This window comes from Dactylosporangium sp. CS-047395 (assembly GCF_050942185.1).
GTDB lineage: Bacteria > Actinomycetota > Actinomycetes > Mycobacteriales > Micromonosporaceae > Dactylosporangium.
This window is the reverse complement of record NZ_CP192015.1, coordinates 8,769,783-8,825,231: the sequence shown is the minus strand read 5'-3', so window position 1 is coordinate 8,825,231 and position 55,449 is coordinate 8,769,783. Positions and strand designations below refer to the sequence as shown.

The 55,449-nt window shown below is 72.6% G+C and carries 56 protein-coding genes and 2 pseudogenes (2 of these 58 running past the window's edge); 27 read left to right on the top strand and 31 right to left on the bottom strand.

Going from position 1 to position 55,449, the window contains the following annotated elements; all coding sequences use genetic code 11:
* A protein-coding gene (locus tag ACQP00_RS41200; protein ID WP_433207353.1) for a hypothetical protein crosses the window boundary here: on the top strand, positions 1-14 show its 3' end. It extends 739 nt beyond the left edge of the window; 14 of the gene's 753 nt are visible here — the last part of the coding sequence; the start codon falls outside the window, past its left edge; it ends in the stop codon at positions 12-14.
* A gap of 6 nt (positions 15-20) precedes the next feature.
* Here the strand turns inward: ACQP00_RS41200 and ACQP00_RS41195 are convergent, their stop codons facing one another.
* The 4 genes from ACQP00_RS41195 to ACQP00_RS41180 all read right to left on the bottom strand — a co-directional run bounded on the left by ACQP00_RS41195 (position 21) and on the right by ACQP00_RS41180 (position 3,626).
* Positions 21-215, bottom strand: coding sequence for a hypothetical protein (locus ACQP00_RS41195; RefSeq protein ID WP_433207350.1), 195 nt, complete (start codon positions 213-215; stop codon positions 21-23).
* 226 nt (positions 216-441) lie between these two features.
* Positions 442-1,620, bottom strand: coding sequence for a hypothetical protein (locus tag ACQP00_RS41190; RefSeq protein WP_433207347.1), 1,179 nt, complete (start codon positions 1,618-1,620; stop codon positions 442-444).
* The gene (locus tag ACQP00_RS41185) at positions 1,550-2,194 is read right to left on the bottom strand and encodes a SigE family RNA polymerase sigma factor (protein WP_433207344.1); all 645 of its coding nucleotides are present in this window, start codon (positions 2,192-2,194) and stop codon (positions 1,550-1,552) included. The genes ACQP00_RS41190 and ACQP00_RS41185 overlap by 71 nt, the downstream gene beginning before the upstream one ends.
* 124 nt (positions 2,195-2,318) lie before the next feature.
* Positions 2,319-3,626, bottom strand: a complete 1,308-nt coding sequence (locus tag ACQP00_RS41180) for a serine/threonine-protein kinase (protein ID WP_433207341.1) — start codon at positions 3,624-3,626, stop codon at positions 2,319-2,321.
* A gap of 172 nt (positions 3,627-3,798) precedes the next feature.
* On the opposite strand from ACQP00_RS41180, the gene ACQP00_RS41175 reads away from it, so the two are divergent.
* The 4 genes from ACQP00_RS41175 (at position 3,799) to ACQP00_RS41160 (ending at position 7,543) form a co-directional block, all read left to right on the top strand.
* Positions 3,799-4,734 (top strand): ParA family protein, encoded by a 936-nt coding sequence (locus ACQP00_RS41175; RefSeq protein WP_350621314.1) that lies wholly within the window; start codon positions 3,799-3,801, stop codon positions 4,732-4,734.
* A gap of 22 nt (positions 4,735-4,756) precedes the next feature.
* Positions 4,757-5,737, top strand: a complete 981-nt coding sequence (locus tag ACQP00_RS41170; protein WP_433207338.1) for a segregation and condensation protein A — start codon at positions 4,757-4,759, stop codon at positions 5,735-5,737.
* The gene (scpB, locus tag ACQP00_RS41165) at positions 5,734-6,747 is read left to right on the top strand and encodes an SMC-Scp complex subunit ScpB (RefSeq protein ID WP_433207335.1); all 1,014 of its coding nucleotides are present in this window, start codon (positions 5,734-5,736) and stop codon (positions 6,745-6,747) included. The genes ACQP00_RS41170 and scpB overlap by 4 nt, the downstream gene beginning before the upstream one ends.
* A gap of 97 nt (positions 6,748-6,844) precedes the next feature.
* Positions 6,845-7,543 carry a pseudouridine synthase gene (locus ACQP00_RS41160; protein WP_433224162.1) on the top strand — a complete coding sequence of 233 codons (699 nt, stop codon included), beginning with the start codon at positions 6,845-6,847 and terminating at the stop codon, positions 7,541-7,543.
* 57 nt (positions 7,544-7,600) lie between these two features.
* Here ACQP00_RS41160 and ACQP00_RS41155 read toward each other — a convergent pair whose 3' ends face one another.
* Positions 7,601-8,335: an ABC transporter permease gene (locus tag ACQP00_RS41155; RefSeq protein WP_433207332.1), complete on the bottom strand. Its 735-nt coding sequence runs from the start codon at positions 8,333-8,335 to the stop codon at positions 7,601-7,603.
* Between the two features lie 9 nt (positions 8,336-8,344).
* On the bottom strand, positions 8,345-9,277 hold the full coding sequence (locus tag ACQP00_RS41150) for an ATP-binding cassette domain-containing protein (protein ID WP_433207329.1): 933 nt from the start codon (positions 9,275-9,277) through the stop codon (positions 8,345-8,347).
* A 61-nt stretch (positions 9,278-9,338) separates the two neighbouring features.
* Between ACQP00_RS41150 and ACQP00_RS41145 the strand changes: the two genes are divergently transcribed.
* Complete coding sequence (locus ACQP00_RS41145) at positions 9,339-10,316, top strand: helix-turn-helix transcriptional regulator (RefSeq protein ID WP_433207326.1); 978 nt, start codon at positions 9,339-9,341, stop codon at positions 10,314-10,316.
* On the opposite strand, the gene ACQP00_RS41140 is transcribed toward ACQP00_RS41145, so the two are convergent.
* Positions 10,313-10,876 (bottom strand): NADPH-dependent FMN reductase, encoded by a 564-nt coding sequence (locus tag ACQP00_RS41140; RefSeq protein WP_433207323.1) that lies wholly within the window; start codon positions 10,874-10,876, stop codon positions 10,313-10,315. The genes ACQP00_RS41145 and ACQP00_RS41140 overlap by 4 nt on opposite strands.
* Before the next feature lie 92 nt (positions 10,877-10,968).
* On the opposite strand from ACQP00_RS41140, the gene ACQP00_RS41135 reads away from it, so the two are divergent.
* The 3 genes from ACQP00_RS41135 to der all read left to right on the top strand — a co-directional run bounded on the left by ACQP00_RS41135 (position 10,969) and on the right by der (position 13,631).
* Positions 10,969-11,508, top strand: coding sequence for a MarR family winged helix-turn-helix transcriptional regulator (locus ACQP00_RS41135; RefSeq protein ID WP_433207320.1), 540 nt, complete (start codon positions 10,969-10,971; stop codon positions 11,506-11,508).
* A gap of 72 nt (positions 11,509-11,580) precedes the next feature.
* Complete coding sequence (gene cmk, locus ACQP00_RS41130) at positions 11,581-12,252, top strand: (d)CMP kinase (protein ID WP_433207317.1); 672 nt, start codon at positions 11,581-11,583, stop codon at positions 12,250-12,252.
* 38 nt (positions 12,253-12,290) lie between these two features.
* A complete protein-coding gene (der, locus tag ACQP00_RS41125) occupies positions 12,291-13,631 on the top strand; it encodes a ribosome biogenesis GTPase Der (protein WP_433224160.1) in 1,341 nt (446 codons plus the stop codon).
* On the opposite strand, the gene ACQP00_RS41120 is transcribed toward der, so the two are convergent.
* Positions 13,597-13,872 (bottom strand): hypothetical protein, encoded by a 276-nt coding sequence (locus ACQP00_RS41120; RefSeq protein ID WP_433207314.1) that lies wholly within the window; start codon positions 13,870-13,872, stop codon positions 13,597-13,599. The two genes, der and ACQP00_RS41120, sit on opposite strands and share 35 nt — an antisense overlap.
* A gap of 152 nt (positions 13,873-14,024) precedes the next feature.
* Here ACQP00_RS41120 and ACQP00_RS41115 point away from each other — a divergent pair, with 152 nt between their 5' ends.
* Positions 14,025-14,924, top strand: a complete 900-nt coding sequence (locus ACQP00_RS41115) for an ATP-grasp domain-containing protein (RefSeq protein ID WP_433207311.1) — start codon at positions 14,025-14,027, stop codon at positions 14,922-14,924.
* Here the strand turns inward: ACQP00_RS41115 and ACQP00_RS41110 are convergent.
* From ACQP00_RS41110 to ACQP00_RS41080, 7 genes are all read right to left on the bottom strand, one after another.
* Positions 14,921-16,306, bottom strand: coding sequence for a ferredoxin reductase family protein (locus ACQP00_RS41110; RefSeq protein WP_433207308.1), 1,386 nt, complete (start codon positions 16,304-16,306; stop codon positions 14,921-14,923). The genes ACQP00_RS41115 and ACQP00_RS41110 overlap by 4 nt on opposite strands.
* Complete coding sequence (locus tag ACQP00_RS41105; protein WP_433224158.1) at positions 16,303-16,959, bottom strand: RibD family protein; 657 nt, start codon at positions 16,957-16,959, stop codon at positions 16,303-16,305. The genes ACQP00_RS41110 and ACQP00_RS41105 overlap by 4 nt, the downstream gene beginning before the upstream one ends.
* 79 nt (positions 16,960-17,038) lie before the next feature.
* Complete coding sequence (locus ACQP00_RS41100; RefSeq protein ID WP_433207303.1) at positions 17,039-17,671, bottom strand: GTP cyclohydrolase II; 633 nt, start codon at positions 17,669-17,671, stop codon at positions 17,039-17,041.
* A gap of 62 nt (positions 17,672-17,733) precedes the next feature.
* Positions 17,734-18,669, bottom strand: a complete 936-nt coding sequence (locus ACQP00_RS41095; RefSeq protein ID WP_433207300.1) for a lysylphosphatidylglycerol synthase transmembrane domain-containing protein — start codon at positions 18,667-18,669, stop codon at positions 17,734-17,736.
* A gap of 55 nt (positions 18,670-18,724) precedes the next feature.
* Positions 18,725-19,738 (bottom strand): glycosyltransferase family 4 protein, encoded by a 1,014-nt coding sequence (locus ACQP00_RS41090; RefSeq protein ID WP_433207297.1) that lies wholly within the window; start codon positions 19,736-19,738, stop codon positions 18,725-18,727.
* Positions 19,739-19,760: 22 nt separating this feature from the next.
* Positions 19,761-20,159: a 6-pyruvoyl trahydropterin synthase family protein gene (locus ACQP00_RS41085; RefSeq protein ID WP_433207294.1), complete on the bottom strand. Its 399-nt coding sequence runs from the start codon at positions 20,157-20,159 to the stop codon at positions 19,761-19,763.
* Between the two features lie 156 nt (positions 20,160-20,315).
* Entirely contained in the window at positions 20,316-21,287 is a 972-nt protein-coding gene (locus tag ACQP00_RS41080; RefSeq protein ID WP_433207291.1) for a zinc-dependent alcohol dehydrogenase, read from the bottom strand.
* Positions 21,288-21,446: 159 nt separating this feature from the next.
* Here ACQP00_RS41080 and ACQP00_RS41075 point away from each other — a divergent pair, with 159 nt between their 5' ends.
* From ACQP00_RS41075 to ACQP00_RS41060, 4 genes and pseudogenes are all read left to right on the top strand, one after another.
* Positions 21,447-22,106: a CDP-alcohol phosphatidyltransferase family protein gene (locus ACQP00_RS41075; protein ID WP_433207288.1), complete on the top strand. Its 660-nt coding sequence runs from the start codon at positions 21,447-21,449 to the stop codon at positions 22,104-22,106.
* Positions 22,106-23,770, top strand: coding sequence for a sulfatase-like hydrolase/transferase (locus ACQP00_RS41070; protein WP_433207285.1), 1,665 nt, complete (start codon positions 22,106-22,108; stop codon positions 23,768-23,770). Before ACQP00_RS41075 ends, ACQP00_RS41070 begins: the two co-directional genes overlap by 1 nt.
* A gap of 49 nt (positions 23,771-23,819) precedes the next feature.
* The gene (locus ACQP00_RS41065) at positions 23,820-25,064 is read left to right on the top strand and encodes a glycoside hydrolase family 3 N-terminal domain-containing protein (RefSeq protein ID WP_433207282.1); all 1,245 of its coding nucleotides are present in this window, start codon (positions 23,820-23,822) and stop codon (positions 25,062-25,064) included.
* Positions 25,065-25,202: 138 nt separating this feature from the next.
* Positions 25,203-25,515 (top strand): annotated as a pseudogene (locus tag ACQP00_RS41060) (transposase); the annotation flags it as partial.
* A 91-nt stretch (positions 25,516-25,606) separates the two neighbouring features.
* Here ACQP00_RS41060 and ACQP00_RS41055 read toward each other — a convergent pair.
* Together ACQP00_RS41055 and ACQP00_RS41050 are read right to left on the bottom strand one after the other, a co-directional pair.
* Positions 25,607-25,831: pseudogene (locus ACQP00_RS41055) on the bottom strand (leucine zipper domain-containing protein); the annotation flags it as partial.
* A 124-nt stretch (positions 25,832-25,955) separates the two neighbouring features.
* The gene (locus ACQP00_RS41050; protein WP_433207279.1) at positions 25,956-26,165 is read right to left on the bottom strand and encodes a hypothetical protein; all 210 of its coding nucleotides are present in this window, start codon (positions 26,163-26,165) and stop codon (positions 25,956-25,958) included.
* Between the two features lie 462 nt (positions 26,166-26,627).
* On the opposite strand from ACQP00_RS41050, the gene dnaK reads away from it, so the two are divergent.
* The 4 genes from dnaK to ACQP00_RS41030 are packed head-to-tail and all read left to right on the top strand — an operon-like array spanning position 26,628 to position 29,992.
* Complete coding sequence (gene dnaK / locus ACQP00_RS41045; protein ID WP_433207276.1) at positions 26,628-28,451, top strand: molecular chaperone DnaK; 1,824 nt, start codon at positions 26,628-26,630, stop codon at positions 28,449-28,451.
* The gene (locus ACQP00_RS41040) at positions 28,451-28,900 is read left to right on the top strand and encodes a nucleotide exchange factor GrpE (protein WP_433207273.1); all 450 of its coding nucleotides are present in this window, start codon (positions 28,451-28,453) and stop codon (positions 28,898-28,900) included. The genes dnaK and ACQP00_RS41040 overlap by 1 nt, the downstream gene beginning before the upstream one ends.
* Complete coding sequence (locus ACQP00_RS41035; protein ID WP_433207270.1) at positions 28,890-29,705, top strand: DnaJ C-terminal domain-containing protein; 816 nt, start codon at positions 28,890-28,892, stop codon at positions 29,703-29,705. Before ACQP00_RS41040 ends, ACQP00_RS41035 begins: the two co-directional genes overlap by 11 nt.
* Positions 29,702-29,992, top strand: coding sequence for a chaperone modulator CbpM (locus ACQP00_RS41030; RefSeq protein ID WP_433207267.1), 291 nt, complete (start codon positions 29,702-29,704; stop codon positions 29,990-29,992). The genes ACQP00_RS41035 and ACQP00_RS41030 overlap by 4 nt, the downstream gene beginning before the upstream one ends.
* 122 nt (positions 29,993-30,114) lie before the next feature.
* On the opposite strand, the gene ACQP00_RS41025 is transcribed toward ACQP00_RS41030, so the two are convergent.
* Entirely contained in the window at positions 30,115-30,495 is a 381-nt protein-coding gene (locus ACQP00_RS41025; RefSeq protein WP_433207264.1) for a YccF domain-containing protein, read from the bottom strand.
* Positions 30,496-30,567: 72 nt separating this feature from the next.
* Between ACQP00_RS41025 and ACQP00_RS41020 the strand changes: the two genes are divergently transcribed.
* The 4 genes from ACQP00_RS41020 (at position 30,568) to ACQP00_RS41005 (ending at position 35,200) form a co-directional block, all read left to right on the top strand.
* Positions 30,568-31,389, top strand: coding sequence for an FtsK/SpoIIIE domain-containing protein (locus tag ACQP00_RS41020; protein WP_433207261.1), 822 nt, complete (start codon positions 30,568-30,570; stop codon positions 31,387-31,389).
* Positions 31,390-31,651: 262 nt separating this feature from the next.
* Complete coding sequence (locus ACQP00_RS41015) at positions 31,652-33,112, top strand: APC family permease (RefSeq protein ID WP_433207258.1); 1,461 nt, start codon at positions 31,652-31,654, stop codon at positions 33,110-33,112.
* Positions 33,105-33,995 carry a hypothetical protein gene (locus ACQP00_RS41010; RefSeq protein ID WP_433207255.1) on the top strand — a complete coding sequence of 297 codons (891 nt, stop codon included), beginning with the start codon at positions 33,105-33,107 and terminating at the stop codon, positions 33,993-33,995. Before ACQP00_RS41015 ends, ACQP00_RS41010 begins: the two co-directional genes overlap by 8 nt.
* Positions 33,992-35,200, top strand: a complete 1,209-nt coding sequence (locus ACQP00_RS41005) for a histidine decarboxylase (RefSeq protein WP_433207252.1) — start codon at positions 33,992-33,994, stop codon at positions 35,198-35,200. Before ACQP00_RS41010 ends, ACQP00_RS41005 begins: the two co-directional genes overlap by 4 nt.
* 3 nt (positions 35,201-35,203) lie before the next feature.
* Here the strand turns inward: ACQP00_RS41005 and ACQP00_RS41000 are convergent, their stop codons facing one another.
* Positions 35,204-35,635 (bottom strand): hypothetical protein, encoded by a 432-nt coding sequence (locus tag ACQP00_RS41000; RefSeq protein ID WP_433207249.1) that lies wholly within the window; start codon positions 35,633-35,635, stop codon positions 35,204-35,206.
* Positions 35,636-35,925: 290 nt separating this feature from the next.
* On the opposite strand from ACQP00_RS41000, the gene ACQP00_RS40995 reads away from it, so the two are divergent.
* Both ACQP00_RS40995 and ACQP00_RS40990 read left to right on the top strand, forming a co-directional pair.
* Positions 35,926-36,102 (top strand): hypothetical protein, encoded by a 177-nt coding sequence (locus ACQP00_RS40995; RefSeq protein WP_433207246.1) that lies wholly within the window; start codon positions 35,926-35,928, stop codon positions 36,100-36,102.
* A gap of 13 nt (positions 36,103-36,115) precedes the next feature.
* Positions 36,116-37,783: an aKG-HExxH-type peptide beta-hydroxylase gene (locus ACQP00_RS40990; protein WP_433207243.1), complete on the top strand. Its 1,668-nt coding sequence runs from the start codon at positions 36,116-36,118 to the stop codon at positions 37,781-37,783.
* On the opposite strand, the gene fxsT is transcribed toward ACQP00_RS40990, so the two are convergent.
* From fxsT to ACQP00_RS40955, 7 genes are all read right to left on the bottom strand, one after another.
* On the bottom strand, positions 37,780-42,108 hold the full coding sequence (gene fxsT, locus ACQP00_RS40985) for an FxSxx-COOH system tetratricopeptide repeat protein (RefSeq protein ID WP_433207240.1): 4,329 nt from the start codon (positions 42,106-42,108) through the stop codon (positions 37,780-37,782). The two genes, ACQP00_RS40990 and fxsT, sit on opposite strands and share 4 nt — an antisense overlap.
* Positions 42,108-43,124, bottom strand: coding sequence for an AAA family ATPase (locus tag ACQP00_RS40980; protein ID WP_433207237.1), 1,017 nt, complete (start codon positions 43,122-43,124; stop codon positions 42,108-42,110). The genes fxsT and ACQP00_RS40980 overlap by 1 nt, the downstream gene beginning before the upstream one ends.
* 49 nt (positions 43,125-43,173) lie before the next feature.
* Positions 43,174-44,586 (bottom strand): effector-associated domain 2-containing protein, encoded by a 1,413-nt coding sequence (locus ACQP00_RS40975; RefSeq protein WP_433207234.1) that lies wholly within the window; start codon positions 44,584-44,586, stop codon positions 43,174-43,176.
* 152 nt (positions 44,587-44,738) lie between these two features.
* Positions 44,739-46,373 (bottom strand): hypothetical protein, encoded by a 1,635-nt coding sequence (locus tag ACQP00_RS40970; protein WP_433207231.1) that lies wholly within the window; start codon positions 46,371-46,373, stop codon positions 44,739-44,741.
* On the bottom strand, positions 46,370-47,569 hold the full coding sequence (locus tag ACQP00_RS40965) for a VWA domain-containing protein (RefSeq protein ID WP_433207228.1): 1,200 nt from the start codon (positions 47,567-47,569) through the stop codon (positions 46,370-46,372). Before ACQP00_RS40965 ends, ACQP00_RS40970 begins: the two co-directional genes overlap by 4 nt.
* Complete coding sequence (locus tag ACQP00_RS40960; protein ID WP_433207225.1) at positions 47,566-48,540, bottom strand: AAA family ATPase; 975 nt, start codon at positions 48,538-48,540, stop codon at positions 47,566-47,568. Before ACQP00_RS40960 ends, ACQP00_RS40965 begins: the two co-directional genes overlap by 4 nt.
* Complete coding sequence (locus ACQP00_RS40955) at positions 48,527-49,492, bottom strand: effector-associated domain EAD1-containing protein (RefSeq protein WP_433207222.1); 966 nt, start codon at positions 49,490-49,492, stop codon at positions 48,527-48,529. Before ACQP00_RS40955 ends, ACQP00_RS40960 begins: the two co-directional genes overlap by 14 nt.
* 76 nt (positions 49,493-49,568) lie before the next feature.
* On the opposite strand from ACQP00_RS40955, the gene ACQP00_RS40950 reads away from it, so the two are divergent.
* Positions 49,569-50,504, top strand: a complete 936-nt coding sequence (locus tag ACQP00_RS40950; RefSeq protein WP_433207219.1) for a hypothetical protein — start codon at positions 49,569-49,571, stop codon at positions 50,502-50,504.
* Here ACQP00_RS40950 and ACQP00_RS40945 read toward each other — a convergent pair.
* Complete coding sequence (locus ACQP00_RS40945) at positions 50,491-51,585, bottom strand: trypsin-like peptidase domain-containing protein (RefSeq protein WP_433207216.1); 1,095 nt, start codon at positions 51,583-51,585, stop codon at positions 50,491-50,493. The genes ACQP00_RS40950 and ACQP00_RS40945 overlap by 14 nt on opposite strands.
* A 110-nt stretch (positions 51,586-51,695) precedes the next feature.
* Here ACQP00_RS40945 and ACQP00_RS40940 point away from each other — a divergent pair, with 110 nt between their 5' ends.
* Complete coding sequence (locus ACQP00_RS40940) at positions 51,696-52,016, top strand: STAS domain-containing protein (protein WP_433207213.1); 321 nt, start codon at positions 51,696-51,698, stop codon at positions 52,014-52,016.
* Between the two features lie 24 nt (positions 52,017-52,040).
* Complete coding sequence (locus ACQP00_RS40935; protein ID WP_433207210.1) at positions 52,041-52,364, top strand: protease inhibitor I42 family protein; 324 nt, start codon at positions 52,041-52,043, stop codon at positions 52,362-52,364.
* A gap of 23 nt (positions 52,365-52,387) precedes the next feature.
* Here ACQP00_RS40935 and ACQP00_RS40930 read toward each other — a convergent pair whose 3' ends face one another.
* The 4 genes from ACQP00_RS40930 to ACQP00_RS40915 all read right to left on the bottom strand — a co-directional run.
* A complete protein-coding gene (locus ACQP00_RS40930) occupies positions 52,388-52,837 on the bottom strand; it encodes a hypothetical protein (protein ID WP_433207207.1) in 450 nt (149 codons plus the stop codon).
* Between the two features lie 17 nt (positions 52,838-52,854).
* Positions 52,855-53,967 carry a C1 family peptidase gene (locus ACQP00_RS40925; protein ID WP_433207205.1) on the bottom strand — a complete coding sequence of 371 codons (1,113 nt, stop codon included), beginning with the start codon at positions 53,965-53,967 and terminating at the stop codon, positions 52,855-52,857.
* A gap of 221 nt (positions 53,968-54,188) precedes the next feature.
* Positions 54,189-54,956, bottom strand: coding sequence for an ABC transporter ATP-binding protein (locus tag ACQP00_RS40920; RefSeq protein ID WP_433207202.1), 768 nt, complete (start codon positions 54,954-54,956; stop codon positions 54,189-54,191).
* Positions 54,957-54,973: 17 nt separating this feature from the next.
* Positions 54,974-55,449, bottom strand: the 3' portion of a protein-coding gene (locus ACQP00_RS40915; RefSeq protein WP_433207200.1) for an ABC transporter permease. 301 nt of this gene lie beyond the right edge of the window; the window shows 476 of its 777 coding nt (coding positions 302-777); its start codon lies beyond the right edge, outside the window — the gene reads right to left on this strand; its stop codon occupies positions 54,974-54,976.

The window sequence follows — 55,449 nt, the reverse complement described above, 5'->3', positions numbered from 1 at the left end:
ACAACAGGTTCTGATGCCGCTCACTTGTGGCGGTTGTACATCCTGGGCGCCTTCGGGTTGCCGCCCTTGCCCACGCCGCCGCGGCCGCCCGCGCCGTTGCTGCCCGGATACGTCCGGTTGGCCTGGGCGCGGCGGACCGCCTCGAGCGGGTTGAGGGGCTCGGCCTCGTTCTCGGGGTCGGTGGTGTCTTCCGGTTCGTGGTTCACGGCAGGCATGAGCGTCTCCTTCGCGGACGGCGGGCTGGGTGACAGACTGCGGCCGCGCGAGGGCACGAAGCGGGAGAAGAGCGAACCCACAACGGGGGCCGACCGGTCCACACCGGCTCAGCGGTGGGCGGTGGCACGCGCGGCGTCAATGGGCTCAGAAACGCATGCGTCAACGGTAACAGCACCCCGGCCGATCACGCACGCGTGAATTTGGCCGGGGTGCTGTCGTCGTCCGTTACGGGAACACCTTGACCACCGGCGGCCATGCGCTGGTGTCGTTGAGGCTCTGCGGCCGCATGCTCAGCGTGATCTGGGTCAGCGACGTGGTGAGCTTGGCGTTGTTGAGCTCGGCGGAGACGTACATGTCGCCGGAGTCCTGGATGCGCACGCACCGGATCTGCCCGTCGCAGGTCAGGTTGCCGGCCATCTTCCGGCCCGCATCCGAGCGCCCGGTCGCCAGGGTCAGCGTCGGCAGGTCCTCGAACGGGAACGGCTCGTAGATCGGCAGCTCCGGCGGCTTGGCCGTGAGCCGGACCGCCGACGACACCGCCATCCCCATCGGCAGCAGGTCACTGCCGTAGCTCGCCGACAGCAGCTGGTAGCCCTTCGGCATCACCGCGGCCCGGAACGCGACCGGGAACGGCTGCGGTGCCGACGGGGCGAGTCCCTCGGCGATCGCGATCAGATGGTCGCGATCGGGCACGGACTCCCACGCGGACCAGTAGATCGCGGCCCAGGCGCCGTCCGAGTACTGCCAGGCGAGCGTCGGGATCATCGCGTCGCGGCCGTACAGCGCCTTGTCCGGCTCCGCTGGGCCGTTCGCCCCGGAGTAGGCGAGCAGGCCGTCGCCGGAGGGCATCGAGATCTTCTCGCCGCCCTTCTCGAAGACGGCGGGTTCGAAGGCGTCCGGGCGGTACACGACGAGGGAACCCCCGGTGGGCACGCCGGGCTTGCGCGCGGGCGTCGCCGACGGGGTCGGGTCGGGTCCGGTGGAGTCCTCCGCGCTCGGCTGGGCCGCCCGGGGGCCGTTCCCCGGCAGGATCGCCGACTGCTGGTAGGCGACCGTCACCAGCTCGGGGTCGCTGACCTGGTAGCCCTCGCTCTGATAGCCGCGGTACGTCGTGTTGAACGCGGCCGCCTCGGCGAACGCGGTCGGCATCGCCGACGCCGCGCTGGGCAGCGAGCTCGGGTCGACCGCCGGGGTCAGCGGGCGGGGCGAACCGCCGAGCATCAGGGCCGCGGCCACCACGGCGATCGCCGTGACCGCGCCGCCGCCGGCCGAGGAGGCCAGGGCCAGGCGCCGCCGGCGGCGCACCAGGTGCCGGCCCGCGGCGGTGATGTCGTCAACGCTGAGCCGCGGTGGCGGCGCGCCGTCCCGGACCGACGTCAGCAGCGTGTGCAGATCCCGTTCCATGCCCTTCCCTTCCATCCTGGTCGCGGCCGATACCGATCCCGACACCACCCGTTGCAGCGCCCTCCGCAACGTCATCGCGGACACGGAGCTCCTCCGTGCCGAGGAGGGCGCGGAGAGCGGTGAGCCCCCGGGCGGTCTGACTCTTGACGGTCCCCGGCTGGCGGCCGAGCACCTCGGCGGTCTCCTCAACGCTCAGCCCCTCGTAGTACCGCAGCACCAGCACCGCGCGCTGGCCGGGTGCCATACGGGCGAGCGCGGCGCGGATCCGGAGCCGCTCGTCGACCTGATCGGCGTGGTCGGGCCCGGGCATCTCCGGCAGCGCGTAGCCGGCCGAGCGCTCCCGGCGCCGCCAGGGCCGCCGCGACTCGTCGACCAGCGCGTGCACGATCGCCCGGCGCACGTACGCCAGCGGGGTGTCCACCTTGTTCCAGCGCACATAGAGCTTCGCCAGCGACGCCGCGACGGCGTCCTCGGCGGCGTGCCAGTCCCCGCACGTCAGGTAGGCGAGCGAGCGCAGCCCGTCGAATCGCGCGGTGACGAATTCGCGGAAGTGCGCCTCGTCGTCTTGATTCACCCGTTCGGGCTCCCTTCGTCCGGGGGTAGACGGAAGCTCCCGGGGAAGGGTTGCACACGGTAGGGGGATTTTTCGTCGTCCGTCCGGACTACGGCAAATGGGGCAGGAGCTCGCGAAACGGCCGTCAGCCGCCGTTGCCGAGGGTGGCTTCGACCGAGGCCGGGGGCGGGGGCGGCGGCGGGGCCTCAGTGGTCGGCGGCGGGGCCGTGGTCTTGGTCACCGTCGGCGTCGGTGAGGCCGGCGCCTCGGTGCCCGGGGCGGGGGAGCTGGGCGGGGCCGTGTTCGGGGCGCTGCTGTTGCCCGCCGACGTGCCGGGGGTCGGGTTGTGCGAGGCGGGTGGGGCGCCCGGACCCTTGCCGGTCGTCGAGACCGTCGCCGTGGCCGAGGACGAGGGCTGGCCGCCCGGGACATTGGGCTCGAGGACCTTGCGGGTCAGCGCGACCACCGCCAGGACGACGCCCGTCACCAGGGCCAGCACGGCCAGGGTGGCGACGATCGGGACCCAGACCGGGCGGCCCGGCCGCTCGTCGTCGGGGGTGCCGGGGGTCGGCGGGGTGATGATCGTGGTGGGGGCGGGGGTACGCACAGGCGGTACCAGAGCCGGGTCTGTCGCGGTTCCGTCCCGGGCGGCTCGGGCGGCCGCTGCCATCGCGGCCGCCGTGGGAAAGCGGTCGTCGGGGTCCTTGGCCATCGCGCGCTCGATCAGGGCCCGGGTGGCGGGAGGCAGCGTGTCCGGCAGCGGCGGCGGCTCGTCCTGCAGGTGCTTGATGGCGATCTCCAGCGGCGAGTTGCCGGTGAAGGGCGGGGCTCCGGTCACGCAGTGGTACGCCACGACGCCCAACGCGTAGATGTCGGCCGACGGGGAGATGGGCTTGCCCGACGCCTGTTCCGGCGACATGTAGAGCGCGGTGCCGATGACGGCGTTGACCTTCGTCACCGAGGTGACCGATGTCGAACGGGCCACCCCGAAGTCGACCAGGGTCACCCCGCCGTTCGCGCTCACCAGCAGGTTGCCGGGCTTCACGTCGCGGTGGATGATGCCCTTCTCGTGGGCGGCGTGCAGGGCGTCGGCCGCCTGGGCCACGATCGCCAGGGTCTCGTCGACCGGCAGGGTGCCCTCGGCGGTGATCCGCTCGCCGAGCGGGCGGCCGTCGACGAACGCCATGACGAGGAAGAGCGTGCCCTCGGGGGTCTCGCCGTAGTCGTACACGCCGACCACACCGGGGTGCCCGAGCGAGGCCATGATCCGGGCCTCGGAGCGGAACCGCGCGCCGAACTCGGCGTTGGCGGTGTGGCCGGGCAGCAGGACCTTGACGGCCACGGTGCGGCCCAGGGTCTTGTCGGTGGCGCGGAACACCTGCCCCATGCCACCGCTGGCGACGAACTCGTCGAGGCGGTACCGGTCGCCGAGCACGTCCCCTGGTCCCAACACGGCAATGACCGTACCCAACGATGCGCTTCGCGACACGCCGGGCGCGCGGCGCGCTCTGTACCCTGCAGGGACGGTAGAGTCGGGCAACGGCTGACTCGCTCCCCCCTGAAAGCCGACGCCCGAATCGGCACCCGGGGTGGAGACAATGCCGCCGGGAGGGGCGCAGACAGCGATGACAGGCATGGGCGATCAGGCGGAGTCGTGGACCACCACGATGCGCGCCGAGCAGGCCTCGCTTGACCTCGGTGCGGAGCTCGGGCCGGCGGACCCGACCGCGTACACGATGCGCAAGCCGATCCCCGAACCGATGCCGATGGACCGGCACGGCCCGGCGCGGATCATCGCCATGGCCAACCAGAAGGGCGGCGTGGGCAAGACCACGTCGACCATCAACCTCGGCGCGGCGCTCGCGGAATACGGGCGGCGGGTGCTGCTCGTCGACTTCGACCCCCAGGGTGCGCTCTCGGTCGGCCTCGGCGTCAACCCCCACAACCTCGATCTCACGATCTACAACATCCTGATGGACTCCGACGTGACGGTCGAGGACATCCGGATCAAGACGGACATCGCCGGGCTCCACCTGCTGCCCGCGAACATCGACCTGTCCGCCGCCGAGATCCAGCTGGTCACCGAGGTCGCCCGCGAGATGGCCCTCGCGCGGGTGCTGCGGCCGGTGCTCAAGGAGTACGACTTCATCCTGATCGACTGCCAGCCCTCGCTGGGCCTGCTGGCGATCAACGCGCTCACCGTCGCGCACGGCGTGATGATCCCGCTGGAGTGCGAGTTCTTCTCCCTGCGCGGCGTGGCGCTGCTGCTGGACACCATCGACAAGGTGCGCGAGCGGCTCAACTTCGACCTGGAGCTCGAGGGCATCCTGGCCACCATGTACGACAGCCGCACCACGCACTGCCGCCAGGTGCTGCAGCGCGTCGTGGAGGCGTTCGGCGACAAGGTGTACCAGACCGTCATCACCAAGACGGTGAAGTTCCCCGAGTCGACGGTCGCGGGTGCGCCGATCACCACGCTCGACCCGGCCTCCTCCGGCGCGCGCAACTACCGGCAGCTGGCCCGGGAGGTCATCGCCCAGCAGGCCGAGCGGCGACTCTAGTTTTTGCTGCTAGTTTCGTCGCGTGACTGAGCCGGTTGTCGAGTCGCCCGCGCCCGCGGTGGCGGACGCTCCTGCAGTGTCCCCGGATCCGGCTCTCCCGCTCGCGGCGCCGTCCGGGTTCCAGGTCAAGCTGTCCAACTTCGAGGGCCCGTTCGACCTGCTGCTGCAGCTGATCGGCAAGCACAAGCTCGACGTCACCGAGGTCGCGCTGCACACGGTGACCGACGACTTCATCGCCTACATCCGGGCCATGGGCGACGACTGGGACCTCGACGAGACCTCCGAGTTCCTCCTGGTCGCGGCCACCCTGCTCGACCTCAAGGCGGCCCGGCTGCTGCCGTCGGCCACGGTCGAGAACGAGGAGGACCTGGCCCTGCTGGAGGCGCGGGACCTGCTCTTCGCGCGGCTGCTGCAGTACAAGGCGTTCAAGGAGGCGGCGGCGCACATCCAGGGGCTCGAGGCCATCGGCTCGCGGCGGTACCCGCGGTCGGTCTCGCTCGAACCCCAGTACGCCGAGGCCCTGCCCGACCTCGTGCTCGGCGTCGGGCCGGCGCGGCTGCTCAAGCTGGCGGTGCGCGCGTTCACCCCCAAGGTGCCGCCGGTCGTCTCCGTCGCCCACATCCACCAGGTCCGCGTCAGCGTCCGCGAGCACGCCAACATCCTGCGGGACCGGCTGTTCGAGCAGCGCGAGGCCACGTTCGCCGCGCTGTGCGTCGACTGCGAGACGACCCTCGAAGTGGTGGCCCGGTTCCTGGCTCTCCTCGAGTTGTACCGCGAGAATCTCATCGAATTCGAGCAGGTCCAGGCGCTGGGGGAGCTCCTCGTGCGCTGGACGGCCACCGACGGCGCCGCCGTGGAGATCGAGGTCGAGGAGTACGACGGGTCGTCCGCGCCCACGCCCGCGGCGCCGGCGACCGCCGAATTGGCGGAATCCGGTGGTTCGTTGGATGCTTCGGAGTCGCTTGAGGGCGCGGCGGTTGGGGACGATGAGGTGGACGAGTGAACGAGGACGACAAGCCGACGGGTTCGCTGGCCGATCAGGCCGCGAGCTGGGTGCCTCCGTGGGCGCGTCCGAAGCCCGACCCTTCCGCGGCGCCCGCGTTTCCCGATCTGCAGTGGCAGTCCGACGACGAGGAGCCCGCGCCCACGCCATCCTCGGAGCCTGAGCCGTCGCCGGAGCCTGAGCCATCGCCGGAGTCTGAGCCTGAGCCTGTAGCTGAGGTTGAGGCTGAAGCTGAGCCTGAGGTTGAGGCTGTAGCCGAGGTTGAGGCGATTTCGGCGCCTGAATCGGAACCGGCGCCTGAATTAGAACTTGAGCCCGAAGCTCTTGTCGAGACGTTGCCGGGGCTTGAAGAGCCGGCTGTCGAGGGGCCCGTCGAAGTTGAGGAGCCCGTCGAAGCGCCCGTTGTTGAAGCGGCCGTTGTCGAAGCGCCCGCGGCCGTCGAAGAAGAGCCGAAGCCTGAACTCGGCGAGGCCGAGCTCAAGGCCGCCGTCGAGGCCATCCTCCTGGTCGTCGATGAACCGACCAGCGAGGTCACCCTCGCCCAGGTGCTCGACCAGCCCGTCGAGCGCGTGCTGGCGGCGCTGGAGGCGGCCGCGGCGCAGTACACGAGCATGGGTTTCGGGTTTGACCTGCGCAAGGTCGCCGGGGGCTGGCGGCTCTACACCCGGCCCGAGTATGCCGCCTATGTCGAGAAGTTCGTGCTCGACGGTCAGCAGATCCGGCTCACCCAGGCCGCCCTGGAAACACTGGCCGTGATCGCGTACAAGCAGCCCGTGACCAGATCGCGCATCTCCGCCATCCGTGGTGTGAACTGTGACGGTGTGGTCCGTACGCTGGTGACCCGGGGGCTGATCGAAGAGGTCGGCAGCGAGCCCGACAGCGGTGCCTTCCTGTACCGCACGACGACGCTCTTCCTGGAGAAGCTCGGCCTGGAAAGCGTCGAGCAGCTGCCCCCGCTCGCCCCGTTCCTGCCCGACGACATAGATGAGATCGCCGATGCCCAGCGTTGAGCCCGATGCCGAATCCACCGGTCAGCAGTTCACCGGTTCCGCCTTCGATGCCCCACCGGACGCGGTGCGCCCGCGCAACGAGGAGCGCCTGCAGAAGATCCTGGCCGCCGCCGGGCTCGGGTCGCGGCGGGCCTGCGAGCGCATGATCGACGAGGGCCGGGTCACGGTCAACGGCAAGGAGGCGACGCTCGGCGACAAGGCCGACGCCGCCCAGGACGCGATCCACGTCGACGGGTCGCGGCTGATGACCGACACGCGGATGGTGTACATCGCGCTGAACAAGCCCCGCGGCGTCGTCTCCACGATGGAGGACGACAAGGGGCGCAACGCGATCTCGGACCTCGTGCCGAACATCGAGACCCGGGTGTACCACGTCGGGCGCCTCGACCAGGACAGCGAGGGCCTCATCCTGCTGACCAACGACGGCGGGCTGGCGCACAAGCTGATGCACCCGTCGTACGAGGTCTCGAAGACCTATCAGGCCGAGATCCCCGGCCCGGTGCCGCGCGCGATGGGGCGCGAGCTCAAGACCGGGGTGACCCTCGAGGACGGGCCGGTCAAGGTCGACGCGTTCAAGGTGGTCGACGCGTACGGCAAGGTGGCCCTGGTCGAGGTGGTCCTGCACGAGGGCCGCAACCACATCGTCCGGCGCCTGTTCGACGCCGTCGGGCACCCGGTGGTGCGACTCATCCGCACCCAGATCGGCCCGATCCGCCTCGGTGACCTGCGACCGGGCCGCACGCGGCACCTGTCGCAGGCCGAGATCGGAGCGCTGTTCAAGGCCGTCGGGGAGTAGCCCCGCTCAAGGCCTCAGGTCGAGCGCCGCGCCTGTCGCGGGCCGGGACCGGGGGCCTCAGGTCGAGCGCCGCATCGCGCGGATGCCGACCGCCAGGCCGACGACCGCGGTCAGCGCCGCGGCCACGAAGCCCCAGGCCACCGTCGACGTCGCGATGTGGCCGGCGAACAGGTCACGCTCGGCGGCGACCATGTGCGCCAGCGGGTTGACGTGGGCCGCGGTGCGCATCCACGCCGGCCCCGACTCCAGCGGCAGCAGCATCCCGGACAGGATCATGAGCGGGAACAGCAGCGTCTGGTGGACGGCCCAGAACATCCAGTCCGTGCGCCGGACCGCGACCGCGAGGGCATAGCTCAGCGACCCCAGCCCCACGCCGAACAGCGCCAGCAGCACCAGGCCGAGAAGAGCGCCGCCGGTGTACAGCCTGAAGCCGAACGGCAGCATCACGAGCACGATCACCAGGGCCTGACCGGCCAGCGGGACCATCTCCTTGACCGCCCGCCCCACGAGCAGCGCCGGGCGGGACAGGGGCGTGACGAGCATCCGCTCGTGGGCGCCGGTCAGGAACTCCTGCAGCAGGTTCGCGCCCACCGTCGACGTGCTGAACAGCGTGGTCATGACCAGGATCGACGGTACGAACCACTGCCACACGTCGCCGCCGAACGTGCTTTTGAGCAGCGGGCCGAACAGGGCGAGGAACACCAGCGGCTGGACCATGCCGAAGATCAGCGAGAACGGGGAGCGCAGCAGCGGGCGCAGTTCACGGCCCGCGACGATGGCGATGTCGGACATGGCTACTCCTCAGGCGTCGCGCAGGTTGCGGCCGGTCAGGGCCAGGAAGACGTCGTCGAGCGTGGGGCGGCGCACCTCGGCGGTACGAACGGAACCCGCCGCGGCGGTGATCAGCTCGGGCAGGGCGGCCGGCCCGTCGCTCACCCGCAGCTCGATGCCGTCGGGGCGGACCTCCAGGTCGCGGGCGCCCGGCAGCTCGGCCGCGATCGCCGCCAGCGCCGGGCCGTCGCCGGTCGCGAGCAGCCGGTCGCCGGCCAGCTTGGCCTTCAGCTGGTTCGGGGAGTCGTCGGCGATCACCTCGCCGTGGTCGACCACCACGACGCGCTCGGCCATCGAGTCGGCCTCGTCCAGGTAGTGGGTGGTCAGCACGATCGTCATGCCGAGCTCGGCGCGCATCCGGGCGATGTGCGACCACAGGTTGGCCCGGTTCTGCGGATCGAGACCGGTCGAAGGCTCGTCGAGGAACAGCAGCTCGGGCGCGTGGACCAGGCCGATGGCCACGTCGAGGCGGCGCTGCTGGCCGCCCGACAGGTCGGTGACCTTGCGCTCGCCGAGCTCGGCGAGGTCGAGCGCCTCCAGCAGCTCGTCCGCCCGGCGCTTCGCCTCCCGGCGGTCCAGCCCGTAGATGCGCCCCTGGACGCGCAGCTCGTCGCCGACGCGCTGGGTGTGGGCGGCGCCGTTGCCCTGCCCGACGTACCCGATGCGGCGGCGCACCCGTTCCGGCTCCTCGACCACGTCGTGCCCGGCGACGACGGCGGTGCCCGCGGTCGGCTGGATCAGCGTGGTGAGCATGCGCATCGTGGTGGTCTTGCCGGCGCCGTTCGGGCCGAGCACCGCGACCAGCTCGCCGGGCTCGATGTCCAGGCTGATCCCGCGTACCGCGTGCACCTTGGTCTTGCGGCCGGTGGCGAAGTCCTTGGTCAATCCTCGCGTTCGAATCATGCGAGCAGCCTCGCAGTGGATGCGGACAGCCCCTGTCCTGTACTGCGCCCATACTGAACCCATGCTCGAAACCTCGGCCCGGCTGCTCGCGCTCCTGTCCCTGCTGCAGGCTCGGCGCGACTGGCCCGGGCAGACCCTCGCCGACCGGCTCGAAGTGAGCCCGCGGACGGTACGCCGGGATGTCGACCGCCTCCGCGAGCTCGGCTATCCCGTCCAGGCCACGCGCGGGCCCGAGGGCGGCTATCGGCTCGACGCCGGCTCGGAGCTGCCGCCGCTGCTGTTCGACGACGACCAGGCGGTGGCCGTGGCGGTGGCCCTGCAGACGGCCACGATGTCGGTCCAGGGCGTGGAGGAGGCGGCGCTGCGGGCGCTCGCCACGGTGCGCCAGGTCATGCCGGCGCGGCTGCGGCACCGGGTCGACGCGCTGCGCGTCACGCGGGTGCCCAAGAGCACGTGGCGGGAGGGTGACATCGACGCCGAGCACCTGCTCACGATCGGCGCCGCGGTCCGGGCGCGCGAGGTGCTGCGCTTCGACTACGCGGGCCGCCGCGAGATGGCCGAGGGGCCGGGGGGGCAGCGCCCGCCGCGCCGGGCCGAGCCGCACAGCCTCGTCACCTGGGGCGGCCGGTGGTACCTCGTCGGCTTCGATCTGGACCGGGCGGACTGGCGCACCTATCGCGTCGACCGCATGGTCCCGCGCACGCCGAACGGGCCGCGGTTCACGCCGCGCGCGCTGCCGGCACCGGACGTGGCCGCGTTCATCGCGTCGAAGTTCGAAGGGCACGATCCATACCCCTGCCGCGGTACCGCCGTGCTGCACGCCCCGGCCGCGGCCGCCAACGACTGGATTCGCGGGCAGGGCGTGGTCGAGGACGAGGGGCCGGACCGCTGCCGGGTGACGGCCGGCTCGTGGTCGTGGACCGGCCTGGCCGCCTGGTTCGGCATGTTCGGCGTGGAGTTCGAGCTGGTGGGGCCGGACGAGCTGCGCGCGGCCAGTGCCGAACTGGCCGCGCGCTTCGCCCGGGCGACCGCGGCTTAGGCGGCCTTGCGGACCGTCTCCAGGGCCTTGCCCCACGCGATGGTCTGGTCGAGCACAGTGCCCAGCGAGGCCTCGTGCTGCGGGCCCGGCTTGAACACGCTGAAGTTCTCGAAGTCGTTGAACAGCGACAGCGCCACCTGCGCCCGCACGTCGGCGATCTGCAGCTCGGCCGCGATGAGCCGCAGGTGCTCGACCGCCCGGGTGCCACCGACCGAGCCGTAGCTCACGAAACCGGCCGCCTTGTTGTTCCACTCGGCGTACAGGAAGTCGATCGCGTTCTTCAGGGCGCCGCTGGTCGAGTGGTTGTACTCCGGCGTCACGAAGATGTAGGCGTCGAACTCGGCGACCTTGGCGGCCCACTGCTTGGTGTGCTCGTTGGCGTACTGCCCGAAGGACGGCGGCATCGCCTCGTCCAGGTGCGGCAGGTTGTAGTCGAGCAGGTCGACCAGCTCGAACTCGGCGTCGGAGCGCCGGCTCGCGATGTCGTACACCCACTTGGCCACGGCCTCGCCGTTCCGGCCCGGGCGGGTGCTGCCGAGGATGATCCCGACCTTCGTCATGGTGGTTGTTCCTTCACGCATAGGGTGACGTGTCACCGAAACCATAGCTCAGGCCCAAGGTGATGTGTCACCGATGACCGTAGACTTTCGGTGTGACGAATTCGGAGCCGCCCTGGCTCGACGAGCGCGAGCAGCGGGCCTGGCGCGCTTATCTCGCGCTCAACGCCGAGGTCCAGCGGCGCGCTGCCCGTCAGCTGCTGCGTGAGACCGGGCTCACCATGGCCGAGTACGCGGTGCTCGTCAGCCTGTCCGAGGCGCCGGGCGGCCGGCTGCGGGTGTTCCAGCTGCGGGTCGCCGCCGACTGGGAGAAGACCCGGCTCACGCACCAGATCACCCGCATGACGGCCCGCGGCCTGGTGGCCCGCGAGCCCTGCGCCGACGACCCGCGCGGCGCGTTCGTGGTGCTGACCGACGCCGGCTGGGAGGCGGTCACCACGGCGGCGCCGCGCCACGTTGCGCACGTACGCCACTGGTTCTTCGACGCCCTGACCTCCGAACAGGTCGACGCGCTGCTGGACATCGCCGACTCCGTGCTGGCCAGGCTGCCCGCCGCCGACGAAACGATGGGTCCGGATGTGGGACCGGACATTTCGGATATGTCGGACTCGTGTGGTGGCCCGTCTCCTTGCTGACTCCCGTGGGTGGTCGTCATCGGCGGGTCAAGTACTGTTTTGAAGGGCTTCATCGAGTCAGAGGAGACGGGCGTGCACGACGAGGGCCGGCAACTGGTGGTTGCCGTCGACGGGCCGTCCGGCTCCGGCAAGTCCACCATCTCCCGCCGGGTCGCCCAGGCGATGAACGCGCGGTACTTGGACACCGGGGCGATGTACCGCGCCGTGACCTACGCGGTGCTGCGCGACAACGTCGACCTGGCCGACGCCGACAAGATCGCCGCGGTCGCCGAGGACGTGGAGCTGACGATCACCACCGACCCCGCCGCGCCGCACATCAGCGTGGACGGCGTCGGGGTCGACCGGGAGATCCGCGGGCCCGAGGTCACCCGGGCGGTGTCGGCCGTTTCGGCGGTCCCGGCCGTGCGCGCGCTCCTCGTCGCCCGGCAGCGCGAGATCATCGCCGAGGCCGAGCGGATCGTGGTCGAAGGGCGCGACATCGGCACTGTCGTGGCGCCCGCCGCCGACCTGAAGGTCTACCTGACCGCCGACGCCGAGGAGCGGGCCCGCCGCCGCAGCAGCGAGAACGCGTCCGACCGGGCCGCGACCGCCGCCGACCTGGCCCGCCGCGACCGCCTCGACTCGACCCGCGCGGCCGACCCGCTGCGCCAGGCCGACGACGCCGTGGTCCTGGACACCACCGCGCTCGGCATCGACGAGGTGGTCGAGCGGCTGCAACGCATGCTCGACAAGGTGACGGCGTGAACCAACCGCCCGCGGACGTCGACCGCGAGGCCCCCGGCATCGGGTCGGGCGAGTCGGACGTCGATCTGAGCCTGCCCATCGTGGCCGTCGTCGGGCGGCCCAACGTCGGCAAGTCCACCCTGGTCAACCGGATCCTCGGGCGTCGGCAGGCGGTCGTGGAGGACGTCGCCGGGGTGACCCGCGACCGGGTCGCCTACGACGCCGAATGGACCGGCCGGCACTTCACCGTCGTGGACACCGGCGGCTGGCTGCCCGACGCCCGGGAGCGCGCCAAGGCGATCGCCACCCAGGCCGAGATCGCCGCCCAGACCGCCGACGTCGTGCTGTTCGTGGTCGACGCCACCATCCCGCCGACCGCCGACGACGAGGCCGCCGTCCGCATGCTGCGGCGCAGCGCCAGCAAGGTCATCCTGGTCGCCAACAAGGTCGACAACGCCCGCATCGAGGGCGAGATCTCCAGCCTCTGGGGCCTCGGCCTGGGCGAGCCGTTCCCGGTCTCGGCCCTGCACGGCCGCGGCTCCGGCGACCTGCTCGACAAGATCCTCGAGCACATGCCCGAGGCCCGCCCGGCCGAACCGCGCGAGGCCGGCCCCCGCCGCATCGCCCTCGTCGGCCGCCCCAACGTCGGCAAGTCCAGCCTGCTCAACAAGCTGGCCAAGGAGGAGCGCGCGGTCGTCGACTCGGTCGCCGGCACCACGGTCGACCCGGTCGACAGCCTCGTCGAGTTCGGCGGGGAGACGTGGCACCTGGTCGACACGGCCGGCCTGCGCAAACGCGTCGCGCACGCCTCCGGCACCGAGTACTACGCCTCGCTGCGCACCAACGCCGCCATCGAGGCCGCCGAGGTCGCGATCGTCCTGCTCGACGCGAGCGAGGTCATCTCCGAGCAGGACCAGCGCATCATCACGATGGTCATCGAGTCGGGGCGCGCCCTCGTCATCGCTTTCAACAAGTGGGACCTCGTCGACGACGACCGCCGGTACCAACTGGGCAAAGAAATCGAACGCGAACTGCGGCGCGTCCCCTGGGCCGTGCGGGTCAACGTCTCCGCGCTCACCGGTCGCGCCGTCGACAAGCTCGCGCCCGCCCTGCGCACCGCCCTGGCCAACTGGGAGCGCCGCGTCCCGACCGGCCAGCTCAACCAGTGGCTGACCGCGCTCGTCCAGCAGACCCCCCACCCGGTCCGCGGCGGCCGCGCCCCGCGCGTGCTGTTCGCCACCCAGGCCGGCGTCAGCCCGCCGAAGTTCGTCCTGTTCACGACGGGCGTGCTGGACCCGGGCTACGTCCGCTTCGTGGAGCGCAAGCTGCGCGAGGAGTTCGATTTCACGGGTACGCCGATCCACATCACCGTGAAGCCGCGGAAGAAGAACAAGAAGTAGTCGGCGCCAGCCGGTCGGCCAGATCGGTCAGGCGATCGGCGTGGTGCTCGATGGCCCGGATCATGCGCCGGTCGTCGTCCCCGTCCATGCGGTCCCCGAGGATCTCGGCGTACCCGCGGATGGGTGCGAGCCCTGACCGCAGTACAAACGACAGGTCTTCGTCCTGATGCTCTTCAACGACCTCGGGCCGCACCCGGTTGCGCCGGGGCAGCAACGCTTCGGCACCCGCGGCGAGCACCACGAGTACCACGAAAACGGTGAGTCCCAAGGCGCGCTCCCAACGAATGTCCAACCGGTCCGAGCCTGACTTCGGCGTGCAGCTCGGTTTCGTGAGGGCCGGCCACCGAGCCGCACCTGGTTGACCCTTCCCGCACCCCGTGACACCGTCGCTGCATGCGCGTGGCTCTGGTGACGTCGGCCGGATTTCCGGAGCCGCTGTGGAAGGACGCCGACACCCCGCTCGTCGCCGCCCGCCTGCGGGCGCTGGGCGCCGAGACCGCCCAGCCCGCGTGGGACGGCCCGGAGCACGACTGGACCACCTACGACGTGCTGGTGCTGCAGTCACCGTGGAGCATGTGGCCGAAGCTGCCGCAGTTCCACGCCTGGTTGCACGCGCGCGTGGCGGAGGGCACGCTTGTGCTCAATCCGCCTCCGGTGGTGGAGCTGGGGTCGGACAAGACGTACCTGTTGCGGCTGGCCGCTCTGGGCGTGCCGACGGTCCCGACGCACGTGATCACCGGGACGCCGGACCTCGACGCGCTGCGTTCGCTCTTCCCGCCGCCCGACTCGCCGCGCCGGACCGTCGTCGCCAAGCCGCTGTCGTCGGGCGGCGCCCTCGGTGCGGTGGAGTTCGGGCTCGACGACCTTCCCGCGCTGGCCACGCATCTGCGCAACGTCGGGACGGCTCTGGTGCAGCCGTATCAGGCCGCCATCGACGTGCATCGGGAGCTGGCGGTGCTGACCCTCGACGGTTCCGTTTCGCACGCGATCACGAAGGCGGCGATTCTGCGGCCCGGCACTGCCGAGCGGCTGTTCCATCCGGATCCGCGGCCGTACGGGCCGCTGTCCGACGCGCAGCGCACGCTCGTCGCGGAGACGTATGCGGCGCTGGTGTCGTTGCTGCCGGCGGGATGTCCGCCGCCGCTGTCGGTGCGGCTGGACTTCATTTTGGATCCGGACGCGCCGCGGGGGATGTCGCTGCTGGAGATCGAGGCGGTCGCGCCCGTGAAGTTCTTCGCGCACTTTCCCGACGAGTGCGACCGTTACGCCCGGGCGATCCTCGCGCGGGCCTAGTCGGCCATGGCGAAGATTTCGGCGTGCTGTTGGGTTTTCGGGACGCCGAGCTTGCGCAGAGAGGCCAGCACCGCGTTCGTCATCGCCGTCGGGCCGCAGACGTAGACGTCGCGCTGTTTGATGTCGGGGACGATTTTCAGCAGGTGGTCGGGGCTCAACGGCGGCGGGTCCGAGTCGCGCGTGCGGCCGACGACCAGCATGAGTTGTGCGCCCTTGGCGCGGGCGAGGTCGCGGAGTTCGGTGCTCAGTGTTGCCTCGGATTCGGAGCGGACGCGGTACAAGACGATGATGGAACCGGACAGTTCCTCCAGCAGCGACCGGATCGGCGTGATGCCCACGCCGCCGGCGATGAGCAGCGTGGCGGATTTGGTGCGGTGTTTGCTCGTGAAGGAGCCGTAGGGGCCCTCGACGATCACGCGGGTGCCGACGCGGAGGTTGCGCAGGCCCGCGCTGCCCGCGCCCACGGCCTTGGCGGTCAGGCGTAGGGCCTTGCCGTCGGGGGCCTTCGACAGCGACCACGGGTTCGCCTGCCACCACCTGGTCGGGGTGAGGAAGCGCCACAGGAAGAACTGGCCCGCTTCCGCCGGGAGGGCGTGCAGGGCGCGGCCGGTGACGTAGACCGAGACCACGTTGTCGGATTCCGGGACGACGGCCGAGACGCGCAGGTTGTGGCGGAGGTTGCGGTAGAGGGGCAGCAGCATGCGACCGAAGACGAACAGGCCGATGGCGACCGTCCACAGGAGCCACCAGTAGGCCTTGGCCCAGGTGGCGGGCTGGGAGATGGGGTTTTCGATGGTCTGGTGGACGATCGCGAAGGCCACCGTCGCGTACGTCCCGAGGTGGATCAGGTGCCACAGCTCGTACGGCAGCCGGCGGCGCATCGCGCGGGTCGAGAACAGCACGACGAGCAGCAGGACGGTGCCGGAGATGATGCCGGCGAGGGTGCCCAGCGAGCCGAGCCACTTCGACGCCAGGGTGCTGAACGGCCAGTTGTTGACGATCGCGTAGGCCCACGACGCCAGGGTGGCGTGGACGAGGATGGTCCAGGCCAGGCCGAGGCCGACCCAGCGGTGCCAGGCGGTCAGCTGGCCCATGCCCAGCCGGCGGTCCAGCCAGGGGACCCGGGCTACCAGCACCAGCTGCAGTGCCAGTAGCACCGCGGCGTGCAGGCCCAGGAAGCGGCCGACCGACAGCATCATGTTGGGGGCGTCCGACGCCGTCCAGAACAGGGCCTCGACGACCGCGGCGTTGGCGAGGGCCACCGCCAGGAGGGCGAACGTCGCGCGTTGCGGGCCGTTGCCGCCGCGCGGGCGGCGGTGGCGCTGGACGCGCTCCGAGATGGCGGCCCGCGCGTCCGGGACGTGGAAGGGCGCGTCGATCATGTGGCCTCGAATCGGTCGGAGAGGGCGTAGCGCAGGAGTACCACGTCGTCCATCTGGCGTACATCCACCACCGTGGCACGATGGCCCGGGTGCCAGGGGAAGGCGCCGTCGCCGACGAAGCGCGGGGCCCGGCCGTCGCCGACGAAGAACGGGGCGATCACGAGCTGCAGCTCGTCGACGAGGCCGGCGGTGAGGAACATGGTGTGGATCTGGCTGCCGCCCTCCACAAGCAGCCGTTGTACTCCCCGAGCCGCGAGATCCGCCAGCGCCAGTTCGAGGTCGACGGGCTCGCCGCCGTCGACGACCTCGGCCCGTTCGCCGATGCGGGCGCGGTGGCGGCGGGCGGTGGTGGTCGCGCAGTACACGATCTTCTCGGTGTCGCCGTCGGTGAAGAAGCGGGAGTCGGGGTCGACGTCGCCGTGGCCGAAGATCGCGACCTTGGCCGGCAGCGGCGGCAGCCCGTTCTCGGCCCGCCGTTCGCGCCGCTCGGGGGCGCGCACCATGAGGCGCGGGTTGTCCCGGCGGATCGTGTTGGCCCCGACGAGGATCGCGTCGCAGCCGGCCCGCATGGCGTCGACGCGGTCGAGGTCCTCGCTGTTGGACAGGACCAGGCGCTCGTCGGTGGCGTCGTCGAGGTACCCGTCCAGCGACATCGCGCAGCTCAGCAGCACGTAGGGCCGGGGGCGGGGAGACTGCACGGCCGCATTGTCCCAAGGGGCGAGCGTGCTGGCCTCACCTCGCGGCGGCACGGCTCGCCTTTGCCGCGAGGTAGCCCGCGTTCGCCTTGCTCAGAAATACCCCCGTCGGTACCACGCTGTCGACCGTCACCCCGAGCTTGCCGAGCTGGTCGGCCTTGTCCGGGTTGTTGGTGAGCAGCCGGATGCGGGTGACGCCGAGCGCGTCGAGCATCTGGGCCGCCGCGGAGTAGTCCCGCTCGTCCTCGGCGTGCCCGAGGGCCAGGTTGGCCTCGAAGGTGTCCAGGCCGGTGTCCTGCAGGGCATAGGCGTCGAGCTTCGAGTACAGGCCGATGCCCCGCCCCTCCTGCCGCAGGTACAGGACGAATCCCCCGGCCTCGGAGATCCGCTCGATCGCCTCGCGCAGCTGCGGCCCGCAGTCGCAGCGCTCACTGCCGAAGATGTCCCCGGTCAGGCACTCGCTGTGCAGCCGGACCAGTGGCGCGGCGCCGTCGCCGGCGCTGCGCCGGGCCGCGTCCGCCCAGTCACCGAGGCCGAAGGCGACGTGCTCGCGGCCGTCGACCAGGCCGTTGAACGAGAACAGGCGGGCGGTGGTGGAGTACCCGTCGAGGAGCCGCAGCGGCACGGTCACCTGCGTGCGCATCGTTGCCCCGGGCAGTGTTTCGAACATTCCGCTCCTTTGTCTCGGGTCGACCCGCCACGGCGCGGCGGCGGAAGAGTCTTTTGTCTCGGTCAACCCGCCACGGCGCGGCGGCGGAAGAGCAGAACCGCGACACCGGGAAGGCTCGACACCAACACCAGTACCCCGTAGACGGTCGCCGTCGCGACCCCTTGTGCGGCGGTCAGGCCGGCGGCGGCGAACGCCCAGGCGGCGACCCCTTCGCGCGGCCCGAATCCGCCGATGTTGGCCGGAACTCCCATGGCCAGCAGGGCCAGCAGGGTCAGCGGCAGGAGCTGGGAGGCCGGCGCGGTCAGGCCGGCGGTCCGCGCGGCGACCAGGAACGTGATCAGGTGACCGGCCACCGCGACGGCGGAGAAGAACACCACCCCGGGCCAGATCCGCCGGGTGAGCAGCACCTCCCGCACGTCGGCCCGCAGCGTGTCCACCGCCCGGCGCCACCACTGCGGCCCGCGTCGGCCGGCGACCAGCGCCAGCACCACCACGACCAGCGCGAACAGGGCGACGACGGCGGCGATGCGGGGCACGTACGGCCGCACGGGTGAGGGCAGCGCCCAGAGCAGGGCGACGGCGAGGGCGATCTGCACGACCTGGCCGGCGGTGCGCTCCCAGACCACGGCGCGGATGCCGCGGCCCAGGTCGCCGTCGGCCTTGCCGTGCCCGACGGCCCGGTCCACGTCGCCCAGCACGCCGCCGGGCAGGGTGGAGTTGATGAGCACCGCACGGTACAACTCGGCGATCGCGGTGCGCAGGGACAGTCGCATCCCGAGGCCGCGCGCGACGAGCTGCCACCGCCAGGCGCAGGCGACGATGGTGGCCGCCCCGACGCCGACCGCGGCCAGGATCGCCCAGGCGTCGATCTTGCGCAGGCCGGCCAGGAACGGGCCGCTGCCGATGCGCCACACGAGCAGCGCGAGCACGGCGAGGCCCGCGACGGTGCGCACGAGGCCCCAGTTCACGGCCCGGCGCGGCGCGGCGACGCTCGACATGACGAATCCCTTCCGGACGATCTCTTAAGACATACGCCGCCGAATGCGATCGGGTTCAGTCCGTGATCACCTTCCGGAAAACCGCTTCCACGGTACGGGCAGTGTCGTCCCACCCCGTGAGCATGGCCCGCCGTGTGCGGGCGGCCGTCCGCAGCTCATACCGCAGTTCCGGCTCGTCGAACCATCGGCGCAGCGCGTTCGCGAGCGCGTCCGGGTCGCCCGGCGGCACGAGCATGCCGGCGTCGCCAACAACGTCCGGCAGTCCCTTGGCGGTCGTTCCCAGCACCGGTACCCCGCGCGCCAGCGCCTCCGCCGCCACCATGCCGTAGGTCTCGCCCCGGGACGGGTGGACCAGCAGGTCGGCGGCGGCGTAGAGGGCGCCGAGCTCGGGGCCGGTCCTGGCGCCGACCAGGTGGATGCGGTCGCCGAGACCGAGCGCGTCGATACGCTGGGTGACCCGTTTGACATAGGCCGGATCGCGGTTCGTCGCGCCGGCGAGCACCCCGGTCCAGTCCCGGTCGGCGACCTGGCCCAAGGCCTCGACCAGCACGTCCTGGCCCTTGTGAGGACCGAGGACGGCGACCGTCAGCAGCGCCCCGGCGCCGCCCGAACCGGCCGCGAGCGGGGCCTGATCAACACCGGGAGTAGCGACCTGGATCCGGTCGGCGGTCAGGGCGTACAACTGGTGCAGACGGCGACCGGTCCAGTCGCTGGTGACGAGGACGCTGCGAGCCGCACGCAGCGCCCGCGCCTCCGCCGGCCGGGCCGCCGGGTCGTCGTCGCCGAACGGCATGTGCACGAGCACCACGAGCCGCAGCCGGGCCGCGTGGCGCTCGAGCACGGCCGGCGCGCAGGAGGCGATCAGCCCGTCGATCACCACCGGCGCGCCGTCGGCGACGTCCGCGAGGAGGGCGTCGAGCGCCGCGAGCTCTTCGGCGGCCGGGGTGGGCCAGGCCCCGAACGCCGGCCGCTCGTCGGCGTCCAGCCGGGCGCAGACCTCGCGGTCGTACCGGTTGCCGCCGCTCGGCACGGCCGGATCGTCGATGTCGTTGGGGAGGACGAAGATCACAGGACAGCGATCATGGTGAGCATCAGAGCGTGCGCTCGTAGGTGGCCCAGGCCACGTGGGACTCGCGCAGCGTCACCGACAGCCGCTCCAGGCCGGTCGCGCCCGGACCGAGGCCGCCCGCGGCGATCCGGTCGGCGAGCCGGTCGGCGACCACCGCGGCGAGCATCTCGGTCGAGGTGTTGATCCCGCTGAAGTCGGGCTCGTCGTCGAGGTTGCGGTAGTTGAACGCGGCCAGGACGTCCTTGAGCTCCTGCGACGCGAGCCCGATGTCGACGACCAGGTTGTCGGCGTCGAGGTCGCGCCGGAAGAACGTCACGTCGACCACGTAGGTGGCGCCGTGCAGCCGCTGGGCGGGCCCGAAGACCTCGCCGCGGAAGCTGTGGGCGATCATCATGTGGTCACGGACGGTGAGGCTGTACACGCGTAAAGCTCCTCGGAGTAGGTGATCAGGGCGCTGTTCCAGGATGACGTGCTGCTGCCCGTCGGACCCGGTGCGGTGTTGAGGGGGTGTGGGTGGAGCTTGCTCCCCCACTGTTTTTCAGGACATGACGCGGTGTCCAACGGTGCCAGGGCGCCCTTACAGCGCATAGGTGATCAGGTGGCACAGGGCAGGCAGTGAGCCGTCGGCGAGGCGTGGGAGCACCGCCGGCAGCTGTTCGAACGGTGACGAGCCGGTGATGAGGGCGTCGAAGGCCGGGTCCCGCAGCAGGCGCAGGGCCAGGGCCAGCCGGTCGGCGTAGGTCCGCGACGAGCTGCGGGCCGGCGACACGGTGCCGACCTGGCTGCTGCGGATGGTCAGGCGGCCCGAGTGGAATGTGCCGCCGAGCGCGAGGGTGACGGGGCGGTCGCCGTACCAGCTGAGCTCGATCGCCGTGCCCTCCGGCCGGAGCAGCTCGAGGGCCCGCTGCAGGCCGCGCTCGTTCGCGCTGGCGTGGATGACCAGGTCGCGGCCGCCCGCCGCCTCCTCCGGCGCGCGGAACGGGACGCCGAGCGCCGCCGCCACCGCGGCCCGGGCCGGGTCGACGTCGACCAGTTCGACCTCGGCGCCCGGCAGCCGGGCCAGCAGGGCGGCGACGCTGCAGCCGACCATGCCCGCGCCGATCACGGTCACCCGGTCGCCGATCAGCGGGGCGGCGTCCCACAGCGCGTTGACCGCGGTCTCCACGGTCCCGGCGAGCACGGCCCGGCGCGGCGGCAGGCCGTCCGGCAGCGGCACCACGGCCGAGCGCGGCACGACGTACGCGGTCTGGTGCGGGTACAGGCAGAACACCGCCCGGCCGCGCAGGTCCGCCGGCCCCTCCTCGACCACCCCGACGTTGAGGTAGCCGTACTTCACCGGGAACGGGAAGTCGCCCTCCTGGAACGGCGCGCGCATGACGTCGTGCTGGTCGGCCGGCACCTTCCCGGCGAACACGAGCGTCTCCGTGCCGCGGCTCACACCCGAGTACAGCGTGCGGACCAGCACCTCGTCCGCACCGGGCGCCGGCACCTCGACGCGACGGAGTTCACCGCCCGTGTCGGTGAACCAGAACGCGTTCGCCGTGCGCATAGGGGTACTCCTTAGGCATGTTGAGGATCGAACCGTGAACGCCGAATGCGCGTATGCACCACTGTCGGGTTCATGGTCAGCTAGCACAGCCTCGTACACGGAGTGACGATGCCGAAGGTTCGAACCGGTCCGGTCTCTGGACTGATCTTCCATGTTGCCGTGCTCGCTGTCCTGTCGGGGACGGTCGGGCTGGGAACGGCCGGATGGGCGATCGGTCTGGTCAGCGGCCTCGTCACGTACGTCGCCCTCGAGTACGGGCTGCAGCGCTCCGGCGCCGAGGCGTTCGGGGCGGCCAACTGGGTGACGCAGACCCGGGCCGCGCTGGCCGGCGGGGTCGCGGCCCTCACCGCCGACTCGTTCACCCGCCCGGCGCCGATCGCGGTGCTGTGCCTGCTCGCCGCCGTCGCGCTCGCGCTGGACGCGGTCGACGGCCAGATCGCCCGGCGCACCGCGGGCTGCACGCCGCTCGGGGCCCGGTTCGACATGGAGGCCGACGCCTGGCTGATCCTGGTGCTGAGCGTGTTCGTGGCCGAGTCCGTCGGGCCGTGGGTGCTCGCGATCGGGCTCATGCGATACGTCATCGGCTTCGCCGGGTGGCTGGTGCCCTGGCTGCGGGGTCCGGTTCCGCCACGGTACTGGCGGAAGGTCGTCGCCGCGATGCAGGGCGTGACCCTCGCCGTGGCCGCGACGGGGCTGCTGCCGCTCGCCGTGACCACCACGGTCGTGGCGATCGCGCTGCTGTTCCTCGTCGAGTCGTTCGGCTCCGAGGTGCTGTGGCGCTGGCGGCGGCAGTCGCTGCGGGTGGCGGTGTCCTCCTGATGGCGGTCCTGTCCCCACCCGCGGAGGCCCCCGCCGCCGTTCCCGCGAAGCCGCGCCGGCACTGGCTGCGCACCGGGCTCGTCTGGCTGGGCACGGTGCTCGGCGCCGCCGTGGTGCTGTTCACACTGGTGACGCCCGATTCGCTCACGCAGTACACCTGGATGGCTTTTCTGCGCATCCCGATCGAGGGGCTCCTGCTGGTCGCGGTGTTCCTGGCCGTGCGGGGCCGCGCCCGGACCGTCGTGCTGAGCGTGGCGGGGGTCGTCCTCGGCCTGCTGCTGATCATCCGGCTGTTCAACCTGGGCTTCTACACCGCGCTGTCCCGCCCGTTCGACCCGGTGCTCGACTGGGTGCTGCTCGACCCGGCGTTCGGGCTGGTCGAGTCCTCGCTGGGCAAGCCGGCCGCGGTCGTGCTCACCGTCATCCTCGGGCTGATCGTGCTGTCGGTGCCGGTGGTCATGACGCTCGCGCTGCGGCGGCTGTCCCGGCTCGCGGTGCGCCATCAGGTCGCGACCACCCGCGGGACCGCGGTGCTGGCCGGGGTGTGGGCCGTGTGCGCGGTGTTCAGCGTGCAGACCGGCGGGCTGCTCGCCGCCTCCGACGGGGCGGTGGCCGCGCTCGGCGACCAGATCGGGCTGGTCCGGCGGGACATCAACGACGGTGAGAAGTTCGGCCAGCAGGCGCAGATCGACGCGTTCCGCGACGTGCCCGGCTCGCAGCTGCTGACCGCGCTGCGGGGCAAGGACGTGCTGCTCACCTTCGTGGAGAGCTACGGGCGCGACGCGGTGCAGAATCCGCAGTACGCGCCGCAGGTCAGCGCGGTGCTCGACGACGGCACGAAACGGCTCGCGGCGGCCGGCTTCTCGGCCCGCTCCGCGTTCCTGACCTCCCCGATCACCGGCGGCGGCAGCTGGATGGCGCACGAGACGCTGCTGTCGGGCCTGTGGGTCGACAACAACCAGCGCAGCTCGTCGCTGCTGGCCGGGGACCGGTTCACGCTCAACGCCGCGTTCCGCCGGGCCGGCTGGCACGTCGGCGGGATCATGCCGGCCAACGACCGGGACTGGCCCGAGGGCAAGTTTTTCCAGTACCACGACCTGTACGACTCGCGGACCATGGGCTACAAGGGCCCGAAGTTCAGCTATGTCCCCGTGCCGGACCAGTTCACGCTCGCGGCGTATCAGCGACTGGAGCGCCAGCCGGGCCACCAGCCGGGCTTCACCGAGATCCCGCTCGTGTCGAGCCACGCGCCGTGGACGCCGATCCCGCAACTGGTCGACTGGAAAGACATCGGCGACGGTACCGTCTATCAGACCATGAGCACCGAGGGCGACCCGCCGGACTCGGTCATCCGCACGTCGGACAAGATTCGCACGGCGTACCGCAACTCGATCGTGTACTCGCTCAGCTCACTCATCTCCTACATCGAGACGTACGGCGACGACAACCTCGTGGTCGTGTTCCTCGGCGACCACCAGCCGTCCCCGGTCATCGTCGGCGACACCGCCAGCCACGACGTGCCCATCACGATCGTGGCCAAGGACCCAGCGGTGCTCGCGAAGATCTCCGGCTGGGGCTGGCAGCCGGGGCTGCGGCCGGCGGACGGGGCGCCGGTGTGGCGGATGGATCAGTTCCGCGACCGGTTCCTGACCGCGTACCGCTAGACGCCGTATCCTCGGGTCCGGACGGGGGCCTTCGGAGGGAGCGCAGCGGATGCCGAGAGGATCGCGCCGGAACGCCGAGCCGTGGCGGGTGTGGGCGATCGTCGCGGTGGTCGTCGTGGTGCTCATCGGGGCTGGGGTCGCGTACGCGGGCTTTTCCGATGGCGGTGACTCGCCGTCTCCGGGCTCCGCGGCTGCTCCGGGAACGTCGTCGGGGACACGCCCGAGCTCGGGTGCCGCGCCGTCCGCCTCCACCGGGTGCGCCGAGTCGCTGGTCGCCAAGATGCCGCTCGAATTACAGGCGGCGCAGCTGCTCATGATCGGCACTCCGCTGAGCTCACCGCTGGGCGCGACGTCGACGCTGGGGAAGTACAAGCTGGGTGGGCTCTTTCTGGCGGGTCGCTCCTCGACGTCGGCGGCGACCCTGCGCGGGCAGATCGCCCAGTTGCAGGAGGCGGCCAAGCAGAACGGCGGCCTGGCCCTGCAGATCGGCATCGACCAGGAGGGCGGCCAGGTCCAGACCCTCAAGGGCGACGACTTCCCCGCCATCCCGACGGCGGTGAACCAGGGCAAACTGGACGCCTCGACGCTGTCGTCGAGGACGGCCGAGTGGGCCGGGCGCCTGAAGAACGTCGGCATCACCATCGACCTGGCCCCGGTGGCGGACGTCGTGCCGGCCGAGATCGGCAAGAGCAACCCGCCGATCGGTGGCTTCGAGCGCCAGTACGGCTCGACCCCCGACCCGGTGGCGGAGGACATCACCACGGTCGTGACCGCCGTCCAGGGCGCGGGCGTGCAGACCACCCTGAAACACTTCCCGGGCCTGGGCCGCGTCCGCGTGAACACCGACACCTCAACGGGCGCCCAGGACACCGTGATGACCGCCGACGACCCCTACCTCAAGCCCTTCGCGAGCGGCATCAAGGCCGGCTCCACCGCGGTCATGATCTCGTCGGCCACGTACCCGAAGCTCGACTCCCACAACGTGGCCGCGTTCTCCTCCCCGATCATCACCGACCTGCTGCGCGGCAAACTCGGCTTCGACGGCCTGGTCATGTCCGACGACCTGGGCGCTGCGGTCGCGGTGAGCTCGGTCCCGGTGGGCCAGCGCGCGGTGAAATTCATCCAGGCGGGCGGCGACATGCCGTTGAGCGTGCGGCTGGCGGACGCGCAGCCTATGACGGACGCTTTGATCGCAGCGGCGAAGGCGGACCCGAACTTCGCCAAGCGGGTGACCCAGTCGGCCACGCGGGTGGTGCGCAGCAAAGTCAACGCCGGCCTCACCACCTGCGGCTAGGCCCTGTCCTCCCGATCATGGCCCTGAGTCGTCGGCGATGTCTCGGTGGTTCACCGTGGCGAGCTGACTGATGCGGCCTGGATGGTGGTTGCGCCATTGCTGCCGGAGCTGGGGTCGCGGTCCGCCCAGTCCGGGCACCGGCTACGAGACCTGCCGGACATGCTCATCGCGGACATGGGCTACGCCCACGACCCGACCGGCGGCCGCTGCGGCAGCGGCGCCTCCGGCACACCATCCCGGAACAGTCCGACCAGATCGCCCGCGCCGCCAACGGCAGCCGTGGCGGACGGGCACCGAACTCCGACCCAGCGCTCTACCGGCGGCGCAACGTTGTGGAACGCTGCTGCAGCCAGTGCAACACTGGCGTGATCTGGCGACCCGCTACGCCAAACGCGCTGCGATATACCAAGTCAGCCTGCAACGCATCGCCGCACTGATGTGGTTGCCATGATCGGCGGGACAGGCCCCAGGTTTCCCCAGAGAGGTCAGGAACGCGGTCGGCGGGTGGTCCGCCGATCGCGGTGTCGTGGCGGCAGGCGCCGGCGCAGGTGCAGGACCTGTCGTTCGACCGGCCGGGGTGCGCGGGCCGGGCTGCGCTGCGGGCGGCTGGACCGGTCACGCACGCCCGCGGCACCCTCGGCCCGGTACCGGTAGGCCCACCGTTTCGCGGTCGTCACAGCGACCTGGAACCGGTCAGCGGCCCGGCGAAGCGGCCAGCCGTCATCGACGACACCACGAGCAAGCCGCAACCGGCCGAGATCGGTCAACGGGGCATGAGCGTAGGCACGAGTACCCCCCGGGTGTGGTCTGGAACTGTCGCAAGCTCCACCTCACCCGGAAGTCCTCACCTATTCCAGGACATCCCCCCGCGTTACCAATGTCCATGGCCGACTAGCCCCGCGCGAGGATCGCCCGGGCGTAGCGGTCGCACTCGTCGGGAAAGTCCGCGAAGAACTTCACGGGCGCGACCGCCTCGATCTCCAGCAGCGACATCCCCCGCGGCGCGTCCGGGTCCAGGATGAAGTCCAGCCGCACCGACAGCGGCGGCGGACTTCCCGCGGGTAGCGGCACCGCGAGGCGGCCGCCGTTGGCGTTGAGCACGACGCGGCTGAGCAGGGGTCACCGAGCTGTACGTGAACCAGCCGAGCAGCTCGGCTCGGTCAAGGCGGCGGTGCGCATGGCCGGGCTGCTGGGGCTTGAGCGGCTCGCGCAGGGCAATCCCGCACACCTGGCAGACCACGTGCTGTTCCGAGCCGACGCGTGGTTTCGGGACTGCGTGTTTGCGGCGGGTGCGTGGTTCGTGGGCACGCGCTTCGACAGCGCGGCGCAGTGCTCCGGGGCCGCGTTCCGGAGGACGTCCGGCTTCGCGCAGGTGAGCTTCGGCGGGAGAGGTGGGCCACCTTCCAGAACGCGCTCGATCTGCCCGAGGTGGTCACCCGCTCCGGGGCGGGGGGCGGCGGTGGGGGCTGGGGCGGGTCAGTCATCCGGTGGGCAGGACGCTCATGCCGTACATCCGCTGAAGGCTGGATCCCGAGGACGTCACCCGCGTCGGAAGGATCGGCCATGGCCAGGGCAGTCGGTATTGACCTCGGCACGACCAACTCGGTGATCGCCGCGTTCGAGGGTGGTTCGCCGACGGTGATCCCCAACGCTGAAGGGAGCCGGACCACGCCGTCCGTTGTTGCGTATACGGCCGGTGGGGAGCGGCTTGTCGGGCATCTCGCGCGGCGGCAGGCGGCGCTCAACCCCGAGGGGACGATCACCTCCGCGAAGCGGTTCATCGGGCGGCGGTTCGATGAGATCGCTGAGGAGGCCGCGACCGTCACCTATGCGGTGGCGCCCGGGCCGGAGGGGGCCGTGCGGTTCGATGTGCGCGGACGGCAGATCTCGCCGGAGGAGGTTTCCGCTCAGGTACTGCGCAAGCTCGCCGACGATGCCGCGAAGTACCTCGGGGAGAAGGTTACCGAGGCGGTCATCACGGTTCCCGCGTACTTCAACGACGCGCAGCGGCAGGCTACCAAGGACGCCGGGCGGATTGCCGGGCTCGAGGTGCTGCGCATCATCAACGAGCCGACGGCGGCGGCGCTGGCGTATGGGTTGGACAAGCAGGGGCACGAGACGGTGCTCGTGTTCGACCTCGGTGGTGGGACGTTCGACGTGAGCATTCTCGACGTCGGGGACGGCGTGGTCGAGGTGCGGGCCACGGCGGGCGACACGCATCTCGGCGGGGACAACTTCGATCATCGGCTGGTCGACCATCTCGCCGAGGAGTTCAAGCGGGACGAGGGGATCGACCTGCGCAAGGATCCGCAGGCGCTGCAGCGGCTGATCGAGGCGGCCGAGCGGGCGAAGATCGAGTTGTCGACGGTACCGCAGACGACTGTGAATCTGCCCTTCATCACGGCGGACGCGAACGGGCCGAAGCATCTGACCAGCACCGTCACGCGGGCCGTGTTCGAGGACCTGACGCACGATCTGCTCGAGCGGACGCTCGCGCCGGTGCGGCAGGCGATGAGCGATGCCAAGGTGGGGGAGGGCGACCTCGACGAGGTGATTCTCGTCGGCGGGGCCACCCGCATGCCCGCCGTGCAGGCGCTCGTGCGCAGGCTGACCGGCGGCAAGGACCCCAACATGAGCGTCAACCCGGACGAGGTGGTCGCGCTCGGAGCGGCGATCCAGGCCGGTGTCCTGAAGGGCGATGTGCGCGATGTCGTACTCCTCGATGTCACCCCCCTCTCGCTCGGCGTGGAGACGCTGGGCGGGCTGATGACGCGGGTCATCGAGCGGAACACGACGATCCCGACGCGGCGGACCGAGACGTTCACGACCGCCGAGGACAACCAGCCCGCCGTGGAGGTCGTGGTCCTGCAGGGCGAGCGCGAGCGGGCGGCGGACAACCGGGTGCTGGGCCGGCTGCGGCTGGAGCACATCCGGCCGGCGCCGCGGGGCGGGCCGCAGATCGAGGTCACCTACGACATCGACGCCAACGGCATCCTCAACGTGTCCGCGCGGGACCGGGACACCGGCGGCGAGCAGCAGATCACCATCACCGAGAGCGGCACGCTGGACAAGGCTGACGTCGAGCGGATGGTGCAGGAGGCCGAGCGGTACCGCAACGAGGACGAGGCCACCCGCCGCTCGGTCGAGGCGCGCAACGAGCTCGACGGCGCGGCGTACCAGGTGCGGCGGCTCCTCGAGGAGCGCGGGAACCAGATCCCGGAGCATGAGCGCGGCCGCGCGGAGATGCTGCTGCAGCAGGCCCGGTCGGCGCGGGACGACCAGGTCCGGCCGCTGACCGAGGATCTGCGGCAGCTGGCGTACGCGCTGACCGGCGCCTCCGCGACCACGCCCGCCGACGAGGACGTCGTGGACGCCGAGTTCTCGTGATGGAAGAGACTGACTGGGAGGAGCGGTGGCGGCGGGCCGAGGCCGACGCCGACAACGCGCGGAAGCGGTGCGAGCGGCTGGTCGCCGAGCGCACCGCGGCCGAGCGGTCGCGGTGCACGGCCGCCTGGCTGCCGCTGCTCGACCACCTCGACCTGGCCCTCGCGCACGCCGCCGCCGACCCGGCCGCGATCGTGCAAGGCGTCGAGCACGTGCGCGCGGAGGCGCTGGCGATCCTGGGCCGGCTCGGCTTCGCACCGGTGGGGGAGCCGGGCGAGGTGTTCGACCCGGCGCGGCACGAGGCGGTCACGTCGGTCGCCGCGGCCGAGCGCGGGCCCGGCACCGTGGCGCAGGTGATCCGGCCCGGCTACGAGGGCCCGGACGGGCTGCTGCGCCCGGCCGCGGTGGCCGTGGCGGTCGGACCGGACGAGCGGACCGACGATGGCGCGTGACTACTACGAGGTGCTCGGGGTGCCGAAGGGCGCGCCGGGCGAGGAGATCCAGCGGGCGTACCGCACCCTCGCCCGGCGCAGCCACCCCGACGTCAACAAGGAGCCGGGCGCGGAGGACCGCTTCAAGGAGATCACCGAGGCGTACCACGTGCTGTCCGACCCGGCCCGCCGCCGCGAGTACGACGCGCGCTCGACGGTGCCGCCCAGCGGTTTCCAGGGTTTCCACGGCGGGCCGAGCGGCTTCACCGACCTGGGCGACCTCTTCGGCTTCGGGCCGGTGCGCGGGGCCGACAGCGAGGCGGTCATCACGATCCCGCTGGAGGACGCGTACCGCGGCGGCCATCGCACGGTCACGCTCCCCGACGGCACCCGCCTCGGCGTCACCATCCCGCGCGGCGTCACCGACGGTCAGCGGCTGCGGCTGGCCGGCCAGGGCTCGGGCGGCCTCGGCGGCGGCCCGCGCGGCGACCTCCAGCTCGTGGTGCGGTTCGCGGCCGACCCGCGGTACACAGTGGACGGTCGTGACGTGACCGTCCGGCTGCCGGTCACGCCGTGGGAGGCGACCCTCGGGGCGAAGGTCCCGCTGCGCACACCGGGCGGCGAGACCCGCCGGGTGGACGTCCCGGCCGGCTCGTCGTCGGGCCGGCGGCTGCGGCTGCGCGGTCAGGGCCTGCCGGGCCTGTCGCCCGGCGACCTCTTCGCCGAGGTCCGGGTCATGGTCCCGGCGCGCCCGACGCCGGACGAACGCCGGCTGTTCGAGGAGCTGGCCCGCACGTCCACGTACGACCCCCGGAGCGTGGTATGACCCTGGCCCTCGTCCACCGCCATGTCCTGACCCTGGAGGCCTTCGCGGCCGCGGGTGGCGTGCACCCCGTGCTGGTCACCCGCTTCGTCGCGCTGGGCCTGCTCGACCCGGTAGCGGGGGCCGGCGGCGAGCCCGAGTTCCCGGCGGCGCAGCTCGCGCGGCTGGCCCGGGTGCAGCGCCTGCACGCCGAGCTGCCGCTGAACTACGCCGCCCTCGGGGTGGTGCTGGACCTCCTGGCCCGCATAGACGAACTCGAGACCGAGGTCCGCCGCCTCGCGGGGCGCTGACCAGGACCCGGTGCGGTTTTGAGGGGGTGTGGGTGGAGCGAAGCTCCCCCACCGCTTTTCAGGACATTCGACGGTATACCCCGCCGCCAAGGCGCCCTTACAGTGCGAAACCTTCCGGTCCGTCAGAGATCCACGACCTCGCGGCCCAGCGGCCAGAAGGCGACCGGCACGAGCTTGAAATGCGCGATGCCGAAGGGAATGCCGATGATGGTCACGCACAGCGTGATGCCGGCCGTGATGTGGGTCAGGGCGAGCCACCAGCCGGCGACGACGACCCACAGGATGTTGGCGAGGCCGGTGACCACGCCGGCGCCGCCGGGCCTGGCCTGCACGGTGCGCCCGAAGGGCCACAGTGAGTAGACGGCCAGCCGCCACGACGCGATCGCGAACGGGATCGTGACGACGAGCACCAGACAGATCAGGGCGGCGAGGGCGTACCCGAGGAACAGGATGAACCCGCCACCGAAGATGACCCACAGGACGTTCAGGACGAAGCGAATCACCGACCGATCATCCCGTACCGGCGCAATCGGCGAATCCGGTACGCCCCCTAAGAACCCGGTACCGTCGGCGGCGTGCTGGAGCAGCTGTGGGGGATCGAGGACCTGGCGCTGTTCGCGCCGGCCGCGCGGTGGGCGCAGGGATCGTCCGGGCCGGTGGTGCCGATCGGGCGCACCGCGGACGGGCAGCGGGTGACGCTCGATCTGCGGGCGGAGGCCGACGGCGGGGCCGGGCCGCACGCGCTGGTGATCGGGGCGACCGGGACCGGCAAGACGGAGCTGTTGCGCAGCGTGGTGCTCGGGCTCGCGGTGCACAACTCGCCGGACGAGGTGGCGGTGCTGCTCGTCGACCATCTCGCGGCGGTGGCGTTTGCCGGGTTCGAGCGGCTGCCGCACTCGGCCGGGGTGGCGGGCAACCTGGTGGTCGGTGACGGCCTGACGCGGCTGGACGGGGCGGTGCACGACGAGCTGCGGCGGCGCAACGACCTGCTGACGGCGGCGGGGGTTGCGGACATCGTGGAGTACCGCGCGGCGGGGCACGTGCTGCCCCGGCTGGTGGCCGTGGTCGAGGACGTCACGGGGCTCATCGGCGCGCGGCCGGACTTCGCCCAGACGTTGCTGACGGTGGCGCGGATCGGGCGGTCGCTGGGAGTACACCTGCTGCTGGCAACCGAGCGGCTGGAGCCGGGGCGGCTGCGGGGCCTGGACGCGCGGATCGGCTGCCGGGTCGTGCTGGGGAGCGTCCCGGCTGCGCAGTTGCAGCGGGGCGGGGCGGCGCCGGTGCCGTTCCGGGTGGGGCGGGCAGGCCACGCGGAGCTGCTGGAGCGGCTGGCCGGTGATCATGACTTACCACCACGAGTCGGGCGGGTAACAGTTTTTTCCGGGTCGGGTTCCTGACTCGACTAAGGGTCCTTTGTTGCCGAAGGGCAAGCTCAACGCAAGGTGATCATGGCGCCTCGGAATGTGAAATACCACGCAGGGCGCAGCGGTGGTCCGGTGGTGATCCACACCGATACACTTCGCAGCGACATTTATCACATTGACTGTTGTGGTCCGAACAACTTCGGCCTCAGCCGGTAGAAGCTGGAGAACGCGCCGCGATGCGTCCCCCCGTGACACCTGTGCCCGCCTGCCCTATGACCACTGTGGACGGTGGCCGGTGACGACGCAGGGACTGACCCGCCGGAAGATGAGCGGCGGCGGTGTGTGGCTCTTTCAGGTCGGCGCGAGTTCGCCGATGGCGGTGCTGGCCGGCGGTATCGTCGCGACCTACGCGGCCACCGGACTCGTCGCCACCCCGCTGACCTTCCCGCTGCTGGGCATCATGCTCGGGCTGCTCGCCGTCGGATACGTGGCGATGTCGCGTGCCGTGCCGCACGCCGCGCCGGCCTACGCGCTGCTCGCCCACGCCTTCGGGCCGATGTCCGGGCTCGTCGGCGGTGCGCTCGCACTGGTCTTCTACTCCGCGATCCAGATGAGTCTGTACGGCCTGATCGGCTTCACCATCGCCGGCCTGATCGGCGGTTCGTGGCTGCTGTGGGCCGCCGTGATCTGGCTGATCGTGGCCATCTGCGGGCTGCTGCACGTGTCGCTGTCGGCGTTCGTGGTCGGCACCGTGCTCTGCGTCGAGCTGGCCGTCATCACGCTGTTCGACATCGCCAGCTTCACCCATCCGTTCAACGACGCCATCACCACCGCGCCGATCGACGTCAGCGGGCTGTGGGCCCCCGGCATCGGCGGTGCGTTCGCGCTCGGCATCGCGGCGTTCATCGGCTTCGACACCGCCCCCGCGTACTCCGAGGAGGTCCGCACCAGCCGCAGCATCGGCCGCGCGACCCTCGCCGCGGTCGTGTTCATGGCGCTGTTCTACGGGCTGTCGGCGTGGGCCCTGGCCGTGGCCGTCGGCGACCAGCAGATCGGCGCGACCGCCGCCAACCCGGACTCGGGCCTGCCGTTCTCGCTGTTCGACCAGTGGTACGGCAGCGGCCTGAGCCTGCTCGCCACGCTCCTGCTCGTCACCAGCGTCACCGTGGCCATGCTGTCGTTCCACAACACGATCGCGCGGTACCTCTTCGCCATGGCCCGCGAGGGTGTGCTGCCCGGCTGGCTGGCCCGCACCGGCACCAGCGGCCGGGCCCAGGGCGCGCCGACCGGCGGCTCGCTGGTGCAGAGCGTCTCGGCGCTGGTCGTCGTCGGCCTGTTCGCCGCGGCCGGGGCGGACCCGATCGGCGTGATCTTCACGTGGCTGTCCGCGGCCGGCGCGGTGGGCATCCTGGTGATGCTGGTGCTCATCTCGATCGGCGCGATCCGCTATTACCGCAAGGGCGGCGGCAGTACCGAGGGACTGTTCATCACCACCGTGCTGCCCTCACTCGGCGTGATCGGCGGCGTGGGCGTCCTGGCCATCATGGTGTCGCACCTGTCGTCGCTGCTGCAGATCGCCGACGACTCGCCGCTGCAGGCGATCCTGCCGCTGGCGGTGGTGCTGACCGTCATCGCCGGGGTGGTGTGGGGCTTCGTGCTGCGCGCCGGGAAGGCGCCCGTGCTGGCCGAGGTCGGCAAGGGCCGCCCGGACCCCTTGCGGGTCCTCGATCAGCGGCTGCAGGACCTCGATGTCTGACCCGCGCACGACCATGCAGAACGACTGGCAGCCGAACTCGTCCTCCCCCTCCTCGTCGTCCTCCTCGGTGCCCTGGTGGGCGATCGAGCGCACCAGCGAGGTCCCGCCCTCCGGATATCAGGGCTACGAGCCCGAGCCGGAGCCCGCACCGGGGCCGCGGCACATGCGCAGCGTGCCGAGCGAGCCGGTCGCGCCGCCCCCCGCGGCACCGAGCGTGGACATCACGCCGACCTATCGGGGCGCGGTCGTGGCCCGGCTGCGGCGCTTCTCGTTCCTGCACGCCCGGCACGCGTGGGAGCGGCGCCGCCGCGACCCGCTCGCCCCGCACGGGGTGGCCCTGTTCTACAGCGAACCGAGCGGCCGCCTGTACGACCAGCTGCGCACCGCGACCCGCATCTTCCTCGCCGACGACGAGGCGGCGTCGCTCCCGCACCTGCTGTACGGGCTCGCCCAGCACGCGCGGGAGGGGTACTCCGCGGACCCGCGCTTCGACCCGCGCACGTCCATGTGCAACAAGACCGACTCGATGACGCACGAGGCGGTGTTCGCCGGCATCGGGGTGGTCACGCTCGACACCCCCTACGGCGACTGGGTCACCGCCCAGCGCACCGCCCGCAGCGAGGCCGACCTGCCGGGGCGCTGCTACGCCCGGCTCATCGACGGCACCATGCTGGTCCTCGACCGCGGCGGGGAGCTGCAGTTCAACGCGCTCACCGTGGACTGCTCGGTGCGGGACGGGAACACGCAGTACGGCACCCCGAGCATGCACTGGCGCTGGAACCCGGCCCTCGCCGAGACGCCGGAGTCCGACCCGATCTACCACGTGTGGCGGTGGATGGGCGAGATCGGGCGGATCATCGACCACGGATCGCGGCCCCGATGACACCCGGGTTGCCGTTGCCGGGTGACCCGACGGTCGCGGGCCGGCTGGAGCAGTTGCACGCCGACCTGCTGCAGCACCGCGACTACGACCTCGGGTTCCCCGGCGCCACCGACCTGCCCGACATGAGCGCGCTGGCGCCGTTCGAGCGCCTGCTGCTCAACAACGTCGGGCACCCGTTCGCCCCCGGCGGGGCGTACCGGATGCACACCAAGCACCTCGAGTACGAGGTGATCGGCTTCCTCGCCGACCTGTTCGACGCGCCGCTGGACAACCGGCACGGGTATGTGACGACGGGGAGTACCGAGAGCACGCACTGGGCCTTGTGGCAGGCGCGGCGGCAACTGGCCGCGCCGACCGTCTACTGCTCGGCGGCCGCCCACTACAGCGTGGCCAAGGCGGCCGAGCTGCTGCGCCTGCGGCTGCACGTGGTGCCGACCGACGAGCGCGGGGAGATGCGCTACGACCTGCTGTACGCGGCGGTGGCCCGGGACGGCCGCAACCGCCGGGGGACGGGCGTGATCGTGGTGGCGTCGATCGGTACCACGATGACGGAAGCGATCGACGACGTGGGCCGCATCGGCCGGGTGCTGGACGCGGCCGGAGTCGAGCCCGACCGCCGCTGGATCCACGCGGACGCGGCCCTCGCCGGCGTGCCGCTCGCCCTCGACGACCCGCCCGGCCGCCCGGCCTTCACCTTCGCCGACGGCGCCCACAGCGTGGCCGTGAGCGGGCACAAGTTTCTGGCCGTCCCGTTCCCCTGCGGGGTGGTGGTCGCCCTCGCGGACCGCCATACGGGCCGGGGCGACATCACCTACACCGCCGCCCCGGACAGCACCATCACCGGCTCGCGCTCCGGGCACGCGCCGCTGTGGATGTGGTACCTCCTGCGCCACTGGGGCCCGGCCGGGCTGCGCGCCCGCGCGGAGAGCGCCCGGGCCCTGGCCCGCTACACCGAGCAGCAGCTGCGCGGCATCGGCTGGCCGGCCTGGCGCGCCCAGCCGCGGGCGTTCACGGTGGTCTTCCCGCGCCCGCCACAGCCGCTGCTGGACCGGTGGCCGCTCGCGACCGACGAGCGCGGCAACGCCCACGCCGTGCTGATGCCGGGCGTCCCGCGCGAGCGGGTCGACCGGTTCGTGGCCGACCTGAGCGCGGCACTCACCGCCTCGACCGGCGCCGGCCTCGTCCCGGACGCGCTGGCCAGCTGAGGCTCACTCGTCGAGCCAGGTGATGGTGGGCCGCTCGGGCTTCGGGGCCAGGGGGTTGAACAGCGGCTTCGGCGCCGGCCGGGGCGCGGGTGGTTGCGGCGGCGGCGGTGCCTCCGGCGGGTCATGACCAAAAGGCATGGCCGTCTCGTACTCGAACCCGTCCACCGGCACCGCCTCCACCCGGATCGTGGTCACGGCCGGCGCCGGGGTGCGCAGCGGCCGGAGCGAGAGCTGCGGCGCGGCGGCGGGCTCGGGCGGCGCCACCCTGGGCACCGTCGGCGTGAACCACGACGGGGGATCGGGCGGCGGTGGGCGCTCCGGCGGGGCGGCGGGCCGGGTGAAGACGCCCGAGGCGGTCTCGCGGTTGGCGTAGTGGTCGCGGTGCGGCCGAGGGCTCTCCCGGGACGTGTCTGCGTGCTGCTTGGAACGGACCACGCGCGGCACCTCCTCGCGTCGATGGTCTGGCGTGAGGCGTGGCTGTCATGGTGTACGGAATCCAGGCCCGCCGGGATCAGTCGCGGCCGCGGGTCTTTTGCTCAATATGGGCGCGTTGGATGTGGTAGGAGCGGTAACGTCCGGCTCGTGCAGTGCGTACGGGCCGCGCCGCCGTGACACGCCGTCCGCCGCACTGACACCACAGACAAGATCACCTCAGGTCGGCGGTATGCTGCGCCGTCGGCAACGACCACATACCGGCTTGGCGCTGTAGGACCGGAGGACCGTGCATGACCGACGCGCCGGACGAGTACAGCTCTGAACTCATCAATGTCATAGACGTGCCCTTCCTCGACCTGACCGAGCTGACCCGGACATCGCCGATGCTGGCCCGCGCGCTGGAGTTCGTGCTGGCCGACGTGATGAGCGGGCACGACCCGGTCGCCGGCTTCCAGAGTGCGATCTGATCCCATCGCCGGCGTGCATCGCCTGCCGGGCCGCACCTTCGACGCGATCGCGGCCGGGCGCTTCGACGAACCGGCGCTCGACGCGCTGCGGGCCGCCCAGTTCAGCCGTCACCTCCTGCTCATCCGCGGCCTCGTGGACGCCGCCCGGGCGCACCTGCCCGAGCGGCGCGCGGCCGTGGACGGGGCGCTGGCCGTGCTGGCCGAGGCGCAGCGGCGGGACCCGGCGGCGTTCGCGGCGGTGCTCGGCTACCCGTACGTGGGGAGCTGGGCGGCGTTCACCCTGCGCCGGATCGCGGCCGGGGCGGGCGACGCGGGGCATCACCTCGACCAGCTGAGCGCCGTGGCGGCGGCGGCCGCGATCCGGGCCGGGGTGCCGACGCCGGTCGAGGTGCCCGCGCCCGGCGGCATCCTGCACCTGCCCACCCTCGGTACCGTGCGCGGGGAGCCCGGCCGGCCGGTGACGATCGAGCCGGGGCAGGAGCCGGCGGCCCGCTTCGGCGACGCCTGGCTGGCGGTGACGTCGCTGGGGCTCATGCGGTACAACCGCGGCGTTCTTCTCGACGATCTGCACCCGTATCGCGCGCCGACCGGCATGCCGCCCGCCGCTCGCCTCGGGCCCGCGGAGCGGGAGGACTGGGGCCGGCTGTACGGCGACGCCGAGCGCTGGCTGGCCGAGCGCAGTCCGGCCGCCGTCGGGCTGCTGCCGCTGCTGCGGGTGGTGACGCCGCTGGCCGGCCGGGGCGGGCTGCACGGGCTCAGCGCCACCTCGCGCTACGCCTTCGGATCGGTGGTGCTCACCCCGCCGGACGGCGCGAGCGGCTTCGCGGCCACGCTGGTGCACGAGCTGCGGCACGGTGCGCTCAACGCCCTCCTGGATCTGGTACCGCTCATCGCCGCCGACTCGTCCCGCCGGTACTACTCCCCGTGGCGCCGGGACCCGCGCCCCCTGCACGGCATCCTGCACGGCGTCTACGCGTTCCTGGGCGTGCTGGAGTACTGGCGCGGGGTGGGCGAGCGGACCGGGCGGACCGGCTTCGAGCTCGCCCGCACGGCCGCGCAGCTCGCCGCGGCCATCGACACCCTGGAGCGCTCCGGCGGGCTGCTGCCGGCCGGGGAGCGGTTCGTCGCCGCCCTGCGCCGCTCCCTGGAGGGTGACGGCGCGGTGGAGGTCGCCGCGCCCGCCGCCACCGCCGCCCGCCGGGTCATCCAGGAGCACCGCCTGGCCTGGCGGCTGCGCCAACTCCGGCCCGACCCGGCCGCGATCGCCGCGCTGGCCGCGGGGTGGGCCGCGGGCGACCTCGCGCCCGGTCCGGCTCCGGCCGTGACGATCGCCGAGTCGGTGGACCCGTTCGTGGAGCGGGGCCGCACCGCACTGCTCGCCCACGCCGCCCAGGAGCCGCAGCGGTCGGACGACGCCCTCACCCGCTGGCCCGACCTGCTGGACGGGGACGTCGCGCTGGCCGCCGGCGATCTCGCGCTGGCCGCCGACCGCTACGCGGCCCGCATCGCCGAGGCGCCCGACGACCTCGACGCGTGGAGCGGCCTGGCCATGACCAGCGCCGACCCGATCTGGGCGAGCCCGGAGCTGGTGTACGCGGTGCACCGCCGGCTCACCGCCGACGGCCGCCCGGCCGACGTGACCGACCTGGCCCGCTGGCTCGCCCCGCTCGCCGACGGCTAGATCGGCGGCGGCTCCAGGTCCAGCTCGAAGCGGTAGCCCTCGCTGACGCTCAGCAGCTCGGGGTGTTCGGGGTAGGAGTGCTCGCTCAGGGCCTGGGCCACCTGGTCGCGCAGGGCCGTCCCGCCCGCGGTGTCGCCGCTGGCGATCAGGTCGAGCGCGTAGTTGTAGCGGCAGCCCAGGGCGTACGGGTGCGGGCCGTAGGCCGCGTAGAAGCGGTCGGCGGCGAGCTTCGAGTACTCCACCGCCTCGTCCGGCCGGCCCAGCGCGTGCAGGTCGTTGGCGAGGTTGTTGGCGCAGCACAGCAGCGGCGGGTGCCCCTCCGGGCCGCCGACCCGCCGCAGCCGGGTCATGGTGTCCTGGTTGAGCTCCAAGGCCCGCTCCGGGTCGCCGCTGAGCCGCACCGCGATGGCCGTGTTGATCGCCGCGAGCAGCGTGAACGGGTGGTCCAGGCCGAAGTGCCGGCGGTACTGCCCGAGCGCCTCCGTGCCGTGCCGCACCGCCTCCTCGTACTCGCCGTTGACCCGCAGCGTGTTGGCCAGCGTCATCTGCGACGAGAGCGTGTGCTCGTGGCTCGCGCCGAAGCGGGCATCGTGCTTGCGGTAGCTGTCCTCGGCGATCGTCCGCGACCCGACGTAGTCGCCCAGCTTGCGCAGCAGGATCGCCTGGGTGCGCAGCGCGACGAGGTAGTTGGGGTTGTCGACGCCGACCGTCGCGCGGTGCCCCGGCAGGTACTCCTCCAGCCGGGCCCGGGCCTCCTGGTACTGCCCCAGCCCGTAGAGGTCGCGCACGATGTTGGCGTTGATCTCGTAGTCGAGCGAGTCGAGCCGGTCGTCGATGAGCTCCTGGCGGGTCCGGAAGGCCTCCTGGTCGAGCTCCAGCGCGCGCTCGAAGTCGAACAGCAGCCGGTAGTCGATGGCCAGGTTGTTGAGCGCGCGGGCCAGGTTCAGGCTGTTGGTGCGGTCCGGCTGGCGCTGGAACTGCTCGCGGATGCGCTCCAGGTTGCGCACGTCGTGGTCCCGGGCCTCCTCGAACTTGCCCAGGTTGCGCAGGTCCGCGCCGACGCTGAGCCCGACCAGGCTGACGAACGGGTGGTCGGGGGAGAACAGCGGGCTGCTGAGCAACAGCCCGTAGGTGCGCTCGTTCAGGGCCCGGGCGCCGTCGGCGTCGCCGACCGCCCGCAGCGCGTTGGCGAGGTACCGGTCGGCCAGCAGCTTCTGCTCGTCCCACCGGTCGGGCGGGCCGAGCCGCCGCTCCCAGGCCGCGCTGACCCGCTCGGCCAGCGAGCGGCTCGACTCGTACTCGCCCTGCTGGTACTTGTACCGGATCTGCTCCAGCAGCATCTTGCGGGTCGCCTCGCGCTCGTCCGCGAGCAGCCCGTGGTCCAGGGCGTGCAGGACGTGCGGGGCCAGCTCCGCGTGCCGGCGCCAGGTGCTGGACCGGTCGGGGAAGCCGGGGGTGGCCCGGGTCAGGATGCCCACCACCGCCGCGCGCAGCTGCCGGCGCAGGGCCTCGTCCATGTCGTCCTCGATGACCGCCTGCACCAGGCGGTGCACCACCAGGGCCCGGTTCACCGGGTCGAGGCGGGCCAGGCCGTAGCGGCTGACGTCCTGGACCGTCGTGCTGCGCAGGACCGGATCGCGCAGCGCCTCGCGCAGCGGGAACGGCACGTCCTCGCCGACGCCCCGGTTGAGCATCTCCACCGAGATCGGTTCCGGGCTGAAGAACGCCATCAGCTGCATGAGCTGCGCGGAGGCGGGCGAGAGGCTGGTGAGCCGCTCGATCGACACCTGCCAGGTGACGGCGACCGGCAGCGAGGTGCCACCGCGGGCCGGCTGCTGCAGCAGGCGCTGCCGGTGCTCCCGGAACAGCTGCAGGAACTCGCCGCTGGTCATGGCGCTGCTGGCGTGCCAGGCCGCGGCCTGCTCCAGGGCCAGCGGGAGGTCGCCGAGCACGTCGGCGATCTCGTCCGCCTCCTCGGGCGTCATGGTCTGGGAGCGGGAGAGCAGCATGCGGATGCTCTCCTCGCGGGTGAAGACGTCCACCTCGATCATCGGGGCCAGGTTGGCCCACAGCCGCTCGCGCGAGGTGATCAGCACGTGGTACGTCGGCAGCGGCAGATAGGGGTCGACGATGTCGATGTCGTCGGCGTTGTCGTAGACCAGCAGCCAGCGCTCGTGCGGCTGGCGGGCCCGCAGCGCCTCCAGCACCTGCTCGATCGCGCGGGCCCGGTCGGCCACCGAGAACCCGAGCTTGTCGGCCAGCGCCACCAGCGAGTCGCGGATGGCCGAGGCCTCGTGCGCGGGCACCCACCAGACGAGGTCGTACTCGTTGCGGTACCGGTAGACGTACTCGGTGGCCAGCTGGGTCTTGCCGACCCCGCCCATGCCGTTGAGCGCGCTGGGCAGCACCGCCGTGACCGAGACCGCGAGCTGGTCGTGCAGCTGCTCCAGCAGGCCCTCGCGGCCGGTGAAGTTCGGATTCCGGCCGGGGATGCCGCCCCAGACGGCCGGCCCGCGCCGAACGCCCTCGCCCGACTGCCCGGTGACACCCTCCTCGATCACGTCGCCTCCCACATCCTCGCCGCGGTCGATGCCTCTATCGTCCCCTGAAGCGTCCAGGATCGGGGAGTCAGGATCGAGGACGACGGGTGCCTCGCGGGTCACCGAGGTGCGCGCGATGCGCAACCGGCGCTCCCACTCCTCGACCGCCCGCTCGTACTGCCCGCCGAGCGCCCGCAGGAAATCGGCGTTCGCCGCGGCGAGGGCCGGCGCGTCCTGGATCACCGGCAGGTCGGGCGAGCTCATGAACGCGAGGAAGTCCAGCGGCGAGCCGTTCATGCGCTGGAAGTACTCGAAGATGGTGCGGGCCAGGTGGTTGCGCTCGCCGCGGGTGAGCGCCCCGAGCAGGTTGCGCCGCAGCGTCCCGTCCATGCGGAACTCCTCGTCGCGCGGGTCGTCCCGCTCGGCCGAGCGCTGCGGCTCGATGAGCCCCTCGGCGACGATCTCGCCGAGGGTGGTCGGCGGCGCGCCCGGCACGACGATCTCCCGGATGAGCCGGATGATCGAGCGGCGCAGCGGGACGGCGGCCAGGTAGGTGATCAGCCGGCGCAGGTGCGGAGGGAGCCGGGCGGCCCGGGTGAGCAGCTCGCCGGGGGCCGGCCGGTCCGGCGGCACGGCGTCCACCGGCGGCAGGGTTGTGCCGTCGGCGAAGAAGGCCTTGCTGCGCTGGCGATCGGCGTGCCCGCCGACCAGCCGCCCCCAGGCCCCGAGGCCCGCCGCGTCGAACGGGAAGACCGGGATCGCGACGCCGGACAGCGGCCGGTCGGGCGAGGGATCGAGCAGCCGCACGTCCAGCAGCGCGGCGGGCGTCACCGGCGCCGTGGAGCGGAACTCCACGTCGGCGATCGGCAGCCGCTCCAGCCGGTCCCAGACCCGCTGCGGCAGGGTCTGCACGATGGCGAGCGGCGCGCGCGGGCCGAGCTGGGCGAACGCGGCCGACATCCGCCCGTCCGCCCAGGCCGCGCCGAGGCAGTCGGTCACCACCAGCACGGCCGTCTCGCCCGCCGGGTCCAGCAGCGACGTCGCCCGCCACAGGTCCGGCGGGCCGCCGCGGGTGGTGGCGAACCGGACCGGCCCGTCCTGGCCGGGGTCGACGAACCGCACGTCGATCCCGCGGAACGCGGCCAGCCGGCGCAGGAGCGTGACGAACTCGGTCATCGTGTCGGCCCACATCCACATCGTGGTGCCGACGTCGAAGACCACGGTCAGGTGTAGCCGCCGGTCGGTCTCCGGCCGGATGACCGGCAGGATCGCGCGGGCCTGGGCCGACAGCTCGACCGTCAGCCGCTCGTCGAGTGTGCGCTGGAACCGCGACGGCCGGCGCAGCCGCAGCGGGCGCAGGGCGCGGGCCAGCGTGCGGGCGTCGGGCAGCGCGGGAACGGTCGGCAGCCGCAGCGACTGGTCCGGGCCGTCGCCGAGCGAGCCGCCCAGCGGTTGCAGGCGCACCTCGGGGTTGTTGTGCGCCGAGCGGGCGGTCGGTTCGAGCAGCTCGGGCTCGGGCTCCAGCAGCGCGGTGGCACCCTCCGCGGGCGCGGGAGGTCGCGCCGGCCCGGCCGGTCCGCGGTCGACCGGCTCGGGGCCCGCGAGGTCGTCGCCGGCCGGCTCGGGCGGCCGGACCGGCGCCGGCCCGGCCTCCACCGCGGCCGGGCCGGTGGCGGTGCCCGGCGCGACCGAGAGATGCTGGACGAGCCAGAGCAGGTCGGCGATGTCGCGGGCGGTGAGCTCCGGGTCCTCGGCGACGAGCCGCTCGATGAACCTGTCGAGCATCAGTCCGGCTGGTTCCACGTCAGCGGCGCGAAGATGTCGTCGAGCAGGCGCCCCTGCACCTGTGGGTCGTCGACGTCGATGGTGGTGGCGAGGTACACCGCGTTCAGCAGCTGATCGATCGCCAGGACCGAGTGCTGGCTCAGCGTCTTGAACCGGGCGATGACCTCGGCGGCCCGCTCCGTCGCGGGGGTGCCGAGCTGGGCCCGCACGATCTCGGTCAGCGTCTCGCTGTCCGGCGGCTCCACCGTGATGCGCAGGCACCGGCGCAGGAACGCCGGCGGGAACTCGCGCTCGGAGTTGTTCGTGATCACCACGATCGGGAACTCGTTGCAGCGCACCACGCCGTTCTCCACCACCGCGGTCACGCCGGGGTCCGCCGTGCCGACCTCGACGCTCGCCGCGTCGACCAGCCGGGCCAGCTCGGGGATCTCGAACTGCCCCTCCTCGAACACGTTGAGCAGGTCGTTGGGCAGGTCGACGTCGCTCTTGTCGAGCTCGTCGATGAGCAGCACCCGGGGCCGCTCGCGGGGCAGCAGCGCGGTGCCGAGCGGGCCGAGGCGCAGATAGCGGCCGATCGGGGCGACGGGGTCGGTCTCCCCGGACCGGTACAGGTTGGTCTCCTGCAGCCGGCCGATGGCGTCGTAGCGGTACAGCGCCTCCTGCAGCTGGCTGCGGCTGGTCACCGGCCAGTGCAGGACCGGGCCGAGCTGCAGCTCGTAGGCGATGCTGAGGGCCAGCGACGACTTGCCGGTGCCCGGCCGCCCGGTCACCAGCAGCGGCCGGCGCAGCAGCATCGCCGCGTTGGCCGCCTCGACGATCTTGGCGCCCGGGCGGTAGCTGCGGGCCCGCTCGGCCAGGCCGGGCGGCAGGGCCGGCTCGATCTCGGGCCGCAGCGGCTCGACGGCCGGCAGTTCGCCGTTGAACCGGCGCCACGGCGGGGCCTCGGGCAGGCGGGCGAAGCCGTCGTGCGGCTCACCGTAGCCGCGGTAGACGCGCCAGTCGACGGGCTCGGTCACAGGTGCTGCTCCTTGAGTCTTCGACGGTCACGGGGCGGTCGGCGGGGCGTCAGCGCTGCGGTGCGCGCAGGGGCGGGGCGCGGAACTCGGCGGGGATGCGGTCGGCGTCGTCCCAGACGAGCGACAGGTGCCGGCCCAGATCGTCGCCGACCCCGGCCAGCATCCGGATCCGGCGCACCTCGGCCGGCAGCCGCCCGGGTCCGAACCGGCCGGCCACCGCCAGCACCGTGTCCAGCATCGTCGGCCCGAGCCCGGCGTGGCGGCTCCAGACCAGCACCGGCACGCCGGCCGTCAGTGCCGCGGTGAACGCGTCGTTCTGCAGGCTGCGGGCGGCCGGCAGCGGTCCGTCCAGGGCGAGCACCAGCGGCCCGCGCGTCCCGTCGCCGGCCCGGTCGGCCCGCCACTGCCGCGGCCCGGCCGGCGCCGAGACCTGGACCGTGCGCTCGCGCTCCGCCGCGCGGTTCAGCCGGGCCCACCGCTGCCGCCACGCGTCGCGCTCCCGCGGGAGCCGGCGCAGCCGGTCGAGGCTGCGCAGCACGACGGTGTGCCGGGCGCCGAGCTCCTCCCGGCTGCCGGGCGCGTCGCCGGCCGTCCACTGGTCGACCGGCTCGGTGATCAGCGCGCGGGGCAGCACCATCTCGATGGTCAGCGGGTCGTCGGTCTCGCGGGCCGCGCCGCGCAGCGCCACTCGCAGCGCGGTGGCGACCTCGCCCACGGTGCGCAGGTGGTCGTCGATCAGCAGCGGGTGCTCGGCGCGGTTGCCGTGCTGCACCCAGACCGACAGCAGGTAGCGGTCGTCGGTGAGCGCGTCGGGGCGGACGATCACGGTGAGGTACGTCGTCGGGTCGACCGGCGCCGCGTCCGGGGCCGGCCGCCAGTCGAGCAGGCCGGGTGCGAGCCCGAGCCGGGCCGCGACCTCGTCCGTCCACTGCCGCAGCCGCGCGGCGCCGACCACGTCGAGCCGCTTGGCCACCCGGGCCAGGAACGCGAGCAGCGGCGGCGCCTCGTCGTCGACGCCCACCAGCGACTCCAGCCGGGTCGTCAGGTCGGCGGTCGAGCCGTCGCCGGGCAGGTTCGCGTCCAGCGGCACGGTGTCGCGGAAGGCGGCGACCAGCACCGCGCGGTCGATGCCGGTGAGCCCGGCCAGCAGCCGGGCGCGCTCGCCGCCGGTCAGCCACTCGTCGGGGAACAGCACGTCGGCCATCCGGGCCAGCCGGTCCAGCGCCGGGTGCGCCGGTGCGAAGCGCCGGACCTGGTCGATGAGGTCGCGCAGGGCGCCGGGCCGGGTCAGGCAGGCGGCGGCGATGGCGGCGAGGTCGGCCCGGGCGTCGTCGGTCTGCGGCACGGCCAGTCCCTTGTGCGACTGCTCGAGCTGCACCAGCAGATGGTCACGGGTCGCCCGGAGCCGCAGCGGGTCGATGCCGAGCAGCTCGTCGCGCAACCGTTCCGAAACGTCGGGCAAGGCGTCAGGCAACTGCGGTGACCCCCTGACCCATGGACGGCCGGATGCATCCCGCCACCGGCGGTGGGGCGACATTTACGGTCATGCTAGGTGCTGGATTCCCGGTAAGCCTCACCCGGTCGGCCCGGCCGCGCCGACGATCGGCGATTAGATCAGCGCGATCCGCTGGAGAATCCGGAGAGCGGCCGGAAGGGGTCGTCCCACAGCAGGGCCAGCCCCTTGCCGGTGCCGATGGCCCGTTCCAGGCGCACCGAATCGGGCAGCCGGGCCGGCCCGTAGCGGTCGACGACCGGCTGCAGCGACCGCGGCTCCCGGGACCACAGCGCGACCGGCGAGCGCAGCACGCGCAGCCGCTCGGCCACGTCCGGACCGGTCAGCAGCGGGACCGCGACCCCGAGGAGGTGCCCCTCGCGGTCGAGCCGGCGCCACTGCTCCTCGTCCTCGCGTGGATCGGAGGCCGGCTGCGCGTGGGACAACCGCCGGATCACGACCGCGTGGGTCTTGGCCAGGGCGCTCAGCCACTCGTCGACCGGCTCCGTCAGCAGCTCGTCCGGGAGCGCGAACTCGATCGTCGGGCCGAAGCCGATGTCGGCCGCGCCGCGCGCCGCCCGGCCCACCATGCCGGCCAGTTCTTCGGGGCCGCAGTCCGGGGAGCTGGTGTACACCATGGGCCGCTCGGCCCCGCGCTGCAGCGACACCGACGCCCGGTACCGCCCCGGCCGAGCCGACGGCTGCAGCACCACGATCACGAACGAGCGGCGCGCCCGATCGGCCGCGGCGGACGCCTCGCACAGGTCGAACTGGGTGGCGAGCCGCTCGCCGGCCTCGGCCAGGACCCGATGGACGACCCGGTCCGAGGCGCCCGAACCGAGATGGGCCAGGCGATCGACGGCCCGCCAGACGTCGTCGTAGGTGACGACGCCGACCGGGAACGGCTCGGTGCCGGCGATCTCCACCAGCGCCCGCCGGGCCACCGCCGAGAAGGCTCCCGGCAGCAGGACGGTCCGCAGCCGTTCCTGGGCGGACTCGGAGATCGGCAGGGAGTCGACGTCGAGGTGCCGGGCGGCCTCGGCGAGCGGCAGCACCGGCTCGGGCGGCGGCGGTGGGCCGGGCCGGGGCCGGATTCCCGGAACCCGGTCGCCGCCGGGCATCCGGGCCAGGTTGCCCAGCAGCCGGGTCGCGGCGGCGCCGTCCGCCTCGTCGCCGGCCAGGCCCTCGCGGGCGAGGCCGACGATGACCTGGAAGCCGTCCGCCGGGTCGAGGCGGCGCTCGATGCGGGTGCCCATCGCCACGTACCAGTCGGCCGGCAGCCGGTGCTCGCGCGCGTGGTCGGCCGCGGCCGCGCGGAACGCCGCCAGCGCGGTGTCCGGGTCGGTGATCAGCCAGGCGCTGAGCTCCTGGGCGTGCTTGAACGGCGGGTTGGCCTGCCACTCGGGGTGCCGGGCGGTGTAGGCCAGCAGCAGCTCGGCGACGCGGGCCGGCCGCTGCGGGCCGAACCGGGACTTCAGCCCCGACTGCAGGAAGTCGCGCAGGCTCGGCTCGATGTCGAACAGGTCGTCGCCGAACGGGCGGCAGATCGGCGAGAGCAGGAAGTCGGCCTCGTCCTCATAGGACAGTCGCGCCTCGGGTGTGTCGAAGAAGTTGAGCCGCAGCAGGTGGATGAAGCCCGGATCGAACGCCACCGGTACCGCCGCGTGGTACGCCAGCTCGATCAGCCGGTCGGGGAACTCCTCGCGCAGCACGGCCACGCCGGAATCCATGGTCTGCAGCCGGTTCGGGCCCCTCACAGCGGGTACGCCACGGCCGGCGGGTGACCCCGCAACACCTCGACGGCGGCGTTCATGCCCTCCAGCGTCATCGGGAACATCGGCACGTACCGGCTGATCCGCCCGGCGTCGCTGGCCTCCCAGCGCCGCTCCGCCGCCGGGTTGAGCCAGACCAGCGGTCGGGCCAGCACCGCCAGCAGCTTGGCCAGCGCGATGGTGTCGTGCTGGCGGACGACGTCGAACCCGCCGCGGGCCGCGCCGGCGTCGCTGATGACGACGACCCCGGTGCCGGGCGCCTCGCGCTGCAGCACGGTGCGCAGGCTGAGCGGCCGGATGAGCTGCGGCTCGGCGTACACCCGCCCGTCCGCCAGCGGCGGGATCTCCTCCACCACGCGGTCGAGGTCCGGGCGGAACTCCGGGCCGAGGGTGGCGAGGGCGCCGCGGTCGACCCGGCCGGCGGGCAGGTCGTGGAAGTAGGCGGTGGTCATCCGGGCCAGGCCGCCGGCCAGCTCGATCGACGCGACGACGTGGTCGACGTAGTCGTGGTACGGCACCATCGAGCCGTTGCGGTCGACCAGCACCATGAGCGCGGCGGTGTTGCGCCGGGCCGGCATCAGCGCGGGCTGGACCTCCCAGCCGTAGAGCAGGTACCGCGCCGCCGTGGCCCGGATGTCCAGCTCCACCGGCGGCCCCTCGCGCTGGCGGCGGGCCAGGCGGCGCCAGGCCTGCGCGACCTGGCGCTGGGTCGTGGGGTACTCGGGGACGAGCAGCAGCGACTCGTCCTCGGCGGGCCGTGGCGGCAACGGCAGCCCGGCCACCCGGTGCACCTGGGCCGGGACCCGGGTCGCGGGCTCCTCCGGCGCGCGGTCCTCCGTCTCCGCTCGCGCTTCCGCCTCCGCTCGCGCGTCCGTGTCCGTGTCCGCGGGAGGATGCGGCGAGGGTGGACGTGGTGATGGCGGCGGAGCGGGCGGCAGGGTCCAGCGGGGCAGGCCCTCGATCCGGGCGAACACCGCGCGCACGACCGCCGCCTCGGCCTCCGACTTGGCCCACAGCGTCACGCACACGTCGCGCAGGTCCTCGTAGGAGCCCAGGCCGTAGCCGCCGCGCAGGCACGCCCGCAGCTCGCGCAGGTCGTCCACGCCGACCAGCACCTGGTGGTGGCGCAGCTGGGCGACCACCTCCAGCAGGAAGTCCGGGAGGCGGGCCGGCGCGGTCATGGCGAGACGGGTCCCTCGGCCGCGCCGCGCGGCTCGGGCACCGCGGGCCGGGGCCGCTCCAGCCGCTGCTGATCGGGGCGGAGCTTCACCAGCGCGCCCGCGTGCGGGACCACCAGCGCGCCGGGTTCGGGCGGCAGGCCACGCTTTTCGGTGTACCGCACCCAGTCCATCAGCTCGCTCACCCCGGGACTCTTCGCGAGGCGGCGCCGGCGCAGGTCCTCGACGAGCTCGATGCCGGCCTGCTGGATCTCCGGCGTGCCGACCTCGTGCAGCGCGAGGATCTCGGCCAGCTGCCCGGGCGAGGGGAACGCGATGTAGTGGTAGATGCAGCGGCGCAGGAAGGCGTCGGGCAGCGCCTTCTCCTCGTTGTGGGTGATGACGACGATCGGGCGCAGGCCGGGCCGGTCCAGCGCCGAGTGCGTGCCGCCGCCGAGCTCGGCCGGCACCGAGAAGGTCAGTTCGTCCAGCTCGCGCAGCAGGTCGTTGGGGTAGTCGAGGTCGGCCTTGTCGATCTCGTCGATCAGCACGACGGAGCGGCGGCCGAACTCCGCGCGCACGATCGCGGTGCCGAGCGGGCCCAGCGACAGGTAGGAGTCGGCGGGCTTCTTGTTCTCGAACCGCGCGTCGTTGAGCCGGCCCATCATGTCGTACGTGTAGAGCAGGTCCTGCCCGCGGCTGGTCGACTTGACGTGCGCCTCTTCCAGCGGCATCCCGAACGCGTAGGCGATCGCGTGGGCCAGCCGGGTCTTGCCGGAGCCGGGCTCACCCTGCACCAGCAGCGGCCGGCCGAGCCCGATGGCGATGTTCACCGCGTCCTCGAGCTCGCGGGAGGCGAGGTACGGCTCGCGGGTGCGCTCCGCCGTCTCGAACCGCTCCTCGGGCCGCCCGCCGGGGCGCTCGATCAGCCGCCGCTCCGGCTGCTCGGCGTGGCTGCGGTAGGTGATCGAGTCGTCGAACTCACGCGTGACCATGGCCGTCCCTCCCCGCGATCCATCGAGCGAACGCGGCCGGATCGTCCTGGGCCCGCGCGAGGCTGGGCCGGAGCCGGTCGATGGTGATGCGCACGTCGAGCTGCTCGCGCTGGCCGCGCAGCACCCACGCGATCCAGGCGTCGGCGGTCGCCCGGCTCAGCGCCAGGTTGGCCGCGGCCCGCCCGACCAGGTCTTTCACGTGGCCCGGGCGCATCGAGGGGCCCGCGATCCACGGGACCTCCGGCGGCAGCTCGACGGACCGGTCGGCCCGCAGGAACAACAGCATCAGGGGGTACCGGATGTGGGTCAGCCCGGCCCGCACGCCCACCCAGAACTTGGCGATCCGCTCGGCGTCGCTCTCCGCGATCAGCACCGGCAGCGCGATCCCGCCGTCCTCCAGCTCGAACGCGTAGTTGCACACCCGCTCGACCGGGCGATCGACCTCGGTGGACGTGGCGCCGAGGTTGATGGCCGGGCGGGTCTCGATCGAGTCGTGCGTCTCGGCGAGGAAGTCGCACATGGTCGCGCCGACGAGCTCCTCGTCGGTCGGGATCGCGAAGCCCTGGACCGTCGGCTCGGCGGTCACCGTCTCGAGCAGGTCGGCCCGCACGTCGGAGAGGTCGAAGTCGGTGATGCGCAGGAACGGCAGCCGGGCCGGCGCGGCCGCGGCCGGTTCCGGCGGTGGCGCGGCGGTGAGGCCGTTGTCGGCGGCGAACCGCTGCAGGTCCCGGTGGTTGGGCACCCGGGCGATGAGCCCGGCCGCGATCTCGCGCTGCCAGCCGGCGTCGCCCTGGTTGAACAGCGCGGTGAGCACCGTCAGCGCGCTGTCCGGCCGGGCGGAGAAGTCGTCGATCGCGACGTCCATCTCCAGCAGCGCCAGCTCGAGCCTCGTGCGATCGGGGTACGCGGCCGCCAGCCGCCTGATCAGCTCGGCCCGCAAAGGGCCGGACATGGCCTCGCTCTCGCTGAAGATGCCTGGCTCCTTCCCGGATTGCCAACCGCGTCAGGTAGCGCTGAGGATACGCGGCATGAGCAATCTGTCGTATTCGGCGGAACGGATGGCTGTCCGCGACGAGCAGTTGGCCGGGTGGACCGTTCGCGAGGTCGACGGCGACCTCCGGCTGAGCGGCCCGTGCCCCGCTTGTCGGCACGAGTCGGCCGGCACGGTGCCCCTTTCCGTCATCGCCTACGAGTCGCAGATCCGGCCCCGCAGCCGTACCGCCACGCTGGCCTGCCACTGCGGCCAGCGGCACAAGGACCGGCCCGAGGACGCCGACGACACCACCGGATGCGGCCGGAGCTGGGCGGTGCGGGCCGAGCTGGACGGGGCCGGCTACGTGCTGCGGGCCGCCGCCGATCCCGACCTCGTCGAGGCGGCCGACGCGCTGCGCCGGGCGGCGACCGGGGAGCTCGCCGCGCTGCGGACCGCGGGCGAGAAGTGGATCGCCGGCATCACCGCCGTCTACGGCCTGTTCGGCATCGCCGGCGCGGTGGGCGGCCGGGACGCGGTGGCCGCGCTGCCGGGCTGGGGCCGCCTGCTCGTCGGGCTCGCGGTGCTGGCCGCGGTGGCCGCCGCCGGGTCGGCGATCCTGCGGGCCTACCGGGTGGCCTACGGCTGGCCGGTCGCGCAGCCGGTGCGCGACGACGACGAGCTGCGCGACTGGTATTCCCGGCGGCGCCGCGAGCCCGCCGAGGCCGCGGCCCGCCTGCGCCGGGCGGTCTTCAGCGCGGTCGGCTCGCTCGGCCTGCTCGCCGTCGCGCTCGGGCTGCTGTGGTTCCTGCCGGCCCGCGCGCCGGCGACCGCCCCGGTGCAGGTGAACCGGGTCGACGGGGCGCGGTTGTGCGGCACCCTGCTGCCGGCCACCGCCCAGGAGCCGGTCCGGCTCCGGCGCGCCGACGACGGCAGCGTGGTCGTCGTTCCCCCGGCCCAGATCGCGAGCCTGTCCGCCGTCACGAAGTGCTGAGGATGTCGGCGTCCACGGGTTGCCCGCGCAGCGCGGTGCGGATCGCGGCGATCGGGACGGCCACGTTGAAGCGGGCCGGGCGGTCGTCGCGCCGCGGATCGCCGGCGACGTGGATGCCGACGAGCCGGCCCTGCGGGTCGAGGACCGGGCCGCCGGACGAGCCCGGCGCGGTGTTCATCGCGTGCCGCAGCCGGGTGCCGCTGCGGTTGGCGCCCAGCGACCGGCCGAACGAGCTCGTCAGCGGCTCCTGACCGGCGTGCTGCAGCAGGTACAACGACCCCGACTCGGGCAGCGGGTCCCGCCGGATCTCGGTGAACCAGCCGCGGCGCCGCTCCTCGCCGCCGCGGCCGATCAGTACGGTGTCACCCGGGCGTGCGCGGGTGCGCAGCACGGCCAGATCGGCCTGGCGCGGGTCGGGCTCGGCGGCCGGATCGTCGACGGTGTCCGCCAGACTGCTCGGCGACCGGGCGACCAGCCAGTCCTCGGCCAGCTCGAACAGCACGCCCGGCCGGTGCAGCTGGTCGACGACCTGGAAGTCGAACAGCAGCCGCAGCTCCTGCGGCCGCCGCCGGCCCTCGATCACCGGCGCGACGACGTGGTGGTTGGTCAGGCAGAGGTCGGGCCCGATGAGGAACCCGGTGCCGAGCGGCTCGACGTGCGCGCCGACCAGCTGGACGCGGCACACGCGCGAGCGCAGCGCGTCGAAGCCGGTGATGAACGCGTCGACGTCGACCCGCGGCTCGCCCTCGCGGACGGTTCGCTCCAGCGAGGTCGCCATCGCCGCCGGTACCGGCACCGGCTCGGCCGCCGTGGCCAGCCCGTGCTCCGCGGCCCAGGCGGCGAGGTCGCGGTGGCGGGGCCGCCCGGCGACCAGGATGGCGGCGATCTCGCGCTGCCACACGCCGTCGCCCTGGCCGAACAGCTCGGTCAGCACCGTGCGGGCCGGGTCGCGGGGCGTGGCGAAGTCGTCGATGTGCACGTTCGCCCGCAGCAGCGCGAGGGCGAGGTCGGTGCGGTTGCGGTACGCGGTCGCGAGCCGCTCGATCAGCTCGGCCAGCAGCGGGCCCGGCAGCTCGTCCACAGCCGCGATGGTAGATCAGCCGGGCGCGTCCCCGGTGCCACGTCGGAGGCATCCCGGTTTGCCGTTTTCGCGCATCGGGTACACGCGGGGTCACACCCGGAGGTGGTGCCGTGAAACAGCAGATGGTCGTGATCCACCTGGACGACGCTTCGCTCGTCTGGTTGTCCGGGGTCGTCGGCGCCTCGATCGCCCCGGCGCTCTACGACGTGCTGCGGGAGCTCGTCGAGCAGCAGCGCAAGCCCGTCATGGTGGACTGCACCGACGTCGTCGCGATCGACGACGGGGTCGTGTCGGTGCTGGCCGCGGCCAGTATGCAGGCGGCCCGGCGGGGCGGGATCGACCTGCGGCTGCCGCGCGGGCGCTGCCATCTCGTCAAGGACGCCAGCGCGGTCCGGCACGCCTTCAAGGCCGCCTATCCGGCCGCGGCCTGAGCCAAGAGGCGTACAGTCGTCGATATGGCTGACGTTGCGGTGGCCATCGGCCCCGGCAGCACCGCCGAGACGGTCTCGATCGCGCAGGGCGACCGGGTGGTGGTCCGCGTCGGCGAGACCCCGACGACCGGATACCGCTGGCAGTTCGACCTGCCCGGCGACCTGTTGAGCGTGGACGCCGACGAGTACCGGCCCGGCGGGGCGGCCCCGGGCGCCGCGGGGGAGCGGGTGGTCGCACTGCACGCCACCCGTCCCGGCCACGGCACCCTCACGCTGCGCCTGGCCCGCGCCTGGGAGGGCGAGCCGGCGCGGACGGTGCGGCTCGCGGTCACCGTCCGCGGCGACTGACCGGTCACAACGGCGAATACCGGTCACCACAGGTAGATCTCGTAGACCATGCCGTCGGCCTCCTCGCGGAAGGTGATCGGCCGCTGGGTCTGCCGGGCCTGCGCGGCCAGCGTGACGAGGGCGGTGAACGCCCAGTCCCGCCCGTTGTAGAGCTTGCGCCAGCCCAGGTCCTTCACGTGCATCCAGGCGTTGCGCGGCTCGGAGATGGACCAGGTCGCGGTCACCGTCTGGTTGCTGCGCCAGGTCGCCGTCACCGCGTCGGCCGCGATCGTCTGCGCTCCGGCCACCGTCGGCGGGAGCAGCGTCGGGCGGGCGGTCTCGATCGCCGGCGGGGCCTGGGTCTTGGCCGCCACCTCGGCGGCGGAGAAGGCCTTCGGCTCGGTGAAGCCCTTCTGCTCCACGGTGATCGCGCCGCTCTTCGGCGGGGTCCGGCTGGGGCCCTCGCCCGTGATGGGCTCGCTGCTGGTGGTCATCGATGCTCCTCCTTCGCTCACCAGGCGTAGATCTGCTGGATGGCCCCGGCGTCCTCGAACAGGCCGACCGGCTGCCGCAGGGCCTTGGAGGCGGAGAGCTCCAGGAGCATCGCCTCGTCGGTGACGGCGGTGTTGCCGTCGAGCATGAGCCAGCCGCGGTTGGCCCCGTAGGCCCAGACGTTGGCGTCGTACTCGTTGCTCCACAGCCCCAGGATCAGCTGGTCGGGCAGCCAGGCGCGGACGTTCACGCCCTCGATGCCGACGGTCTGGTAGCCCTCGATGCGGCACTCGCCGTACGCGATGCGGAAGAAGCCGCCCGCACCCCAGCCGTTGCCCCAGCTGTTCTTGGCGATCCAGCAGCCCTGCGCATCGTCGTACCCGACGAGGCAGACGCAGTGCCCGCCGGCGTAGGAGCCGGTCAGGTGCCGGTACACGCCGCCGCCGTAGCTGAAGAAGTCCTGGTACACGTCGAAGCAGGCGCCGATCGAGCCGTACGTGGAGATGTATCGCTTCATCTCGGCGGCGTTGTTGTTGAGCAGCTTCCAGGCCGTGATCTTGGCGAGCCGGTTGGGCCAGTCCGAGTTGAGCCGGCTGCTGTCCTGGTCGCCCGGGGTGTAGGGGAAGTAGTCCTCGAAGGTCACCCCGATGTCGCGGGACGCGTTGCAGGCCTGGTCCGGCCACCAGCCGCTGGAACAGGTGGCGCCGGCGTTGCGGCCGTGCGTGTAGTACAGGTGCGCCTCGGACAGGTCGATCGCCAGGCCCGAGGTGCCGGTCGTGAACCGGCGGACGTGCTCCATCGCGGCCACGGTGGCGAACGAGACGCACGAGCCGCAGGAGAGCTGGTCCTTGACCGGCGTCGTGAAGTCGACGCCGCTCACGTTGCGCAGGTCGAACGTGGCCGGCGCGCCGACGGACTCGGCGACCGCCGAGCGCACCATCGCCGCGCGTTCGTCCTTGCCCTCCTCGAGGTGGTCGACGTCGAGGCCCGGCGTGGGCGGCACTCCGAGACGCCGGACGCGCTCCGCCTCGGTGAGCGCGGTCATCGACGTGTAGGAGATCCGCCACGGTTCGCCGGACTGGTCGAGCACGGCGCGGAGGTGGTTGAGGTCGAGGGATTCGTTGACGGGCATCGGCTTTCCCCCCATCCGGGTCGTCATTGACCTCCCGAACCATCCTCGTGGCGGAATGTCAAGTCAACGCCACGCTCCGCGATCATCGGGGGCGGATCTGGCACGCCAAGGTGCGGCCCGGATGTATCAGGGCAAGCAACAGGGACGATGCCTGACCTGCGGAAACTGATCGACGAGGGTGCGCACCGGGCGGTACCGGAGAATCGGCTCTTCGGGGGAACTCACACGGGTGACGGCTCGTGCGTGTGCAGGAGATCGGTCAGCTCGGCCACGTGGGCGGCGACGTCGGTCAGGTGGGCGTTGTGGCCGAAGGAGCGGGGCCGCGGGATGTCCACGGTGATGACCCGCTGGACGCGGCCGGGGCGGTTGCTCAGCACCGCGACGCGGTCGGCCAGCAGCACCGCCTCCTGGATCGAGTGGGTCACGAAGATCGTGGTCGGGCGCAGCTCCATGTGCACCTCCTGCAGCTGCCCGGCGAGCTCCTCGCGGGTCAGCGCGTCGAGGGCCGAGAACGGCTCGTCCATGAGCAGCACGCTCGGGCGCTGGATGAGGGCCCGGCACAACGCGACCCGCTGCTGCATGCCGCCGGACAGCTCGTGCGGCAGCCGGCGGTGGAAGCCGGCCAGGCCGACCGCGTCGAGCTGGGCGCGGGCCCGGTCCCGGTCGGGCTCGCGGACCCGGCCGCGGATCTCCAGCGGCAGCAGCACGTTGGCGAGCACCGAGCGCCACGGCAGCAGGGCCGGGCGCTGGAACATGAGGGCCACGTCGGGCCGCGGGCCGGTGACCGGCGCGCCGCCGATGGCGACCCGGCCCGCGCTCGGGCGCAGCAGCCCGGCCACGAGCCGCAGCAGGGTCGACTTGCCGCAGCCGGACCGCCCGATGACGGCCAGGAACTCGCCGGGCGCCGCGCTCAGGTCGATCGCCCGCAACGCCTCCACGTCGCCGGACCGGGTCCGGAACGTTCGCGACACCCCGGCGAGCTCGATCATGCGGTACCTCCGAAGCCCTAGGCGGTGATCGCCCGCGCCCAGGGCAGCAGCAGCCGCTCCAGGCCCACGACGAGGTAGAACAGCACGATGCTCAGGATCGCCAGCAGCGTGATCGCGGCGAACGCGAGCGGGGTGTCCAGCGAGCTGCCGGACAGCACGACGACGGCCCCGAGCCCGCCGTTGGGGCTGCTGATCTCGGCCACCACCGCGCCGATCACCGCGAGGGAGATGCCGAGCTTCAGCCCGACGAACACCTGCGGCAGGGCCCAGGGCAGGCGGACCTTGAGGTACGCCTGCCACCAGGACGCGGAGAGCGAGGTCGCGAGCTCGCCGAGGTCGGCCGGGGTGGACGACAGCCCGGCGGCGGCCGACACCACGATCGGGAAGAAGCTGATCAGCACGATCATCACGATCTTCGGGGCCGGGCCGTAGCCGAGCCACACGATCAGCAGCGGCGCGAGCGCCACCTTGGGGATCGAGTTGAGCGCGACGA

Bases quoted from the DNA above. Each gene is read 5' to 3' on its own strand.
- ACQP00_RS40950 (WP_433207219.1), top strand. From the start codon at position 49,569: ATGAGCAATCTGTCGTATTCGGCGGAACGGATGGCTGTCCGCGACGAG.
- ACQP00_RS41145 (WP_433207326.1), top strand. From the start codon at position 9,339: ATGCTCGAAACCTCGGCCCGGCTGCTCGCGCTCCTGTCCCTGCTGCAG.
- ACQP00_RS40935 (WP_433207210.1), top strand. From the start codon at position 52,041: ATGGCTGACGTTGCGGTGGCCATCGGCCCCGGCAGCACCGCCGAGACG.
- ACQP00_RS41115 (WP_433207311.1), top strand. From the start codon at position 14,025: ATGCGCGTGGCTCTGGTGACGTCGGCCGGATTTCCGGAGCCGCTGTGG.
- ACQP00_RS41035 (WP_433207270.1), top strand. From the start codon at position 28,890: ATGGCGCGTGACTACTACGAGGTGCTCGGGGTGCCGAAGGGCGCGCCG.
- ACQP00_RS41095 (WP_433207300.1), bottom strand. From the start codon at position 18,669: ATGTCGAGCGTCGCCGCGCCGCGCCGGGCCGTGAACTGGGGCCTCGTG.
- ACQP00_RS41030 (WP_433207267.1), top strand. From the start codon at position 29,702: ATGACCCTGGCCCTCGTCCACCGCCATGTCCTGACCCTGGAGGCCTTC.
- ACQP00_RS41005 (WP_433207252.1), top strand. From the start codon at position 33,992: ATGACACCCGGGTTGCCGTTGCCGGGTGACCCGACGGTCGCGGGCCGG.
- ACQP00_RS40955 (WP_433207222.1), bottom strand. From the start codon at position 49,492: ATGTCCGGCCCTTTGCGGGCCGAGCTGATCAGGCGGCTGGCGGCCGCG.
- ACQP00_RS41070 (WP_433207285.1), top strand. From the start codon at position 22,106: ATGGCGGTCCTGTCCCCACCCGCGGAGGCCCCCGCCGCCGTTCCCGCG.
- ACQP00_RS40930 (WP_433207207.1), bottom strand. From the start codon at position 52,837: ATGACCACCAGCAGCGAGCCCATCACGGGCGAGGGCCCCAGCCGGACC.
- ACQP00_RS41040 (WP_433207273.1), top strand. From the start codon at position 28,451: ATGGAAGAGACTGACTGGGAGGAGCGGTGGCGGCGGGCCGAGGCCGAC.
- ACQP00_RS41150 (WP_433207329.1), bottom strand. From the start codon at position 9,277: ATGATTCGAACGCGAGGATTGACCAAGGACTTCGCCACCGGCCGCAAG.
- ACQP00_RS41100 (WP_433207303.1), bottom strand. From the start codon at position 17,671: ATGTTCGAAACACTGCCCGGGGCAACGATGCGCACGCAGGTGACCGTG.
- ACQP00_RS40995 (WP_433207246.1), top strand. From the start codon at position 35,926: ATGACCGACGCGCCGGACGAGTACAGCTCTGAACTCATCAATGTCATA.
- dnaK (WP_433207276.1), top strand. From the start codon at position 26,628: ATGGCCAGGGCAGTCGGTATTGACCTCGGCACGACCAACTCGGTGATC.
- ACQP00_RS41105 (WP_433224158.1), bottom strand. From the start codon at position 16,959: ATGTCGCTGGACGGGTACCTCGACGACGCCACCGACGAGCGCCTGGTC.
- ACQP00_RS40925 (WP_433207205.1), bottom strand. From the start codon at position 53,967: ATGCCCGTCAACGAATCCCTCGACCTCAACCACCTCCGCGCCGTGCTC.
- ACQP00_RS40920 (WP_433207202.1), bottom strand. From the start codon at position 54,956: ATGATCGAGCTCGCCGGGGTGTCGCGAACGTTCCGGACCCGGTCCGGC.
- ACQP00_RS41065 (WP_433207282.1), top strand. From the start codon at position 23,820: ATGCCGAGAGGATCGCGCCGGAACGCCGAGCCGTGGCGGGTGTGGGCG.
- ACQP00_RS41155 (WP_433207332.1), bottom strand. From the start codon at position 8,335: ATGTCCGACATCGCCATCGTCGCGGGCCGTGAACTGCGCCCGCTGCTG.
- ACQP00_RS40960 (WP_433207225.1), bottom strand. From the start codon at position 48,540: ATGGTCACGCGTGAGTTCGACGACTCGATCACCTACCGCAGCCACGCC.
- fxsT (WP_433207240.1), bottom strand. From the start codon at position 42,108: ATGCTCGACAGGTTCATCGAGCGGCTCGTCGCCGAGGACCCGGAGCTC.
- ACQP00_RS41080 (WP_433207291.1), bottom strand. From the start codon at position 21,287: ATGCGCACGGCGAACGCGTTCTGGTTCACCGACACGGGCGGTGAACTC.
- ACQP00_RS41190 (WP_433207347.1), bottom strand. From the start codon at position 1,620: ATGGAACGGGATCTGCACACGCTGCTGACGTCGGTCCGGGACGGCGCG.
- ACQP00_RS40965 (WP_433207228.1), bottom strand. From the start codon at position 47,569: ATGACCGCGCCGGCCCGCCTCCCGGACTTCCTGCTGGAGGTGGTCGCC.
- ACQP00_RS41175 (WP_350621314.1), top strand. From the start codon at position 3,799: ATGACAGGCATGGGCGATCAGGCGGAGTCGTGGACCACCACGATGCGC.
- ACQP00_RS41195 (WP_433207350.1), bottom strand. From the start codon at position 215: ATGCCTGCCGTGAACCACGAACCGGAAGACACCACCGACCCCGAGAAC.
- ACQP00_RS41110 (WP_433207308.1), bottom strand. From the start codon at position 16,306: ATGATCGACGCGCCCTTCCACGTCCCGGACGCGCGGGCCGCCATCTCG.
- ACQP00_RS41140 (WP_433207323.1), bottom strand. From the start codon at position 10,876: ATGACGAAGGTCGGGATCATCCTCGGCAGCACCCGCCCGGGCCGGAAC.
- ACQP00_RS41010 (WP_433207255.1), top strand. From the start codon at position 33,105: ATGTCTGACCCGCGCACGACCATGCAGAACGACTGGCAGCCGAACTCG.